The organism is Pseudoalteromonas sp. c7(2019), assembly GCF_011378625.1.
GTDB classification, from domain to species: domain Bacteria; phylum Pseudomonadota; class Gammaproteobacteria; order Enterobacterales; family Alteromonadaceae; genus Pseudoalteromonas; species Pseudoalteromonas arctica.
In genome coordinates this window covers 173,015-230,685 of record NZ_WTKS01000003.1, presented here as the reverse complement: position 1 = coordinate 230,685, position 57,671 = coordinate 173,015, and the positions used below count along the sequence as shown (strand labels likewise).

Genomic DNA, 57,671 nt, shown 5'->3' with positions numbered 1-57,671 from the left:
GGCAGGCATATTTTGGTTTACCCTGCAGCACAGTAATATGATTGGCAAGCTAGACCCTACAACTGGCGATATTAAACTCGCTACTTTACCCACTAAAGGCTCACGGCCATATGGTATTAAGCTTGATTCAAACGGCACGCCATGGGTTTCGTGTAATGGTAGTAACTGTTTGATTAAAGTTGATAAGAACTCCATGGAGCTTAGCGAAATTAAACTCCCGGGTGCTAAAACGCATGCAAGGCGACTTGCCATTACGCCTGACGATATGGTTTTTTATGTTAACTCTGGTATGGGTAAACTTGGTCGCTATAACCCAAAAACCAAGAAGATCACTCAGTGGGATAATCCCAGCGGTGAAAACAGTCACCCGTATGCAATTGAATATGCCGATAACGCCATTTGGTTTAACGAGTCAGCCAAACGCCCTGAAACCTTAGTAAGGTTCGACCTTAATACCGAAACCATGCAAAGCTGGCAAATTCCGAGCAAAGAGGGTGTTTACTCTGGCTTAATTAGGCATATGCGCATGGGGAATAACGGGCTGATTATTCACCAAACAGCGACTAACCAATTAGCTGAAATTACATGGTCTAAGTAATAATTTTAATTAATATATTTATATTAAAACTGCATATCGCTTGTTATTAAGTTTGTTTATGTGGGTAGGAGTTTTTTACAATATTTGGCAATTTTTACTTTAATAATGAGAGTGTTAATACGGGATTTTGTTTTATCTTATTGATTTATATTGATAATTTTTTTGGTTCGGGTTTTGCTTGGTAGTAAGTGTATTTTCTTAAATAAATAAAGGAGTTATTATGAGTACCGTTATTACTGGGTTATTCGAAAGTGCATCACAAGCAACACTCGCAATTTATAGATTAGAAGCTTTAGGCATTAATGAAGCTGATATAAGTATTGTAGCCAACGACTCATACGCAAAGGAAGATTTTGCTGTAGACGAAGGTACTAAGGCTTCTGAAGGCGGCCTTATTGGCGCGGCTTCGGGTGGTATTCTTGCTGCAATTATTGGTGGTTTCACTGCCGTAGGGACTGTAGCAACAGGTGGTACAGGCTTATTAGTTGCCGGACCATTAGTCGCTGCATTTGCTGCTGGTGGTGCAGGCGCTGCAGTAGGTGGTACTTTAGGTGCCGCAATTGGTGCGTTTATCCCCGAGCACGAAATTAAGTATTATGAAGATGCCATTGAAAAAGGCTCTATATTAATTGGTATTAAGTACGATAGTGACAACAAAAACGCTATTGAAGAAATACTTAACAATGCAGGCGCAAGTAACGTATCTACTGCGTAACGCTAGCTAATTAATTAAAAAGGTGAAACTTGGTTTCACCTTTTTTTGTGCTCGCTTTTTAGTGCGGAGTAATAATACTTAATTAATTTGCGGGATTAAATCTTACGCTAACTGCGTTAAAAACTTCTGATATAGAACAACTAAGTAACGTAATTTTTTGTCATTAAAGGGACCCATATATAAGCGGATTTTTTTAAAACATGCTTTGATTAATAAATACCCCTTATAAATATAATGCGTGAAGAGTCTCTGTAAAAGACTTATTTAGATTGGCGCTTCTTTATTTTATAACGTACGGCCATTCAACCAACACCAACACTCGAGACTACCGCCTAAGTAATAAGGGCCTCTTTAATATCGTCTTTTTCACTTGGATTGTCTTTTTTGGTAGGGACGTTGGTAATCTTTTCTCACGAGCTTTGTAAATATGCCTCGGTTTTTACTTAATCTTTGAGTAAAAGTTAGCTCATTAATTAAATGGCTATTTAGTTAAAGTTATTTTAATCAATAAATTGCGACTAAAAAATACATAAATGTATGTTTGAACATAGGACTGGTATAGACATTGAAACTACTTATTTAATAGTCGCTTAATTTAGCGATATTGTTTTATTAATTTGATACTAAACCAGGAGATGATGATGAATTATTTGCAGTTTGATTCAAAAGCTAAAAGAAGTTTAAACCGCGTTTTAAAACCTGCTTTTGCAATATTATTTACCAGCGCGTTACTACAAAATAGTGCAATGGCTAATGTAAACGTTGAAATGCACCAAGTTACTAAGTCAGGGCAGGGGCAATTACTAGGCACTATTACACTAACAGAAAATGATCACGGCGTTGTTTTTTCACCAAACTTAAAAGGTTTAACGCCTGGGCAGCATGGCTTTCATGTTCATCAATTTGCTAGTTGTGAACCCAAGAAAAAAGGCGATGAGGTAGTGCCTGGTGGTGGCGCTGGTGGGCATTTCGATCCAAAAGCTAGCGAGCATCATGATTATCCTTGGGCTAACGGTCATTTAGGTGATTTACCGGCGTTGTATGTAAATGAAAGTGGCCAAGCTAAATCGCCTGTTTTAGCGCCAAGGCTCACGCTTGAACAACTTAAACAACACGCAGTGATGATTCACGAAGGAAGTGACAACTATGCAGATGAGCCAAAGCCATTAGGTGGCGGTGGTAGCCGTGTTGCTTGTGGCGTAATTGAGTAAATATAAGGAGAAAGCTATGCCATATAAAAACCGTGACGAACTACCTGAGTCGGTAAAAAGTAACTTACCTAAACATGCCCAAGAGATATATCAAGAGGCGTTTAATAGTGCGTGGGATACCTACAAGGACCCAAGCGATAGAAAAAACGACGACGACCGCGAAACCACTGCGCACAAAGTGGCTTGGTCTGCGGTTAAAAATAGCTACAGTAAAAATGATAATGGAAATTGGGTTAAGTCGAGTAACTAGTTTTGATCAAACTAACAAAGCTAAAGCATTAAAAAGCCGCTACAGCTTATTGTAGTGGCTTTTTTATAGAGCCAGTGATTAATCACTTTTCTATTTACCCGTTTAAACAATACTTTACGGCGTGTTTGAGTAAAATTGGTAAGCAAAACCATAAGTACTGCTTTAAACACGAATGTGAGTTTAGTTTAAATTTACGTTATTATTTGTTTGTATTAGCCAAGCCAGAGAACACTTTGAATTATTTAGCTCATCTTTATTTAGCGCAGCCCACAGCCGATTCTCACTTTGGAAACTTGTTGGGTGACTTTGGTGGAAAAAGGCATATAGTTCACTTACCAAATACGGTTAAGAACGGGCTCGATAACCACTATTTAGTCGATAAATTTACAGACTCCCACCGCGCAGTTAAACATGCCAAGCAGTACTTTTCACCTGAGCGAAAACGTTTTGCTGGCGTGGCTATTGATGTGGTGTTTGATCATTTTTTAATTTTGCATTGGCAGCGATTTAGCAAGCAACCTTTAAGTGATTTTAAGTACACCAGCTATCAGCTTTTGAATAATCGCATACCTGTTATGCCGCCGCGCATGCAGCATGTTGTAACAAGTATGACTAAAAACGATTGGTTTAAAGAGTACGAAACCGTTGAGGGAATAGGAGTAGCACTTGATAATATTGCTAACCGCATTCGTTTTACTAATAACTTTGCGGGGGCAGCTGAGGATATAGCGCGTAACTACGATGAATTAGAAGCCGTGTTTTTAGCGTTCTTTCCGGAGCTAATTAAGCATGTAAGTGAGTTTGACCTTGAAAGCACCCCAAAAATGGCATAAAGCGCATTATTTAAAGTTTTTATCAATTGTTAACCTTTTGTGATAATTTAAGGTGAAAAAAACGCTACTCTAATACAAATTAACTTTTGAGTGTTTTTAATGAATCGCAATTACTTGGTTATTGTGAGCTTTGCTGTTTTAGCTGCATTTCAATCTGGTGCTGTATTGGCTTTCGACTTTGACTTAAAGTCGGTACGAACAACTATTTCAAACCCTAACACTAGTCACGCGTTAATATACGACGACTTGGCTGGGAGTAATCAAAAAACACTGTTTTCGTTAGAGCCCATAAACAACCAACGTGTGGGTGTGTTTTTTGATATTAACGACATTGAAATTGGCTACTCTGCCGATATTTTTGAAGATGATGTTGAAACAAAAACACAAGATATACTGCTTTCATATAGAAAGTTTAAAAATTCTAAAATCACTTTTAACTATCAAACGCTTGAAGGACTGCAAAGCACGGCTAGCAATTTAAGCGGCAATCAAACGGATCAAATTTTCTCGCAAAATACACGTTCAACCAAGTTTGAGCTATCTGGCCAACACAATTTTTATACCTTCAACAATAAAGAGTCTTTGTTTGAGCATTTTTTTCTTAATAGGCCAAAGCTAAGTAACAAATTTGATTTGTCGTTAAGTATTGTTGGCGCGTGGTCTTTCAAGCATGTATCCCTTGAGAATAAAGATAATATTGTATTTCAGGCTGATTTTTTAAATTCGTCTGCACCAAAGGTCACTAAGTTAATTTCTAATTCGTATGGAGCGAGTATTGGCTCGCTTTTATCATTTTCGTTACCGCATAATGTTCACGTATTTGCTGAATACAAAGTAGGTAAGGGAAATATTCGAAATACAGACCCTGGGCTGGGGTTAAAAGATTCTGGCGGTGAAAAAGTTGAAGCATACGGCGGTGGAATGTCTTGGACTTCTGACAATAAAAAACTTATGGTTGTACTTCGTGCATGGGAGCAAACAGGCCGGCATATAGATACTTCTTTTGGTGATTTGTCAGTAATTAAGTTTTTTTAGTATTGAGCACCGAAATAGTGAATTTACCAGGAATACTATGAGTAATAATAACGCAGTACCTCAGGCTTATGTGAAGCAAGAGGAAGGTTATAGAATAAAAGCCTTAAGATTATATCCTTGGGTATGCGGGCGTTGTGCTCGTGAGTTTGAGTACTCTAATTTGCGTGAGTTAACGGTGCATCATGTTGATCATAATCACAGTAATAACCCTGAAGATGGCAGTAACTGGGAGCTATTGTGTATTTATTGCCACGATAATGAGCACAATAAATACCACGAACATATTATGTATGGCGGGTCGACTACAGAGCGAAAGGTAGAGGCTGCAACCCATTCTCCGTTTGCCGATTTAAAAGCGCTGTTAAATAAATCAAAGTAATAGTTTAGCCACGTTAATGGTCAAATAAACAGGTTAAAATTTTATAACAGCGATTATTGGTTTAATAGTTATTGCAAAATATAAGCTTTAGCGACTATTTTCCATTCATTATCTAGTTTAGCTAATGTTAGTGCATCGTAAAAGCGGTTAGTAGAGCGAAATAAAACAACAGCTAAACGGTCGTCAACAATGTTCATACTGATAACTTCACCATCGAGGTTTCCACCTGCTGGATTTTTGTTTGATGCCCATTGGTTAAGTACACTGGTCATGTCTTTATACGACTTAATAACTTCTTTACCGTCGTCGTTTTTTACTACGCCAACCATTGTTGCGTGCTCTGCTGCAAATGCGCGAAATAAACGCGCTTTACTCGCCTCCCCTTGACCTTGAAAGTAGTCGTTTACTGCGGCTTTTATCGCTACTTTATCAGAGGCTTGATCAGCCAATGTACTAAACGATAAAAAGGTAACACTTATAATAACTAACAACGATTTCAACATAAGACTCTCTTACTGCTAATAATGAACAACGCACTAAATTTAAGGCTGCTGGTGTAAGCTAAAGCAGCCTCACAATATTATATTTAAATGAAACTTTGTTTATTAAAGCTCTTTTGCTGTTTTGTCTTTTATGTCAAACCAGTTTGAGTCGGCTGAAGTAATAAAGCCAGGTACGTCTTTTAGCCATTGTTTTTGAACCGATTTATCAAGATTTAAATAAAGTTTGTTTTCAACAATTTTGAAAGCCTCTGGATCTACGTCAAACTTTTTCTCCATTGATACACCAAACGCACAAAAGCCACCAAATTGTGGTGCGTACTTTTCTGGGTTAGCTCTAAATAAGTCGCGGTGCTTAGCTGAGCTGAACTTATAAATGGCATTTTTATGTGTTGCAGTATATTCAGAGCTGCCTGTTACCGCTTTGTTTTGGGTAAAGTAAGCAACGGTATCGTAACCACTAATTGCAATGTCGTTAACGTCGGCATTTGCGTCTATGTCTGCTGCAAAGCTTAGTGAACTTGCAAGGACTGATGCTGCAAAAAAAGCTGATTTAGTGAGTGTCGAAAATTTCATGTGTATCTCCAAAGAAAAATTAAATAGGTTTGTTTGTTTAAAACTCAACTGTACTTTATCGTTATTATTTGGTTAATATGCGTCTATTAGTCTATATTTTCATACCAATAATCCACAGGAGCGTTTATGGACGTACTTTCGAGTGTGCTGAGTCATTTTTCACTTAATGCGAATGTGTTTTTTAGCGGCAATATGTGTGGTACGAGCGATTTTAGTGAGGATCAAGGTGTTGGGCATTTACATTTATTACGTTCTGGTACGTTAAAAGTGCGTAGTAATAATGGCTTTGAAGTAGTTTTGTCTAAGCCTTCGGTTATCTTTTTTCCTCACTCTACAGGGCACTGTTTGTTTTCGGATAAAAGCGACGGTGCTGATTTAGTGTGCGCACAAATTAGCTATCAAAGCGGTGGGCATAGCCCTTTATTACAGGCTCTCCCTTTTTGTTTAAATTATGAATTAACAGGTGATGGATTGTTAGAGCAAAGCGCTTTTTGGATTTTTGAAGAAGCATTTAAAGACGCCAGCGGTAAGCATTTAATTATAGATCGCTTATGCGATGTGTTTTTAATTAGTGTGCTGCGAAAAGTACTAGAAGAAGGCACAATTAAAAGCGGGATGATGGCTGGGCTTACTCACCCTCAGTTGGCTAAAGTATTAATAAAAATACACCAAACTCCAGAGCAAAGTTGGTCGCTTAGCGCTATGGCTGAGGAGTGTGGTATGTCGCGTTCTAAATTTGCCGATACGTTTAAGCGAGTAATTGAGCAAACACCAGCTGATTATTTAGCTGATTGGCGTTTATCGGTTGCTAAAAAGCTTATTTTAAAAAATCAAAATATGGATTTAGTGGCTAATCAGGTTGGGTACGAAAATGGCTCTGCACTTGCCCGTGTATTTAGAAAAAAAACAGGGCAAGCGCCAAAAGAGTGGTTATTAAGCCAGCAATAATTTTATTTTTTGTGTGCTAACTACTATTCGTTTTTAATTAGGTAATTTGAATCAAGCGACCAAAAGTTATTTTCGAGTTTTTGCAGCGGTCGTTTTTTAGAGCCTGGCGATGCTTTATGTAATATCAAATTAATGAGATCAGAACTTACCGCCGGATCACTATGAAAGTAATCATGACCTATTAAGCTGCCAGATTTAGGCACTTTAATTAGGCTTACGTTACCTACTGAGGTAAATATGTCTTGCTCGTTTATGTTTACATCTTTTGTGTTTAACCTACCAAAACTTAAGCTGTTTGTTAGCCATTGTGAAATACCCAATGCGCTATCTTCTTGAGAGGTGTAAATAGTGATTTTTCCAAATGCGGGCCCAAATTGCTCAGCCATTAGCCTTTGCTTAATAATACCAAAATCAAGATCGGGAGCAGCTAAAATTAAGTTTTCAATACGCAGGTCTTCTCGGGGATTTCCGCCACTGGCTCTGTTTTCAATTATAAGTTCTCTAAGTGTTGTGGTTACTACATCTGTGCCACGGCTATGCGCAATAATATGAATATTTTCTATTTCAGGATTTTTAAAAAGTAGTCGTAAGGTTTCTTTTAAATGAAAAATAGTAAATTGACCAGACTCTTTATCTTCAAAATAGCCGGTTAATCCTGTGGCGGCAGCAGGCCAAGAGTAAACAATAGGTACGCCTTGTCGGTTTAAAAAATGCCAAATACCAGCAAGAGTAAATACCGATTCGTTAAAGGTATTATTAAAGCCATGCACAAACAAAATAACGTCTTTATTATTACTGTTTTTTAAACGCTGATTAATGTTTTTGTTTAACTGGGTTTCGTGAAAAATTTTGCGTTCTAAAATATCTTCGTCAATTTGGAGTTTGTTTTTTACGCGTCTAAATTTATAAGGCGATAAAGGAAAGCGACCTAATTCATCCGCTTTCTCCATTACGTAAGTCAAATTTGCGGAGCGATTTTTAAGACTACTTTGCTTTAATAACTCACTCCACTGCAAAGATTTATCGCCAAAATTTACTTTTGCTACACCGTACGCAATTGATGGCGAGCGACTTGCGTTATACATAACCCCCTCTTTTTCAGAAATTGCTCGGTCTGTAACATAGAGTAATTCCATACTTGTAGTATGTAGGTTTTTAGGTACTTGGGCTTCTGAATAAGGCGTACTTACATATAAATTGGGTGTAGGCATTAAAGCTGGGTTTGAAGTACAAGCAGATAGCAAAATAATGAGCAAAGGGGCGAAAATATAGGATTTACCGTGAGGGTGAAAAAGCATGCTTATTCCTTATTTTCGGTTTGTAAATTATTTTAAAGAGGTTAAGTATAAAATTAGCATATAAAAAGTAACATATTTATTACCTTTTACACATCACATACTAATTTTATAATTTATTGTTGCGTTAACGAGGATTCAAAATAAAAATACCCGAGCTTATAAGTAGAGAAAGCTGCGGGCATTGTTTTTTGGGAGGCTTATAAAGCTAAATCTTAATCGCCTCAGTAGGCGTTGTTGATAATCCACTAAAATACTTCATTACTAATTGGCCTTGGCTGTTTTTTTCTATTACTAAGTAATTGTTTGAATTAGGGTAGTAAAAGCTATTTTTAGACATGGTAATAAGTTTTGTTTTATCGCCACCAGTGCGCTTTGAATACAAAACGTCATTTTCAAAAATTAGGCTGCGTAAGGTGTTTTCATCAATACGGTAATCACCCAATACGGGCGCTAATTGCTGCTCTGTTACCTCTGCTTTTTTAAACTCGGGTAGTGCAATACCTAGTGCTCTGGCTGTGAATTTTTCGTTGATAAAAATAGGGTTTATGTGGTTTGAATTAGCCAGTACTGCAACATATAGCTTTTGCTCTGGAATATAGCGTGCATGTGCTAAAAAGCCATTTATTCCGCCAGTGTGTTTAATTACGGTGTATTCATTCAAGGGCTTAATAATTAATCCGTAACCATAGGATGAAAAGCTGCCGTCGTTGAGTTTAAAAGGGCTTACCATCTTCTCATAACCTGCTTTACTAATAAGCTTGCCAGACGATAACGCACTAAACCAAATGTTTAAGTCGGTTGGAGTAGATATAAGCGCACCTGCGGCATATGGCCAATCCATATTAATGTAGCTGGTGTTGATAAATCCTTGCTCTGTTTGCTCATAGCCAGATGCGCGATGGGTAACAAGTTCTTGCCCTTCATAACTACTCTGGTTCATTTTTAGCTTTTTAAATATGTGTTGTTCAATAAAGTCTTTGTAAGACTGGCCACTTGCTACTTCAATTATTTTACCAAGCAGTGAATAACCGGTATTTGAATAAGCCATCGCTTCGCCGGGTTTAAACACCATTGGGTGTTTGGCAAATCGCGCTAGTGCATCGTCAACGCTGGTGGGGACTTGTATTTCTTTATCAAAGAGATCGTCGTCATCTGTGTAGTTGGCGATGCCTGAGGTGTGGGTTAATAAGTTTTCGATTGTGACGAGGTTGCCCTCTGTTGGAAAGCTTGCAACATACTTATGAATATCATCGGTAACCGCTAGCTTACCTTGCTCTTGCAACATCATAATTGCAGCTGCAGTAAATTGTTTTGAAATAGAACCTAAACGCAAAACGCTTTGCTCATTAAGTGGAATGTTATGCTCAAGGTTGGCAAGCCCGCGCGTTCCTTTAAAAAGTACTTTGCCATTTTTACTTATAATTACCGATACCCCAGGCTCGTTTTCAGTAAGGTTATCGTTAAGAATTTCCTGATATTGCGAGGCTGTCGGATTTGCTTTTACAAGGCAGGGTGTTAATAGCGAGAGGGCTAACAAACAGCTAGCGTAAAATGGCTTAATCATATTCATCCTTTTTAGTTTTTATACCAAACCTGTAGATAGGCTTAGCGATCCCTGTGCTTCATTTAAGCGGTTATTTACTTTAATTTATAAGTATTATTTTTAGTTTATAGCCAGTTAATATTGCACAGCTAAAAAGTAAACTCAACGCTTCGCTTTAGTTACCCATATACATTCAAACTTTTTGTTAAATCAATAAACGCGCATAACCTTGGTGGCATATGCCGCTTAGTTAAATAGTTTAAGTAATTAGGCACTCCTCCCATTTTATATATATTAAGTAGCTACTATGATTTCAGCCGCTTGGATAAAAACAAGGTTGTTACATCAGCTACTTTAATTAGTGACAGTTTATCTGCATGGCTCCATGAAATTTTTGAGCCAACACTTTCACAACAAATAACACCTAGTGGCTTGTTATCAATAAAGTAGATGTAATCAAGCAAGGAGTAAATGTTTGATGGTTCAAAATAAACTTTGGTGAAGTTTTTAGTGATTTCGTGGTTTCTCGCATCTGATGCGTCTAATACTTTATGATCTAAAATATAGTCAAAGTATGCAGGAAAGTCTTCAGCTTTTAAAACTGCATTACTTACTATTTCATTTTTTTCATCAAGGCAAATTAAGCTATTAATGGCAGTATAGTCGTGATTAAATAACCAGAGACTGACTCTGTCGGCATTTGGAATTAACTTTTTTAGCTCATTGCATATCTGTTTTAGCTTACGTTCACTCGTAATGTTTGGGTTACTAACTTTAACTGCTAAATTTTTGAGATTTGAGTTTTTTGGATTATAGACATTGAGCAAGCTATTTAAATGCTCTTTATTAAATGGCTTCGTTAAATAGCCATCCATACCAATATCTAAATAGTGTTCAATATCTTGTTTCATGGTGTTGGCTGTCATGGCAATAATTGGCGTTGTTTTACCTGTTTGTTGCGCTCTAATTATTTTAGTGGCTTGCACTCCATCCATCACTGGCATTTGAATGTCCATAAAAATCAAATCAACATGGTTGGCAAAAAAGTAATCAACGCATTCTTTGCCATTTTCGGTAAATATTACTTTCGCATTATGGGCTTGTAGCATTTTACTTACGACAACTTGATTTACTTTATTGTCTTCGGCAACCAAAATAGTACACCCTTGTAAATCGGTTATTTCTTTATTTGGTTTTAATAATTCATCGAGTTCTGATGTTTCAAAGCTTTGTTGGTAAGTAAATACAGAACCTTTATCTTCTTTACTCGTGAAGTTGATTTTGCCATTCATTAAATCACTTAGCTTGGTGCAAATGGAGAGGCCAAGGCCCGTGCCCCCGTACTTTCTAGATGTAGACGAATCAGCCTGATGAAACTCTTTAAATAAATTTTGCTGTGCAGCTTTACTAATACCAATACCTGTATCGATTATTTCAAATACAATATTTTGCGTGTTTAAGGAGTTCTCTTTTACAGTGACTTTAAACTCTACCTGGCCTTGTTGTGTAAATTTAATCGCATTTGAGCATAAGTTATTTAAAATTTGTGAAATTCTGACAGGATCGCCTTTTAAGGTTGTAGCGATATTTTTATCTATAGATGGAATAAATTTTATTCCTTTATCTGTGGCTTGTTTCATTAGTGGATTAATTACATTGTTAATGACTTCGCTCAGGTTAAAGTTAATATTCTCAATATTTAATTTACCCGCTTCAATTTTTGAAAAGTCTAAAATGTCATTTACAATATTTGATAGTATATTCGCGGAGCTTAAAATACTTTTTAAGGCGTTATCTTTTTCTATATTTGAAGTCTCTGCCAGTCCAAACTCAGCTAAATTTAAAATGCCGTGCAGCGGAGTTCTTAGCTCGTGTGACATATTTGCTAAAAATCGACCTTTTAGAGTGTTAGCTGTATCAGCTTCTTTTTTTAGTTCTTCAAGATTTTTATTATGTATTTGTTGTTGTTTTAATGCAGTGGCCAGCTTTCTGTTGTTTAACCTGAGCTCAAGTTGTGCGATAACTTCTTTGCCAAGTATTTTCAGTGCGTTAATTTGTGTTTGAGTTAGCTTTTTTGGCTGGTCGCTGATAACACATAATGTACCAATTGTGCTGCCACTAGGTGTAACTAGCGGTGTGCCCGCATAAAACCGAATGTTTGGATCGCTGGTTACTAGAGGGTTATCATAAAAACGTTCATCAAGTAGAGCGTTTTGTATTTCAAATACTTGGTCTTGCAGTATTGTATGAGAGCAAAATGCGATATCTCTTTCGGTGGAGTCTACATCGATACCATACTTTGATTTAAACCACTGCCTTTGTGGATCAACTAAGCTTATAAGTGATATGGGGGCTTCACAAATATCAGAAGCAAGTTGAGTTAAATCATCAAATACTTTTTCGGCTTCAGTATCTAATATTTCATACTCATACAGGGCTTTTAATCTAGATTCTTCGTCTACTGGTATTTGTGCTTTTATCATAGTATTGCTCAATATTTATATAGATTCACTATAAGAGTAATTTAGTGATAATGACAACTTTAACATTTAAATCAGGCTAATAAATAGATTCTGTATTTTGTTACTCTCTTATTATTTTTTTGAAGTGTTTTTTATAAAACCAGCGAAAGTAAAAAGGATCTTTCCATACTGAACACTCTCAGTAATTAACATCGGAATTAATAGGGATTAAACCAGTCTATAGTTTTACATCATCTGTAAATTTTGAAACTCAGCAGCTCTGCTGGTGGGCAAATTCTGCAACCTTGTGAATTATAAATTTCTAAAAGCATGTGATGGCTCGAAAAGGCTGATATTTTCCTTGGCATAAGTGATATTCACTAATGAAGTATCACGAAATGCTTACAATTAAATCACGTTTTAACTGTATATTTTACTTAGTTAAAACTTAATTTGAACACCCGCTCAAGTTGTGCTTTAATCATGTCTCAATTATTGAGGAACTTTACATGATTAAATTTTATTTTCACCATACTCCTAACCCAATGAAGGTTGCACTCTTTTTAGAAGAAACAGGCTTACCGTTTGAACTTGTTCCTCTTGATACTTTAAAAGGTGAGCAACATACACCTGAATTTAAAGCAATTAATCCAAACGCTAAGGCGCCAGCAATTGTTGATGGTGAAACTCGTGTGTTCGATTCGAATGCTATTTTAATGTACCTTTCTGAAAAATATGGAAAGCTAGAAGGTAAGGCCGACGATCGCGCTGAAATGCTGTCGTGGTTAATGTTTATCGCATCTGGTTTAGGTCCGTATTCAGGGCAAAGTGTTCACTTTAGACATATGGCACCAGAAGGGCTTGATTACGCGGTTAACCGTTATTTACGTGAAGCGCAGCGCCACTACGAAGTACTTGATACACATCTTGAAGGTCGTGACTTTATTGTGGGTGATACATACACTATTGCTGATGTTTCTGCTTGGGGCTGGATTGATAAAGCACCGGTTGTATTAGGCGAAGAAGGTTTAGCACCGTACCCAAATCTTAAGCGTTGGTTTGAAAGCATTGATAGCCGCCCAGCGGTTGCACGTGCACGCGTAATTGGTACTGATGTAGCATTTAAAAAAGAGTTTGATGAAGACGCTAAAAAAGCGTTTTTCCCTTCAAATTACCCAAAAGTATAAAAAGTACTTAATACAAACAGCAGAGCCAGCTAGCTGATCTGCTGTTTAGTATTTTATGGATGTGTGAGCGCCTCTTTATTTTCATCTGCCACGAATAAATTAACTTCCTCTGTATGCTGGCTTACGCTATTTCTTTTTAGGGCGATGTATAGGTCTGAGTGAATATATATACCTTCTTTTCCCGACTTCATTCCTGCAATTTCAAACCATGAAAGGAGTTGGCGTTTTCTACCTGCAAGTTCAAGCCTTATATCGCGCTTTTTAAATATAACATCTAGATCGGCAAGCATGGCCATTACACTTAAATCTAAGTGAGTAAAGCAGGGTACAGCGTCAATTATTACACATTGAGTGTCGTCTTTTTGTCTTGCGTATTGCTCAAGTAATCTGCGTTTAAAGTAGCTGGCATTAAAGTAAGTTAAAGGTGAATTAAAGCGATAGATAAACACGCCTTGCACCGATTTTGCTTTATCTGTGGCGTCTAAACTTCTTACTACACCGTTAACATCTACGCCGAGTATATTGTCGGTTGGGCGCATTACAGTGCGAATAAATTGAAATAACCCCAGTAATACAGCAAGTGTGATCCCTGGTATAACGCCAATAAATAACACCGCAAGTAAGGTGGCTGAGGCGAGATAAAATGCCTGTTTATCTTTTCGTTTTAATTGCCAAACCGCTTTTAAATCGAGTAAATGAACAGAGGCAATAATAAGTACAACACCTAGCGCTGCGCTTGGAATAAATTCAAGTGGGGCTGTTAAAAACACGGCTATGAGCGCAATAATGGCCGCTGCTATTATTGATACTAACTGCGTTTTACCACCCGTTGCATCGTTAACAGCGGTGCGTGAGTCGGCGCCACTGACTGCAAAACCTTGCGAAAGAGCTGACGCTATATTGGCAATACCTAGCGCTCTAAATTCTTTATCGGCGTCTATGTCGTAGCCATTTTTAGCGGCAAAGCTGCGGGCAGTTAGCATCATACTTACAAAGCTCACGATGGCTAAGTTAAGTGCGGGTACCACTAACTCACGAATAATCCCTAAATCAAAAACAGGGGTATTAAAAACGGGAAGCCCGCCAGTTACGGTACCAATGGTTTTTATATCAAGTTGTTTTAAATCAAAAATCCATACCAAAAGCGCACCAAAAGTTATGGCGAACATAGACGCAGGCCACGTGGGCCTTATGCGCTTCATGGCAAAGTAAACCGCCAGTGTAAACAAAGCCATTAGTAAGGTGGGAACATGTGTTTGCGCTAGATATGTGGGTACACCACCTAGGCGTTCAAGTAGGTAGCGTTCGTCAAAGGTAAAACCAAATACTTTAGAAAATTGACCCACAATAATAGTGATAGCCACGCCGTTTAGTAAGCCCATTAAAATAGGTTTAGATAAAAAGTCGGCTAATACACCTAACTTAAATTTACTGGCTATAAAGCACCAAAAGCCGGTCATAGCGGTCATTGTGACAACAAGTTGCCAATGCTTAAAGCTGTCACCTGCAGCAAGAGGTGTTACTACTGCTGCAATAACGGCGCAGGTGGCGGCATCAGGGCCGACTATTAATTGCTTAGAAGTGCCAAAAAGCGCATATAGCATCATTGGCAGTATGCAAGAATATAAACCGACGGCGGCGTTAACACCGGTTAGTTGTGCGTAAGCAATGGCAACAGGTAAAGCTACCGCAGCTACCGATAGCGCCGCTCTTACATCATCAGCAAACCATTGTCGCTCGTAGTGCAGCAATGTATCTAAACCCGGCATAAAATTATATAAACGCGACAGCACTTCAACTTTTCCTGTTAATAGTAGTAACGCTTTGATAGTAAATTTAATGTTCAAATAAGTATAGCTAGGTGGGTGTGTTTTTTACGTAATATAAAGCTACTTTTTTATAGACGTAAAAAAGCCTGCATAAAAGCAGGCTTTAGTTTTTAGGGAAAATTAAAATTTAGCGCGAATACCAAAGCTGTAACGGCGATCCGCTTCAGTGTACTTCCAAGCACCACCTAGTTCAGATAGGTAGATTGAAGGCTCACCCGTTAAGTTGGTCGCATTACCTACTAAGGTCACGTTTTCGTTAATATCCCAGCTTGCAGAAAAATCTAACTGGCCTCTGTCGTCACGGTAGTTATTACCGTAAACAGTGCCTTCTGCTGAAATGCTGCCGTCTGAGTTAATATTTTCTACGCGTTTCTCATTTTCAGTATCTAAGAAACTGTCACGGTAGTTATAAGCGATACGAGTAGAGAGCCCTTCGTATTCCCAAAATACTTGTAAGTTGTACGTATTTTTAGAAATATCTAATAATGGGTTGCCGTTTGGTTGTTCGCTGTCTGCATACGTGTAGTTTGCATTAACACCTAAGCCAGAAAATGCACCAGGTAAGCTTGTGAAGAACTGTTGATAACCAACTTCAAAACCTTGTACTGAGCCGTTTTCACCGTTTACATTTTTAACTGTATCAATACCCGTTAGTCCTGCGTCACGCAAGCCTGCAACATGGTTAAAGCCATCAGCATCTACTGGGAAGTCAGTTGCATCTGAGTAAACTAGGTTGTCTTGTGATACACCTGCAACGTCAAGCTGACATACTTGGTTCCACTGAGTTACGTTTTGACCTGTTGAAGTGCTTGATGCAGCTACACAGCTACTTTCGTTACTTAAGAAAGACTCAACATCTTTATAAAATACTGCGAAAGATAGTACGTTACCTTCATCAAAGTAATGCTCTACAGATAAGTCGTATTGCGTTGCACGGTATGGTTCTAAATCAATAGAGCCTTGCGTTGCACCTGTAATGTCGTTATTAACGTCAAATGCAGGGCTTAGCTCGCTAAAGTCAGCGCGGCGCATAACTTTTGCAGCAGCAAAGCGGAATAATGTTTCGTCTGAGTAGTTATACGTAACGTTTAAGCTTGGTAAAAAGTCGCTGTAGTCATTGTCGCCAGTTACTTTTTCGCCATTAAGAAATACGCTTGATTCTAAATCTGTAGTCACATAACGACCACCCACAATCGCAGTGATGTTATCAAAGTCTAAGTACGCTGATATGTACACAGCAGCTGTATCTTCAACTACGTTACGGTATGCGCTTTCTTGGAACTCTTGGTTATCTGAAAGACTACCTGTTGACGCTAGGTTAGTACCTGCAAGTAACTGCTGAAGTTGAGCGTAAGTATTTGCAGGGTTAGATAAACCGTTGTAGCTTAAAAACGTTAGTAGGTCATTTTGTCCTGAATGACCTAATTGGTCAAAAGAGTTGTCGTGGCTAACTGTTGTGAAGCTATTTGAAAAAGCAGCGTTGTAGTCATCAACCCATAAAGTAGCTAATGAACCATCTGAGTCGTTAAATGCATTTTTGTAAATGTCTTTAATTTCTACTTTGTATTGCTCATATTCGTAATCGCGGTTAGTAACACGTACACCTGCTTTTACTTTAGATACCCAGCTTAAGCTGCTGAGAGGTTCAAACATTTCAACGTCAAAACGAATAGCTGTTTCGTCATTGTCTGTTCTTCTATCTTCACTTTTAAACGTACGTAGTGCTAAGTTTTGTGGGTCAGTAAATGCATTTGGATCTGAATGAATGATGCTTGGTAATTTATTACCGTCTTGAGAAAATGCACCATCATATAAATGATTTGTTAGCTGAGTTCCGCCACTTGCTTCAAATGTTGATTTTTCGATTGGGCGAAGTGTAAATTCAGAATCAGGTCTTACGCTTTCTGATGATGCTACTGCAATTTCGCCAGAGATTTTTATACTGTCAGTAAGGTTCCACTCTGCACCAAGTGCATTTGAAAACGAGTCAGTTTCACGAAAGTCACTGTATGTTTTAGGGATACCAAATTCGTTTGTTAGCGTGTAATTATTTACGCCGTTAGCATCTTGAGTTGTATTTGCATCTGTTGATAACGAACCCGCAACACCTAATATAGAGTTACCACTTTGCTCACCAGAGCGTTTAGTGCCACTTAAATCTAGATACACCATGCCATTACCAGATTGCGGTGCCCATTGAAGTGATAAATTTACAGCAGTACGTTTACGTTGTTCTACATATTGTTCAACACTGTGCTCGTCTCGTACGATAGCGTTGCCACTTGGTGTATTACCTTCTTGGCCATTAATATCAATGTCTTGAGGTTTAACACGGCTAGACGTTTCATCTTGACGAATTTCACGATCTTGATATGAAAACATAGCAATGGCACCAAAGGTACCCATTTCGTCAAAGTCCCAGTTGTTACCAAGTGAACCACTAAAAATAGGTGCTACTTTTTCTGTTTTATCAGCGTACTCACCATCTAATGAAACAGCACCAGTTAGTTTATCTAGCTCTAATGGGCGAACTGTTTTTAAGCTAACTGTTCCGCCTAATGCACCTTCAATCATATCGGCAGTAGGAGACTTAACGACTTCTACTGTTTTTAAGAAACTTGATGGGTAATCTTGTAAGCTAATACCGTCACGAGAGTCACCAATAGTAGAGCGACCGTTTAATTCAACACGGTTTTGAGGTAAGCCACGAATCGAAACACTGTCACCCACACCAAAATCGGTATTAATAGATACACCAGTAATACGTTGCAGTGCTTCTGCAATATTATTATCAGGTAACTTACCAATGTCTTCAGCAACAATCGCATCTACAATACGTCCGTCAGTACGCTTAAGCATAGCGGCGGCTTTCATACTACCTAGCATGCCTTTTACTTCAATAACTTCAATATCTGCAGCTGCCGTTTCTGAAGCTGCCGGAGCCTCTTGCGCTGCAATATTTGAAGAAGCCATTAGTAAAAGGGCTGCTGCACTGATTGTTGTAGAGCTACTTCTTTTATGTTTATTAATTAATGTTGAAGTAATTTGATTGAGTTTCATGTATCTCTCCCGTTTGGGTACGACTTACGTCATTGTGTGTGTTGTTACTTGGTTTGGTTAACCAATTTAACTGCTATTTCCCTGTAGTGTGTCATACAGGTGGTATGGTTGAAATTAGTCCAATTCAGCTTTTATTACAACCTTTGTTTACCAAAAATTCACAAGGTGTATTACAAAGTGTTCTTTTATTTTGCTTATATTTAATAAATTTAATAGCTTATGGTGTATTTTTATTTTTTATATTTTGAGTGAATTTTATTGAAGTATGTTTACCAAAGGCGTTTTTTATATTATTTGTACTATTAAATACATTTTTTAGTACTATTTTTAAATTTTATGTCGTACTTTTATACGTATTTAGTTTGTTTTTTAAGTGATGTTAAAATAATGAGATGTTCATTAAAGGTTGGCTATGGCTTATAAATTTGCGAAATAGTAAGGAGTATAAAATCATTCAATTTTATTTTGGTTATTTGTTTTGGTAATACCAATTTTCTATTGTTTTTATATGAATTTTGTATTAGAGCTTACTGATACATATCTATATATGATTATAAATAGAGTGATTTTTGCGAAAAAAAAAAGCCCAGCATATTAATGCTGGGCTTTCTTAGATTAAATATATTAGCTTTTTAGCTCGCCTGTAGATGATTCTAAATGTGCTCTAATAAACCACTGAAATTGCTCTAGGTCAGCTAGTTGGCTGGTGATCATATCTTCAGACACCGGATCTAATTCAGAAAGAGTCTCAATTGCTTTGCGGTGATCGCCATTAACGCCGTTGTATACTTTATCAAGTGCGGCTAAATGCTCGGTTACTAACCCTTTACCTACTGAGTATTCGTTCCATGTACGACGATCTACAATTGATTTTGGCGTACCAACGGGCACTCCACCAAGAGTCGCAATTCGCTCTGCAATTGTATCTGTCATTTCGCGCACAATGTCTACTTGTGGGTCTATCATTTCATGTACGCCAATAAAGTTAGGTCCCACTACGTTCCAGTGAATATGCTTTAAAGTAAGCTGTAAATCTATCAATGCAACCATGCGGTTATCTAGCGTAGCTATTGTTTTTTGAGCTGATTCGTCACTCATACCTGGCGCGGTAAATTTAGTTGTTTTGTTTGATTCGTTATTGTTACTCATAATTTCTCCTACATTAAGTAATGTGTTGCTCATATAATATGTTGCGTTATGAGCATGACTTAAACTTAATGAAGCAACTGTTATGCCGTAAGCTGATTGTTTTTAAAAGTTATTTAAAAACATGTGGTTATGTTTTTATTTAAGATTTTAGAGGCTGGAGGGGGGATTGAATTTTTGAAAAGCCTGCATACATTTGTAAAATCTGCAGACTTTAATTTAATAACGCTTAAGTGTATTTAAACTTTGGCTATATATTCGTGCGCTTTTAAAACATCGAGCGGCACTATTTCTAATGATTTTTTATTTGTAGCTTCAAGTACCACTGGTGGCGCAACGTTTGCTGAAATAGCATGAAGCCATCTTAGCGCACACAAGCACCATTTATCACCGGCTTTTAAACCTTCAAAATCGTAAAGAGGGTTTGGGCTTATTAAGTCGTTACCTTGTGATTTTGAAAATTGTAAAAACTCGTCAGTCATAATTGCACACACACTGTGATTGCCAAGATCTGATTCTGGTACATAACAAAATCCTTCTCGTGTGTAGCCACCATTACCGCAACATAGTTTTAAACGTGTGCCAAGTACATTAAATTGATTCGCCATGAAATACCTTAGTTTGTGGTGTTTAATAAATTTACTCTATCAGGAGTAACTCGCTTGAGATAGCTATAAAACTTAAAAGAGGGAAGGGGGTCTACACAAACTTAAGCCCGCAGCAAAATTGCGGGCTTAGTATTATTTATTTAATACGCAGTGCCATACAATCGCTATGGCCGTTTATGATCATGCTTTTATCAACACGTACGCCACCACCAGAGTATTTTCCGGCGGCTGTAAAACTACATATTTGTACAAAGTAATCATCTACTTTGGGCAGTGCAAATAGTTGTTGGTATATTTGGTCTTGCTCGGCAAAGTGCCCCATTGTTTTTTCTATAACTTGCTGCTGTTCATCAACAAGTTGAATATTAGCACCACAACGTCCTACTATTGGTTTAACTACATAACCGGTTTGTAATAACTCGTCGTTAAGCTCAAACGCGGTATTAAGTAAATATTTATGATTAGGGAATAAACTCCACAGTATTGGTAAAATAGCCTTGTTACTTGGGATCAATGTCCACAGCGGTTCAAATACCATCACGTTTTTACGCAGCAGTACATCGACTAAGCGTGGCGTTTCACCAATTTTGAATTGTGGTTCAAAGTTATCACCTAATGATTGGTCGGCTTCACATTCTTCACGAATTTGATCAAGTGCGGTTTCCCACGACCAGGTTTTCCACACATAGCTCAGCTGTGAGCCGTCTTCATCTACTATGTTGCCTGATTCATTCCAGCGAAGTGTGCTTAAGCCAATTACTAACTTACACTCAAAGCCCGCGGCTTCAATGGCTTCTTTCATAAATAATGCGTGGTAATGCTCTTCTGGTTCATCATCTTGCAGAATATGAACAAGACCTTTTACTTCACTTTTACGCCATGCTTTTACGAGATCTTTAAATAAATTTTGGCCTGCATCTACACCTGTTTTAACACCAAAGTGTTTTGCCCATTTACCCTGAACTTTGCCGCTTTCCATGTAACACGATGCCGAATCGCAATTGTATTCGTAAACTTTTAAACCTGCTGCTGTTAAAGCAAAGTCAAACCGACTGGTAATTAATTGGTTTAAGCGGTTATCCCACGATTGGCGAATTTTATTAATCACAACATCGGGTAAATTAAACTTTTTTAATAACTCAGGGTGCTGCAGTACATAGTCGGTTGCATGCATAAATAAGCCATGCAGCTCATTTGTTGCATGCTCAATGCTTTGCTGCGCCGTTTGAGATATCGCAAAGTAATTATGTTGATCCTCAGCTACTGATGTAAGTTTATGGCCTTGCATCATTTCTACGTAGGCAGCTTCATCGTCATTCGCAATATTTAACCATGACTTGTTTGTTTGGCCTGTATCTACTGCTTTATGGGCTTCTATAATAAATAAATCAGTGTTTAGCTCAGACGTTGGCTCAGCATATTCTGTTTCATCAGTTTGTGTCATCCAGCCTAAAATAGTGGCGTCGCTGTAAGAGCACTCAATCCAATAGTCGCCATCTTTAGTTACTTTTGCTTTTAGTTCACGGCACCAGTTTTGATTTGTTGGCCATATTTGATGTCCTACATTTTGCTCAGCAAGGCGTATTTTATCTTCGTGCACTTCAACAACGACAGCAACATGGCCTGTTTCTTCAAACTCGCCGCCTTCCTCCCAAATAAGTAAACTACCTACTTGAGGATGATATTTAGCACCATTTTTAAACGCGTTTAGTGGCAATCTGTTTTGGCTATTTACATCGCGCACAGAACGCAGCTCAAAAATATCGTAAGCCATAGCAATATCATCAAAAATATAGCTATGGTTGAGATACATCCATCGACGTGCAAACTCAACGCATTGCCATTTATAGCCCATGTAAATGCCATCAAGGTAACTACGATAGGCGCTACGATTAGGATAAATACTTTCGTCAGCCGTATCATAATCAGATGAGTAAACAGCAACATTACCAGGTGCATAACCTAATAAGGTACCAAAATCACTAGCAGGAGCAGAAGATTTCATAAACAAAGATGTTCAAAATAAAGGTGTGATAATTTGCTGACTATATGAGCGAAACTGCGTTATAGCAAGATATAAAATATGTTTTTACGAAGGGGGATAAGTAAAAAATCACTCATTCATTAAAGAGTGAAAATACGGGAGAGTACTTTTACTAATAGTGTTAGGTTTGGTGCTTTTTTAATTGTAACTGGTTGAAATTTATTGATATTTTTGAAGTGATTATTATTGTTTAAATCTCAACTAAAAAATGGAGAAGCTATAGGTAACTTCTCCACTTTTATTATTCATATTTAGTGATTTTTATAATATGTAAAGCAGGTTAACGCGCCGCTAAATCATTTCAGCATCTATATGGCGTATTAGGTTTGATACCCAATTAACATATTGGCGGTGAATTTTTTTGCCGTTGTAGTTTAAGTTAATAGAGTCTTTATAGTTGATTGAGTATGCCGTTTTGTCATACGCAATATCGATAGTTAATTGGTGTGTGCGAATATCCAGTACACCTTTTATTTTACCTTCACTCATAGGCGTACACTTCCAACCAAGCTGAATACATGCCTTTAGAATGCCTTTTTCTACGTCAGCTTCACTGTTGGTAATTGTTGATGTTTGTGGAATAGGGTTTTGTTCAAAGTCTCTTACTGCAACAGATGTTGAACAACCAGCAAGTACAGTAAGTGTTGCCGCTGTAAGTAAAATTGAGTACTTTTTCATAATAATCCTTTGTTTTAATTTCATCCAATTGTGTTGTCTCGCCAATATATGCGCGCTTAGGTGAGATTATCGGTAAATTTATAGATGAGTGCCAGCAATAATTAGAAAATTAAAAGAGTTAACTGAGATTTATATTGGGCATTAACTTTATTTATGAACTAGTTAAAGTTTAATTATTTAAGCTATAAACCAAGGGGTAAAGCAAAATTATGTGTTGAAAGATTTACGTGAGCGATGACATGTTTTAAGGGAACGCTCTTTCTTTATGTTTTAAATTACTCCTATAGTCGTACTTTAGTTAATTTTTTGTTAAACTATTGCGCTTAGTATGGATTGAAGTCAGTTAAAAGTTTTTAAAACAGGAAAAACAATGGAAGACATAATAAACAACATTGATATTAATCAATATTTACCCGCTGCAATTACGTGGGCAACCAACATATTACTGGCGATTGCAATTTTACTTGCGGGCTTATGGTTGGCAGGCAAAGTACGCAATTTAATTATTGGCTTATGCCATAAATACACTCATCTTGATGATACGCTTTTTCGCTTTTTAGGCAGCATGGCTCGCTACATCATATTAGCGTTCGTTATTATTGCTGTGTTAAATCGCTTTGGTGTACAAACAGCCTCTATTATTGCTTTGCTAGGTGCTGCGGGGCTTGCTATAGGCTTGGCGTTACAAGGTGCAATGTCGAACCTTGCCGCAGGCGTTATGTTGCTTGTTTTTAGACCTTATAAAGTGAATGACTTTATTGAGGCGGCAGGGCGTTTTGGTAAAGTAACAGAAGTAGATATGTTTACTACTATTTTACAAACGTTCGATAACCAACAGGTTATTATTCCAAATAGTCAAATTTGGGGCGCGCAAATTATAAACCATTCACATCATCCAATTCGTGGTGTGGATATGCATTTTGGTGTTGCTTACGGTGAAGATACAACGGCTGTACGTAAAGTTATAGATGCCGTACTTGCAGCGCACCCACACATACTAAAAGATCCAGCTCCTTTTGTTGAAGTAGAAACTCTTAACAACAGCTCAGTAGACTTTTTAGTAAGACCTTTTTGTAAGGGCGAGCATTACTTCGATATTCTTTACACGGTGCCAGAGTTAATTAAAAAAGCACTTGATGAAAACAACATTGAAATACCTTTCCCACATCGTAAAGTTATTTTAGTTAACGAGAATAAAGATTAATTAAATTTAAAAATGCATAAACCTAAGAGCACTTTTAAGTGCTCTTTTTTTGTGTGAAAAAGTTACATACCTGTGTAACCTTTTCTTTTATAAACCACTTCAAATACTACATTGTTATCTGTACAGCCCTTTTTTACTAGGTTGGATGGCTGGTCTTTATTTTGCATTTGCATAGTCGCTTTTAGCTTTTAAGCTCATAAAAACTATTGACCCATTAAATCAAACTGTATGAAGGACTAAACATGGCTGAATCATTTAAATACGCAGGTAATAAAGGGCATGGCGGTGAATTGCATCAAAAAGCGTCGGATGAACACCCTACCATGACCACCGCGCAGGGCTGCCCTGTAAGTGACGATCAAAATTCATTACGTGCTGGAAAGCGTGGCCCAGGATTATTAGAAGATCACATAATGCGCGAGAAGATCTTTCACTTTGATCACGAGCGCATTCCTGAGCGTGTAGTGCACGCTAGAGGCTATGGTGCACACGGATATTTTGAAACTTACGACACGCTTGAAGATTTAACCTGTGCAGATATTTTTCAGCGAAAAGGTGAAAAAACCCCAGTATTTACTCGTTTCTCTACGGTTGCAGGTAATAAAGGGTCTCCAGATTTAGCACGTGATGTACGTGGTTTTGCGGTGAAATTTTATACCCAAGAAGGAAACTGGGATTTAGTGGGTAACAATATACCGGTATTCTTTATTCAAGATGCGATGAAGTTTCCAGACTTAGTTCATTCAGCTAAAGCCGAGCCAGATCGTGGTTTCCCCCAAGCGCAAACAGCACATGATAACTTTTGGGATTTTGTGAGCTTATCGCCTGAGTCAATGCACATGGTTATGTGGGCAATGTCTGATAGAGCTATTCCGCGTTCATTGCGATTTATGGAAGGTTTTGGCGTTCATACCTTTAAATTCATTAATGCCAAAGGTGAAGAGAAATTCGTTAAATTTCATTGGAAACCAAAAGGCGGTATGCAATCGGTAGTATGGAACGAAGCACTTAAGCTTAACGGCGCCGATCCTGATTTTCATCGCAGAGATATGTGGGAATCTATTGGCAATGGCGACTTCCCTGAATGGGAGTTAGGTGTGCAAGTGTTTGATCAGCAATTTGCTGATGAATTTGAATTTGATATTTTTGATGCCACTAAGCTTATACCAGAGGAACAAGTGCCAGTTCAAATTGTTGGCCGCATGGTGCTTGACCGTGTTGTAGACAACTTTTTTGCAGAAACAGAACAAGTTGCCTTTTGTACTCAAAATATTGTACCAGGGCTCGACTTTACGCCCGACCCGTTACTGCAAGGTCGTAACTTTTCATACTTAGATACTCAAACTAAGCGTTTAGGTGGGCCTAACTTTACGCACATTCCGGTCAATGCTCCTAAATGCCCAATGCGTCATTTTCAGCAAGATGGCCACATGGCAATGCACAATCCAAAAGGGCGTGTAAATTACGAGCCAAACTCGTGGAGTGGCGGTGAAAATAACCCGCGCGAATGCCCTGCACATGGCTTTAAAAGCTCAAGCGAGCCTGAAGTAAGCGGCGGTGATAAATTACGTTATCGCTCAGAAACATTCAGCGATCACTACAGTCAAGCTCGTCAATTTTATTTAAGTCAAACAGAGGTAGAGCAGGCGCATATTCAATCTGCGTACGTGTTTGAGCTTTCTAAAGTTGAGCATTTACCAATACGAGAACGTTTGGTATCGCACTTGTTAAATATTGACGAAACCCTTGCAAATAAAGTGTCCGAAGGACTTGGCTTGCAAGAAATGCCAGACTCAGCAGAAGCTGCTATGCCAACACGTAAAGACTTACCTGTGTCTGATGCGTTAAGTATTTTAAAAAATGCGCCAAATACATTTAAAGGGCGTAAGTTAGGTATTTTAGTGAGTGACGGGTTTGATGCAGAAATTTTTGAATCGGTTACTAATTCACTTGAAAGTGAAGGCGCAAACTTTGAAATTATTGCCCCACAAGTCGGCGGTGCTAAATGCAGTAAAGGTAAGCACTTTAAAGCAGACCAGGTTATTAATGGTGGTCCATCGGTTTTATATGATGCGGTACTTGTACTAACCACCGAAGAGGGAGCTAAAAAACTAGCTGCCATTGCAGAAGCCAAAGACTTTGTAAGTGATGCATACGCACACATGAAATTTATAGGCTTTACAAATGAGGCTAAGCCATTATTTAAAGCCGCAGGGCTCGATGACAAAGCAGATGATGGTTGGATAGATTTAGCTACCGTATCGGGCGAGGCATTTATAGAGTCATTACGTAATTTACGTTTTTGGCAGCGCTAAGTATTTATTAGAGCTATTATTTAATTTATATATTGTTTTAAGGTCAGTCAATCTGACCTTTATTTAAAAACTTTAGTGCCTATTACAGACAGCATTTAAATCAGTTTTAATAACATGGATTCAACAGCGAGGTGATCACTATGTCAGTTTCGGCAATACCAAAAGGGTTTCATTCAGTTACACCTTATTTAATTATGAATGACGCACAAAAAGCGATAGATTTTTATTGTGATGCATTTAGTGCTGAACACGTAATGCAAATGCCTTTACCTGATGGTGGAATAGCCCATGCAGAAATAATAATTGGTGATTCGCATATTATGCTTTCAGATATTGGTTCTGAAGAGTATTTAAAAAGTCCAAAAGAACTCGGTGGTACAGCGCTAAGCCTTATGCTTTATGTTGAAGATGTTGATACCATATTTAAAAAAGCAATTGAGCTAGGTGCAACACTAATAAGACCCGTACATGACCAGTTTTATGGGGATAGGACCGGCACACTACAAGACCCATTTGGTCATATATGGATCATTGGTACACACAAAGAAGATGTTAGTGACGAAGAGTTAAATAATCGAATTGGGGATATAACAAATCAAGAGCAAGATGCATAATTAGCATGCTAATCAGATTTATGTACCTCCCTAAGATATGCCGAGAGCTTTAATGGAAGGCTTTTGCTTCAGCTGAGCTAGGTTTCATCTTGTTATCGAAACCGTTTTTTTACCTAAAAGTAGCTAACTTAATTAAGTGAATTGGTATAAGTTACTAGTTAATTTTTAGGCATAAAAAAACCTCAGCCAATAATTAGCTGAGGTTTAAAAAGTGGTACCAGCGGCCGGACTCGAACCGGCACTCCTTTCGGAAGGGGATTTTGAATCCCCCATGTCTACCAATTTCATCACGCTGGCATAATTTTTCTTTAATCTTTTAAATATAAAAAATAAAGAAAAACCACTTAAAATAAAAAGGATACTTATATACCTCTTATTCTGTATCCGCATTATACAAACAAAAGAGGGGGCGGCAAGCCTTTTCTTTTATTTGCATAAACAACTGGTTGATAATTAATCGTTTATAGTAAAGATACTCAACAGGGAATTTTTTTAAGTCTTTTTGGCTGATACAAAAAGCGAATGTTTTAGGTTATGAGTGCTATTAAACTTGTTATGCGATTGAATACGTAAGCAATTGAACTATTGGTAATAGTTAATCGTATTACAATAATTATTCCTGCTTTATTCCGATGTTGCGTTTAATTCGGGTATTATTTGTACAACAAGGTTTTTAAGACATTACATATGACTCAATTAAGTGCCAAGCAGAACATTCAAGCGATTGTTAAAGCAATTAAGGCAGAAGAAGTATCACTTCGTCAAAAGCACCCATTATTTGCACACCAAAATACCTTAGGGTTAATTATTTTATTGCTATCGCTTAGCGCATTAATTGGTGTTGGTGTTTTATATTATTTAGCCATCATACCTGCTTGGGTATGTATAGTACTTGCGGCTATTGCTGCGTCTATTTCCCATGAGTTAGAGCACGACCTTATACATAAACAATACTTTAGTAATCAGCCGTTCATGTATAACTTTATGATGCTAACAGTATGGTTAATGCGGCCAAATACTATTAGCCCGTGGTACCGACGTAAAATGCATTTACATCATCACAAAACCTCAGGCACACAACAAGACCTTGAAGAACGCTTGGTGGGTAATGGTATTAAAAACCCATTTTTACGTGCGCTAGTTATTGTCGATGGGCTATTAGGGTTAGTTATTTCTACTAAACGTTTTAGAAAAGAAATTAATGGCTTTAGTTTTTCGAGTGTTTTTAATGCGGGGTTTCCGATAGCGACTGCGTATTTTGCTGTTTTATATAGCGTTATTCTATTTCATATTGTTGATTTATTTATACCACTTTCGCTAAATTCACCTAACTGGTTGTTAAGTACAATGAGTGTGTTTGAATTTTTAATGGTCGTACTTATTGTGCCTAATATTATTCGCTCAAGCTCGCTTAATTTTGTTACCTCAAGCATGCATTACTATGGCGGCGTTAATAATATGCTTGAACAAACACACGTACTAACGAGTCGTTTATTTATGCCGTTTCACTTGTTTTGTTTTAACTTTGGTAAAACGCATACCATCCATCATTTTGTGCCAAATCAGCCGTTTTATTTACGCCAAATGCTAAGTGAAAAAATACTTAAAGTAATGCAACAGCACAACGTGCGCTTTAACGATTTTGATAGCATTAAAGATGCAAATGTATTTAAATAACTCCCGCCAACATTAGGGGAGGTTTTACGTTGCTATTCTTATTTTATAGTTTGAATAGCAATTATGTACCAAGCCTATTACTCGTTAACTTCTCCTATCCACCACCGCGCTTATTAAAACTCACTTTACGTGCGTTGGTTGACTATTAAATGCCATTCTTAAATCAATAAAAACAAAAATGGTAGGCTTAATTAGCGCTAAATCTTCAAACTAAAAATAGATAAAACCAGTGAAAAGTGAAGTGGCCCTTCATAGTTGGGCATCTAGCTTAAATGGGATTGATTATTGTGGAGCCTTCGGTAATAGTGGTTATAGAGCGAACTAATTATGTTCTCAATAGTATATAAGGGCTCGTGCTCATCAATATTATAAAACCAATAAATATAATAAGGACAAACAGGATGAAAAAATCACTAATTTCAATAGCGCTGGGCTTTGCTGCCCTTAGTGCGCTTAATGCCAATGCAAACATTGATCAGCAAGTGAAAAAGGTAGAGCAACAGGTTATTGATTGGCGACGTGATTTTCATCAAAACCCTGAGCTTGGAAATCGCGAAACCCGCACAGCAGGTATTGTAGCTAAGCACTTAAAGTCGCTGGGTATGGAAGTACAAACGGGGGTTGCTTTTACTGGCGTTGTGGGGTTATTAAAAGGTGCAAAGCCAGGTCCAACAGTAATGCTACGTGCAGATATGGACGCGCTTCCAGTTACTGAAAAAGCCGATGTTGATTTTAAATCAACTAAAACCACTAATTACCGTGGTGTAGATGTAGGCATAATGCATGCTTGTGGGCACGACACGCACGTGGCTATGTTAATGGGCGCAGCCGAAGTATTAGCAAATATGAAAGATGAATTGCATGGCAACATCATGTTTGTGTTTCAACCTGCAGAAGAAGGCGCACCAGAGGGGGAAGAGGGTGGCGCTGAGTTAATGCTTAAAGAAGGCATATTTAAACAATACAAACCAGAGGCTGCTTTTGGGTTACACATAACATCTAGTTTGCACAGCGGTAAAATTGGTTATAGAAGTGGCCCTGCAATGGCCAGTGCAGACCGATTTGAAATAACAGTACATGGCAAGCAGGCACACGGCTCTGCACCGTGGACTGGGGTTGACCCCATTGCCGCAGCAGCGCAAATAGTAACAGGCGTAAATCATATTGTTAGTCGCCAAATCAACATTACCAAAGAGCCTGCTATTGTCTCGTTTGGTAAGATAGCGGGTGGGGTACGTAATAATATTATTCCTGAAGAAGTTGAAATGGTAGGCACAATTCGTAACTTTGATATGGATAATCGTGCACAAATATTTGAAAAAATAAAAACCACAGCCACGCACATTGCTAAATCGTCAGGTGCAACTGCAGAGGTACACATTCACGAAGGTTATCCGGTAACGATTAATAACCCTGAGCTTACTGCGCAAATGTTACCTAGCCTTAAAAAAGCAGCAGGTAATGGAAACGTAGTGGAAATGGGAAAAATAACCGGCGCAGAAGACTTTTCGTTTTACGCATTAGAAGTGCCGAGTGTATTTGTATTTTTAGGCGGCACACCAAGTGAGCAAGATTTAAATACAGTGGCTAGTAATCACTCACCTTATTTTTATGCCGACGAATCGTCGTTTAAAGTAGGCACTAAGGCGCTTAGCCTCTTAGCTGTTGATTATTTAAACGCACATTAATACCAACTCGCAATAATACATAATCAATTTGAGGGATTAAACCGCACGTTAACTTCGTTAAAAATATCTCATATAGAACAACTAAATAACGAAATTTTTGCCTTGTTATCGACACGGTTTTCTTACCTCAAAATAGACAATTTAATTAAGCGAATTGGTATAAAAATAGCTTAAACACACCACGTTACGCTATTAGCTTAACGTGGTATTGCTGTTTTATTTAAAACATCGGATCATGTTTGTAGCACTTGCTCAACTTTTAAAAAATCACTCTAAAAAATTAAAAATCTAACCGAATATAAAAATGAACCGGCGAGCAGTTTTTTATATTTTAAAAATAATGAATCGATATTGCCGGTCTTATATCTCGATTCAATCTTCATAAGCATTAAGGATTTAAATAATGAAAATTACTGGAAGCTGTTACTGTGGTGAAATTAAATACCAAGCAAAGTCTCAAAATAACAACGCACTTGTTTGCCATTGTAGCGATTGCCAACGTATGTCGAGCGGCCCATTTAGAGCAGTTATAATTGCAGAGCCAAACTCGGTTGTGTTTACCCAAGGTGAGCCAAAAGAGTTTGTTAAAACAGCCCAAAGCGGTAACAAGCGTGCGCAGGGCTTTTGTGGCACATGTGGTACAACACTTTATGCTACAAATGCAGAAAAAGAAGGTCGTGTTTATGGGTTGCGTATTGGTGCGGTTGATCAGCGCGATGAGTTTAAACCGTCTGCACAAATTTGGTCACAATCAACGCTTACATGGTTAAATAATTTACACGAAGTTCCTGCTTTTGAAACCACACCACAAAAATAAGGTAAGCCAGATGATGAACTCACTGATGAAAACAGCCTTATTAGCAAGCGTACTACTTACTGGTTTTACGCAGGCAAAACCCAGTAATGTCGACTTTTTAAATACAGGCAAAGCTAATCCTAACTTACCATTTTCGCAAATAGTAAAAGCCGGTAATACGCTTTATATGTCGGGGCAAATAGGGATTAACCCTGCAACCGGTAAGTTAGCGGCTGGTGGTTTTGAAGGTGAAACTAAACAAACACTTGAAAATATTAAACGCACTTTAGAGCAACATAACTACAGTATGAGCAATATAGTTAAATGCACCGTTATGCTTACCGACATAAACGACTTTAAAGCATTCAATGCCATTTACACTCAGTATTTTAGTGCGCCGTATCCTGCACGTAGTGCTTTTGCTGTAAAGGCGTTAGCGCTTGATTCTTTAGTAGAAGTTGAGTGTATAGGCTCACTTTAAATTAAAAGTTAAGTTTTCTGAAATTTTATTTGCTAAAAGGCTGTCTATTTTAGTAGTTACACAACAGAGGAAATATTATGTGTAGTTCACCTAAAAGCAGCCGAGCAGTTAAAAAAACAGCCATTAGTTTTAATGATGAGCTAACTCAAGAGCAACGCCTACGTTTTGCCGCAAAAGCTAATTTAGCACAAGAGCGCCGTGAACAGCGCGAAGCAACTAATAAACGCTATGAGCAAAAACACACGAGTAACAAACCTTCGTCTGGCCTGTTTTCGTGGTTACAGCAACTCGTTAGCTGATTTAGCTAAAGTAGTGTTTTTACCACTGCCTAAACCACATAAAGCACACAGTACTCCGGCAATAGCGCACAGCCATAATGGCGCACTCCAACTTCCCGTAGTTGTGTGTAATGCACCAGCTAGCATAGGACCAATAGCCGCGAGTAAATAACCTACGCTTTGCGACATACCAGAAAGCGAGGCCGCTTGCTGCGAATCGTCAGTTCGCAAACTAATAAACGACAGCCCCAATATAAAACATGCTCCAGAGCAAAAGCCCAGCATTAAGGTCCAAACAAAAGCAAAGCTAGGCATGTAAAGTAACCCCAATGCACTGAGTGCACTGAGCATGGCTAAAATAAAGCTAAGCGCGCTTTGATCTTTTAATTTTGCCAATAGCGGAATTAATATTAAACCCGGTAATGCAGTCGCTATTTGAAAAGCCCCATGATAAGCACCTGCTTGGGTAGCTGAGTGACCAGTTTCGGTTAATATGCTTGGTAACCACGTAATAATTATATAATTTAAAAACGAGTTTAAGCCCAGCAGTAGGGTAATTTGCCATGCTAGTAAATAGCGCCATACACTTTTTGACGTGTCAGCGTGTTGAGCAATACTCGCGGGTTTTGTGTGCTTACTTAATTGCGAGATCCATACAATAATACTCGCCAGAGTAATAAGAGCTGATGAGCCCAGCGCAAGTTGCCATCCTAATCCGTTTAACTGACTAAGCGGAAATACCAAAGTGGAAAACCCACCCGATACCACGCCCATAGTAAGCACGTAGGCTGAGGTCATTAACGCAACCTTTGCAGGAAAGTCGCGCTTAATTAAACTTGGTAATAATACGTTTGCGATGGCAATACCTACGCCAATAATAGCGGTACCCACAAATAGCATTGCAGAGGTATTTATTACCCGCGCTGCAACCCCTGCAAGTATAAATAGCAAAGCTACAAATAAGGTGCGCTCTAAACCTTGTTTTTTAGCAAGAGTTGCCGCCATTGGCGATACAACGGCAAAGGCAATGAGTGGCAACGTTGTTAAAAAACCTGCTTGCGAAGCACTTAACCCAAAGTGATTAATAATTTGTTCAAGCACAGGTGCAATACCTGTAAATGTTGCACGTAAATTGGCGGCAATAAGCAATATGCCAAGTACTAGCAATATGCCAGTAAAGCGTGATTTAGGTGTGTTATTTAACAAAAGAGAAGGCCATTAAAGTTGAGTTGTTACTAATGCATAATGGGCGCTAGTATAAAGGCTTAGCAAAAACTATAATTTAGAGATAACGACATTAAATAACTAAAAACAGACAAAACTATGTTTGATGCAATTGGCTGGGACGACATTAAAAATTTTGAAACTATGGCGCAGCCCATAATAGCCAAAATAGAGCATGCCCATGCAAGTCACGAAATACCACTGCATACCCATCCTAAAGGGCAATTAATTTTAGCCCTGCATGGTTATGTAACCTGCGAAGTGTCGGCAAAAATGTGGATGGTGCCTACGCACAGTGCAATTTGGATCCCCGCACAAAAAGTGCATAGTAATAGGGCGTCTGATAACGCAAAGCTCTGTCATTTATTTATTGATAGTAGTAAAAGTGGTATGCCGCTAAATACGTGTACATTAGCTATTACGCCACTGGTTAAAGAGCTAATGTGCGAGTTGGCTGGGCATAATCAGCACTATGTTTTAAGTAGTAAAACAGCACGTTTAGCGCAGGTGTTGTTTGATCAACTTATTGAAATGCCCGTACAGCCACTGGATTTTGTATTATCTAAAAACGAGGTAATTCAAACTATGAGCGATCAGCTTATAAACAAGCCAAACAATCGAAAAACACTACCACAATGGGCTAAGCAGTTTGCATTAACTGAGCGCACATTAGCGCGGTTAATTAAAAAAGAAACCGGTATGACATTTGGAAAGTGGCGTACGCAATTACATATAATTACAGCCCTAAAAGCGCTTTCAGATAAGCAAAGTGTGCAGCAGGTGTCGGAGTTACTAGGGTATGAGTCGGTGAGTGCATTTATTACTATGTTTAAAAAGGTGATGAAAAAGTCGCCCATGAAATACATGAGCGACTTAAATCAGCTAAATTAGCTTAGCCCTTAAATAAGCATTACCACGTGTAAGTTGCCGAAAGCATCGCGTTACGAGGCCTACCAGGAAAGTACCTGTCGCCGGTAAAACTGGTGTAATCGGCCCGCTCCGCATAAGCCTCATTAGTTAAATTAATAATGCGGGCAAGCACTTCAAGGTTATTAGTAACTTGCCACTGTGCGCGTAGGCTTAAAACATCATGCCCTTGGTATTTATTTAAGTTTTCTGGGTCGGTGTAGTAGTTACCAACGCGATGCCATTGCAAAGCAAGTTGCGTATTGCTGAGTGCTTGCCATGTTAAATCAAGATTAGCAATATTACGCGGCGCGGTATCTATGTCGTTGCCGTTTATATTTAAACCGTTAAGTACTTGGTTGTTAGTATAAGTATGCTTTGCGTGAGTGCCAGCAAAGTTAAGCGCAAGCGACTTGGTGAGCTGGTAGTCAAGCTCAAGCTCAATACCACGATGGCGAGAGCTGCCATTATTTACCGTAAAAAAGTCACTATCGCGGTAAATCGTATTGTGTTTACTCATAGCGTAAAGTGACACACCATAACGTAGTTTTTCGTTAATCCCTTTAATACCCAGCTCTGCGTTATTCGCTATTTCGGCGCTTAAATTTGCAGTAGTTTGCTCGCGTTGTAATTGGTATAGCTCAGCCGCTTGTGGCGCTCTGTAACCGCGAGAAAAGTTTGCATAAAGCGTGTTATTTGTATTGTACTGATAACTAACCCCAAGCTTTGGCGATAGATTACTAAAACTATTTTTAGCACTCGCTGGGCGGCTGTATCGGCAGCCACCAAAGCCGCATTCTGTGCCATCGTCTTTTGTTCTACCTGCAAGCATATTATTGGTATAGTCATACTGCATATGCTCGTAGCGCACACCTGCGGTAAGTAACCATTTATTTAATTGCCAATCAAGCGATGCAAAAGGGGCATAAAGCGTGGCGTTTACATCGTAATCGTAATGTTTGCCTTGTGGCACTGTCGCGACTAAAAATGCAGAGCCTTGCGTTGGCTCGTTTTGACTTTGAGTAAAGTCGGCTTGCGTGTATTCGCCATCAAGCCCTAGGTTTACTTTTACATTACTTTGTAAATTATGCTGATAAAGCGATTGCACACCAAAGCCGGTTTGACTGTTTTTTTCAAGCGGTGTGCCGGGTAAAAAGTGCTTAAAAAAGTCCATGCTTTGGTCGCGAAAATATAACGTAGTAGAGAGCACATCATCGTTATTTAATTGCCATATTGCATTGCTCCATGCTCTAAATGCACGTGCTTTTCTAAATGCGTCTGGGTCAAAGTTTTTTTGCGAGAGGTCTTCGTTTTTATAGCTTTCAAAGCCTGTAATAAATCCAGCCGTTTGCTGATCAAGATTTGTGTAAGTAAGGCCTGAGGTAAGTAATAAATTATTATTTGAATAGCGATGGCGAATATTTACTTTTTGTTGTTCTACGCTTTCGTCGTCGCGGTAACCGCTATCGTCGGTAACACTTGCGTTAATGCCTATACCGCTGTTGCCGTAATCTTGTCCTGCACGTAATTTGTAGCGAGTATAGCCGTACGAGCCATAATCTAAACCAACTAAACCACCGCCTTGTGTGGTGTCGGGTGTTATTACATTAATAACACCATGCACAGCGTTTGAGCCATAAAGTGCAGAGCCAGGGCCTTTTAGCACCTCAATGCGCTGCGCCATTTCACTGTGCGCTTCAAATAGCTCGTTTATGTTACAAAACCCAGCTGCTCTCAGTGGTATGCCATCCTCCAAAGTCAATATGCCACCACAAGCGCCTGCGCCCGAAAGCACTTGTGAGCGAAGCGCGGGTAAATACTCTTGGCCATTTCCGCGTTGAATATTAGCACCCGCTACACGTTGCAGAGCTTCTTCAATATGGGTAGGGGCTATGCTATTTAGCTGCGCTTGATTTAGTGTGCTTATTGATAAAGGGAGTGGGGTAGATAGCGCTTCAATACGTGATGCAGTGGTTGTTATGGTTTCTATTGCATCATTATTTTGATTATCGGCAAACGCAGTGTGGCTAAAGGGTAATATCAGCGGCAAAAAATAAGGTTTCATACATTCCTTGAAAGTAATCTATATTGCATTACCTCTATAATATGCGGTTTTAATGTGCTTTTAAACTCGTTGCGTTAAAGTGTACGTAACCTATGTATTTTGTATATGAAAGATAATATAAAGCATGCGGCTGCCGGAAATAATAACGCGAGCACTAAAAAGTACTCAAATAAAATATAACCAACAATCCCACCTAGTAAAAAGCCGCTTATAATGAGTAAAAATATAACGCATTTACGCGTATCAAATTGCTCACCTTTTAGCGCTTTTCCGATCATTAAGCCAAGGTCGGTAAAAATACCGGTTAAATGTGTGGTACGTATAACTGCACCACTGTAATTAGTTGCTAGCGCATTTTGTAGCCCACACGCAGCAGACGTTAAAACAATACCGTAAACGAATGTATTTTTAAGTAAATAAGCACTCGCCAGTAATAACAGTCCTTCAATAAAAAGCAAAGTGTCGTAATGACGACCAAGTTTTAATGAGCCACCAGAGAGCAAAAAGCCCGACAGCGCAGAGCCCAACATAAAGCTGATAATTATTGAAAGTAGCAATAAGGCAGTGCTGGGGTTAGTTATTACTTTAATACCAAGTAAAGTAACAGAGCCAGATACATGCGAAATAGCCTGATGCTCAAATCCTAATAAGCCTACAGCGTTTATTACGCCCGCTATAAATGCGAGCGTAAACGCGCCATATTCAACCCATTTTGGTAGTTTTGTAAACATTGGTTATCTCTTAACGTGTGCAGTGTTAATTATTGAGTTTGTGCTTTAAAACGTTTTATTTGCTCATCAACTAATTTTGTATCAATTACGCCACGCTTAAAAGCAATGTAAGTAGGAAACGTAAACTCATTTAATTGCCGAGCATAAATGTTTTTATATTCTTTTGAGTACCACAAACCTGCTTGATAGTTAGTTATTGCGTATTCAACACGTTTTTTTTCTAGTAGCTCAAAAGTGTCTTTAGTTGAAAGTGAGCGAAGTAGATTATTCTCATCAAGGCTGTACTTTTTAGCAATAACCTCAGGCAAAACAACGCCGCGCAGCATCGCTATTGGGGTATTTGATAAATCGTCAGTGAGCAGTTTATCTTTGTTTAAAGTAAATAAACCATACTTAGTAGTATGCAAGGGCACACTTGTAAAATCTAAATACTTTGCACGTTCCTCTGTATTGGCCAAGGAGAAATAGCAGTCGTAGTAACCCAGCGCCATTTCTTTTTTAACGCGCGCCCATGGCAGATGAATTACGTCAATTTTAAGATTTAAATTACGCTCAATAAAGGTTAAATATTCAATATCTAAACCTGTGAACTTATCGCTTTTCTCATCAAATATAGTAAAAGGCGGGTAGTGGGTTGTTACGCAGCGCAGGGTTTTACTTGGCGCTGCAAGTAATAACGAAGGTAAAGTTAAAGCTAAAAACAGGAATATTGCGCGCATAAATATAAATTCGATATCTTTTAAAGTACATAACTTGAACGCCAATTATACAGTTACTGAGCTTAATTGCATTGATCTAAGTATTTTTACCTAGCGTATAAGTTAAATTTTGTGAGATATACCATGTTTAACGCAGAGCAGCAGTCACGCATTATCGAAATGGCGTGGGAAGATAGAACCCCCTACGAGGCCATAGAGCAGCTATACGGATTAAAGTATCCGCAGCTGGTGGTTTTTATGCGAGACAATGTTTCAAAAGGCAGTTTTAAAGTGTGGCGTAAGCGCCATGCAGGTCGTAAAACAAAACATTTAAAATTACGCGATCCCGCTATTATGCGAAGCCACTGTAAAACACAATATAAACAGCGTTAAATAAGTGTAAGTTGTTTCATATGATGTTCAGCCGTGTTTGTTAACCTTTAGCTATTAATTATGCTAGAGATTATTTATGAGAGTACTAACATACACAGCACTAATAGCATTGGCTTTATGCTCAATAAGCGCAGACGCAAAACCGCATAAAGATAAGCATGGTCATAAACACGGCCATAATAAGCATCATTCACATAAACACAACGACAATGACTACCTTTCTAAAAAAGAGGCAAAGCAGTTAATTCGCGCAGGTTGGACGCCACCAGGGCTAAGTAAAAGCTATCATCGAGGCGACTTTTTAGAACGCGATTTATACAAAAGAGGTAGAGTGATTGAACGCTCTAGAGATAATGGTACAGTGAGTATAGAAATAGACCGTACAGTTATCCATATGGTGCACGATACTCGAGAAATACTTTCAATTTTAAGTCGCTAAATTAACGTTATAAGGATATTAAAATGCTCATTGCGCTGGCTATAATTATTGGCTTTTTTTTACTGGTTACCTTATTACCTATGTCGTACAGCCAGCATTACTTAGTGCGTAGCTGCGACTTTGTTCGTTTGCAGGTATTTTATATTGCCAGTTTTGTAGCTGTTACTTCGTTGTTTTTATTATGGCAAAGTAGCGCAATAGGCTATGTATTTATAGCCTTAACCTCATTACTTATAATGATTTTACAAGGTAAATGGATTTACCCGTATACGTGGCTTGCTAAAAAAGAAGTGCAAAGCGCACCTAAGCACATCGACCATAGCATTCGAATTATGTCGGCAAATGTACTTATGTCGAACCATAAAAGTGAGCAGTTAATTAGTCTTGTTGATGAGCATCAACCCGACCTACTTATTACGCTTGAGAGCGATAGCTGGTGGGAAAATAAATTATCAGTCATTAAAAAAAATTACCCGTATTACATAGAATGCCCTAAAGACAATCGTTATGGCATGCACTTATACAGCAAGTTTAAAATACTCGATGCACAAATATGTGAGCTTATAGAAGAAGATATTCCCTCAATTCATATTTTGTTTGAAAACGATGAAGGCCTACAAATGCAAGGGCACTTTATTCACCCAGCACCACCAAGCCCGACAGAGGAAGACTCATCACGTCCGCGCGACTCAGAGCTAATAATGGTGGCTAAAGCACTTAAAAACCCTACACGACCTACCATAGTTGCCGGAGATTTAAACGACGTAGCGTGGTCGCGCAGCACCCGTTTGTTTATGCAAATAAGTGGCTTTTTAGACCCTCGAAAAGGCCGTGGTTTTTATAATACCTTTCATGCAGGCTACTTTTTTATGCGTTGGCCGCTCGATCATTTATTTCACAGCGAAGGCTTTAAAGTAAAGCGTATTAAGCGCTTAGCTAAGTATGGCTCAGATCACTTTGCGCTACTCACTGAGCTTTCTTACGAAAACGCTAATCAGCAGTCATTAGAAACTAAATCGGCGCAGCACAAGCAAGAAGAAATCCAAGAGCTCGCAATGAGTAAAGCCGATAAGCGAAAGGTGCCGAGGTTTGATTAGTAACGTTAGATATAGCGGTATTTATATAAAGCATTGAGTTATTAATAGCTGAAGCCTGACTTGTGTTGAATTGTTACTGTGTTATTTGGTTTATACTTTATTTTTAATATATATACTTGTTTTCTTAGAAGTAAAGAGTGGTAAAGCTCTCAAAATAAGCGCTGGCAATTAACTTACCTTGTTTGTACTTTTTAGTCATTGAGAATAGCGTTAATACGTTCAAAACGTTGGATGTTCGATTATATGTTTGAGTTTTTTCGGCTTACTTTATTGGTTTTAGGTGCTATTCCTTTACTTGTATACCCATTTGCAGTTATCGCTAGTCTTATGGGCTTAGGAAGTAAGCCTAGTATTAATATTCCATTGTTTAATAGAATCATGAATAAATTTTTTCTATGGGGCGTTTTAATATATCCCATGGTGTTTTTTGGATGCTATTGGCTTAGCGATAATTTTGTAGAATATGACCTTATATTGGCTTCTCTGCCCATGTTTTTTTTACTATTACTCTGGGGCAGTTTTCACTTTATGGATGCTCCAGCAAAATACGAAACGTAAAATGGGCACAAAGTTTATTGAAGTTGAAAAATATAAATCAGATAAACGAATTAACTCGATTATTATGCAATTTAGTTTATTCACTAAGCGTTCGATAGCTTTTCTAATACTAGGGCTTGAGAAAAAGCGCTTTGAGTACCTAGCTAAATATTATCTAATCATTCTCCATTCCTCATCAAACTTTCTCGTAAAATACCAAGAGCCAGCTATAAGTAACGCTAGTAAGCGAAAAATAGTAATTGATGTAACACATCATGTAGGTTGGTTAGGTTTAAATGCTAGACAGTTCTCCCGTGCACTTAGAGGGTTCCGAAATCTAATACATCCTTATGAGCAAATGGCTAGTAAAATGTACCCTGATGCAGATACATGTGATATTTCTTGGTTAGTTGTTCAGGTCGCAGTAAATGATTTAGCTAGAGCATTGAAAAACGACTAAACACTTAGGTGATATAAGTGTCTACGATTAAATATAAAATTAGACCACGATATTTATTCCCCATTAAAGGCTATGTTTGCAGTCTTTGACTCCTCAGATTAAAAGCGCGATGTAAAATCGCACCTACGAATATATCCAAAACTCGGTACTCTCTCTTAAAATTTGGTACTGTCTCTTACCAAAAACTAAGTATTGTTTCCTGAAAACTACTTTCTAAAAGTCATAAAAAAGCCTAAAAGTGGTTACCCACTTTTAGGCTTAGTAATTTTTATATTTTAAACACTTATTTCATTTATGCAGCTAAATTAGCTGGCGATCATAATGCTTTTAACATTAACAAATTCGCGCATACCAAAACCGCCGTGTTCTCGGCCGTAGCCACTGCCTTTAACACCACCAAATGGTAAGTTAGGTTGTGCTAAACCGTAGCCGTTAATGTTGATCATGCCGGTGTCGAAGTACTTTTTAGCAAGCTCAATGGCTTTTTTCTCGTCTTTTGAGAAAATACCACCGCCTAAACCGTAGCGAGAATCGTTGGCGATGCGCATAGCATCGTCGTTATCTTTGGCTTTAATAAGCGAAGCGACAGGGCCAAATAATTCGTCGTCGTAGGCCGGCATACCAGGTGATAGGTTATCTAGTAGAGTAGGTGGGTAGTAATAGCCCGTTTGCGATGGTATTTCGCCACCCGTTACTATGTTTGCACCTGCTTTAACTGATTCCATTACTTGGTCGTGAATACCGTCGCGTAAATCTTCACGGGCCATTGGACCTAAGTCTGTGTCATCTGCCATTGGGTCGCCCATTTTCATGGCTTCAAACTGCTCTTTAATTTGTGCTTTAAAGTCATCGTAAAGTGACTCAACAACAACATAACGTTTAGCTGAAACACACGTTTCGCCGTTATTGATCATGCGACCTGTTACACAGGTTTTAACTGCAAGCTCTAAATCTGCGTCATCGAGTACTAAGTAAGCGTCATTACTACCAAGCTCTAACACTGTCTTTTTAGCGTGTTTACCCGCTTCTTCAGCTACTTTTTTACCTGTGGCATCGCTACCCGTAAAGGTTACGCCGCTAATTGCTTTGTGCGCAATGAGTGAGCTGGCGGTTTTACCGTCGATGAGTAAGTTGCTGAAACAGTACTCTGGGAAACCAGCTTGTTTAAATAGCTCTTCAATTTTTTCAGCCATGCCAAATACGTTACCAGCATGTTTTAATACGGTTGTGTTACCCGCCATTATGTTGGCAGCACTGTAGCGAATTACCTGATAAAGCGGGAAGTTCCACGGTTGAATACCTAACAGTACACCTGTTGGTTGGTAGCTGATAATTGCACGGCCGCCGTCCATATCACGTTCTTCGTCAGCAAGTACTTGTGGGCCTTGTTCGGCTGTGTAACGACAAATTCCTGCACATAGTTCAACTTCTTGAAAGCCTTGCTCGTATACTTTACCCATTTCTTCGGTCATGAGTTTTGCGATAGATTCTTTTTGCTCTTCGAAAAGTGAGGCTAACTTATTAAGATATCTCGCACGTTCAGTGAACGACGTTAAGCGCCATTTTAAATATGTTTCGTGAGATTTTTCGATTACCTGTTCTGCTTCTTTTTGAGAAAGTAGCGTGTAGGTTTCAATGGTTTGCTCAGTTGCCGGATTAATCGTTTTAACTGTGTTACTCATTTCTATCTCCTTACAAATTATGTAATGGTGATAGTGCAAAACGAAAGCCAATATCAAAAAAACAGTATTAATTAATCTCAAGCTATTGAAATGTAGTATTTATTTTTAATTTTTTATTCTGCTAATAACTTTTTACTACTATGAATATATTACCCAAAGCAGTAAAAAGTTCTGATTGATGCAAAATTTACAAGATTGACTGCTCATGCTAATTCAACTTATAGAAGTTCTTTAGCAATGCGCTTTAGTAGGTAGGTTTCTCGTAAAATGGAGAGTCCTTGTTTTTCACTGTTAGCAAGTGTGCGCTCGTTATGAGCAATTGCATCGTTAATATCAACCCATTTAGCAGTCATGCCATTTTGCTGCTCGTAATGCTCTAACTGTGCTTTGCCAAACTCGTCGGCAATATTACATACAAAGCAATACGATTTGATATGAATAATATCAAAGTCTTCTTTATACCAAGGGCGATACTCTTCATAGAGTCCAAAGGCTTTAACTACACTTATTTGTTGTGCACCGGTTTCTTCGCTTAGTTCGCGAATTAAGCCTTGTTCAATACTTTCGCCTTCATCTACTCCGCCACCAGGTAAGCTGTAATCTTCATAGCGGTTTGTATACATTAAAAGTATTTTATTATTTTTAATAACAATGGCGCGAGCTGTTAAGCGCGTAAACTGACTACCGTGGTCAATATTAATACCTGAATGAATTAAGGTTTTTAATTGCTGCATTTCGTCTCCTCTTTTAGGTTTTTGATAATAACAGTTGCTACCATTCTATAAATAGAAACGATTTTAATTATTTTTATATTTTATGATCGATTTTTTTAAGCATACGTAAATATAAGGTTGTTAAAATAAATAGCATTGGATTAATTAGCTATTTAAGTAATTAGATTCTAGGCGTGCCTTTAAATTAATATTTAGGATGCGTAGAATAAGAAAAAAAGCATAGGGATTTATCATGTTAGACATACTTTTAGTAGACGATGACGTTGAATTTAGTGACGTTGTTTGCCACATAGTCGAATTCCTCGGCCACAACATAAGCACCGCCACCAGTTTAAAAGAAGCACATCAATGGTTTGAAAATAATACCTTTGACCATGTGCTACTTGATTTTATGTTACCTGATGGTAGCGGTTTGCACTTACTTGATCATTTAAAAACGATTGGGCAATCTCCAAAAATTACACTTATATCGGGTCATCCTTCAGTTAAAGGCATTTTAGCTGAAATGTGTGAGCCAAATGTAGGGCATTTATTAAAACCATTACAACGCGAAGATTTAGAACTCGTTTTAAATGGCCCTAAAAAAACAGTTAAAAAAGCCAAGTCGAGCGGTATTACACGTCACTTTGGTGGGTTAATTGGTGAGTCTGAGCCAATGCAAAAACTATACAACATGATTGAACGCGTAGCTAAAACAAACGCTAACGTGATGCTTATGGGTGAAAGTGGTGCAGGTAAAGAAGTAGTGGCTCAAGCTATTCATAACGCAAGCCAGTGCGAAGGCCCATTAGTTGCTAGCAACTGTGGCGCACTTTCAAAAGAGTTAATTGGTAGTGAGTTATTTGGCCACGAAAAAGGCGCATTTACAGGCGCAATAGCACGTAAAGAAGGTGTGTTTGAGCAATCAAATAACGGTACTTTGTTTTTAGATGAAGTAACCGAAATGCCAATTGATATGCAGCCAAATTTACTGCGAGTACTTGAAACTAAAAAAGTAACACGCGTAGGTGGTAACAGAGAAATACCAACCAATTGTCGTGTTATTTCAGCCACTAACCGCTCGCTTACCGATTTAGCGCAAAATAATATTATTCGTGAAGATATTTACTTTAGGTTGGCTGTTTTTCCTATTGATATACCGCCACTTCGCGATAGAAAAGAAGATATTCCTTTATTAGCTAAAGCATTTTTAGATCAACTTAATGATGAAAACGGTACCCCATTTAGTTGGACGCCAACGCAGCTCAAAGAACTGCAAAGCTATGAATGGCCCGGTAATGTGCGAGAGCTTCGCCACGCTATACACCGTGCATTTATTATGAGCGATCCGCAAACCAGCGACATTACTCTACCTGATAATTTAGAGTCGCCTTTTTCGCGCGTTAATAACCAAGCGGCCGAAAAGCCAGTATCAGCAGGACAAACCATTGAAGAAGTTGAAAAAGAACTTATTCATGCAACGCTTGATAAGGTGCAAGGTAATAAAACGCTTGCTGCACAAATGCTGGGTATTAGCACCAAAACACTTTATAACCGCCTTAATGCATATGGCGGTATTGGCGAATATAAATAGATTTGAGGAAGGGCATGACATCCGATAACCAAACAGAGCAACTAAACAAATTAGTACACGATGCAAGAGCGCCGCTTAATCGTATATCGATGAATGCAGAGCTTATTAAGTTGGTACTTGAAAACGATATGCCAAAAGAAAAAGCGCTAGATGCACTTGATAAAATTATTAACAATTGCCAACAGTGTAGTGAAAGTTTACAAAAAATAACTGACTCTCAATAAATAGTAAGTGTTGTACAAACTCTAATTCGGGAAGCTAAATGAGCAAGCAAAAACAGCAAGGTAAAGCGAATGTTACTTGGGCAGCTTTAATAGTTGTTGTGTTAAGTATTATTGTAGGTAACGCAGTTTTAGCATTGAATACGATTCAAGGTTTAACGCAAACCCAAAAGAGTTTAGACAATACTAATATGCTGACAACGGGAATTGAGCAACTGCATTTATCAGTAGTTCAGGCTGAGTCGGGTCAGCGCGGTTATTTATTAACAGAAGAGACTGATTATTTAACGCCTTATTACGATGCTATTGGACAAATTGAAGCTCAAACAGATCATGTTAAGTCACTACACTCTGAGATTGACGGCCAAGCTGAGCGTATTGCTCAGTTGTTAGTACTAGTTGATAGCAAAATTAAAGAGCTAAAACAAACGGTTAATCTTGCTTTAGATGACAAAGAGCGACGTGCAATTTATGTGTTAAATACACATAAAGGTCGGGAGCTTTATAAGCAAATTAGAGAGTATGTTAATGAAATTCAAGACCGTGAATTACTCTTTAAAGTGAGCCATTTTTCAAAGTTAGCGCAAATTAAGAATGAAGCTAAAATCACGTTTGCTATTACAGCAATCACAAGCTTATTACTTATTATTGGTATGTTTGTAATGACACGTCTTAATTTGAGAAATGCAGCTAAGTATCGTTTTGAGCTTGAGAAACAAAACGAGACTTTAGCAACTAAAGTGTCTGAGCGTACGCAAGAATTAACGTTGTATTCTGACGAACTGAGCCGAAGTAACCGAGAGCTTGAAGAATTTGCTTTTGTAGCAAGTCATGACTTACAAGAACCGCTTAGAAAAATTCAAGCCTTTAGTGACCGCCTAGAAACAATGTTTAAAGATGAGCTGGGTGAAAAAGGGATTGATTACATTGGCCGCATGAAAAATGCAGCGCAACGCATGTCTAACTTAATTAATGACCTATTAGAGTTCTCGCGTATTACAACACGCGGTAAAGACTTCGATGATACAAATTTAAACGAAGTAGTAACCGATATATTAAGTGATTTAGAAATTGCGATAAAAGAGTCAGATGCACAAATTGATGTAGAAGACTTACCGGTTATTCAGGCTGATAAAAGCCAAATGCAGCAGCTGTTTTTAAACTTGTTGTCGAACGCTGTTAAATTTAGGCGCCCAGGTGTAAGTCCACATATAAAAATCAGCTACCAAGATAAAGATATTTTTAGTGAGGATCATAATACCAATTTGAGCTTTCAAGTTATTACTATAGAAGATAACGGTATTGGTTTTTCACAGGACTATGCCGATAAAATATTTGTACCGTTTCAACGTTTGCACGGTCGCTCACAATATAAAGGCACAGGTATTGGTCTTTCTGTATGTAGGCGTATTGTGGAGCGCCACGGCGGAACAATTACAGCAATAAGTAAAGACGGTGAAGGTGCAACCTTCATTATAAAACTACCTGTGGAAGCTGCGCTTTTCACATTGCAAGGAGAGGCTTAAATGCCCTATTCAAAAGTAAAACCTATTACTATTTTAATGGCAGACGATGATGAAGATGATCGTTTGTTAACACAAGATGCCCTTGCCGAAAGCCGTGTACTTAACGAGCTTCATTTTGTTGAAGATGGCGTTGAGTTACTTGAATATTTAGAACGTAAAGGTAAGTTTGAAGACAAAACAGTGTCGCCACGACCAGGATTGATATTACTTGATTTAAACATGCCAAGAATGGATGGTCGTGAAGCGCTTGAAGCTATAAAAGGGAACCCTAACTTAAAGGGAATTCCGGTTGTTATTTTAACTACGTCTAAGCAAGAAGAAGACATGGTTAAAGGGTATAACTTAGGTGCTGCATCTTATATTACAAAGCCTGTGACGTTTGATGGTTTAGTTGATTTGATGAAAACGCTAGGAAAATACTGGGTAGAGTTTGTAGAGCTACCGACAACATTTAACGATTAATGGAGATTGTATGTTAGATAAAGTGACTCAGTTGCTGCTTGTAGAAGATGATGAAGATGATTACATACTCACCTGCGACTATCTGGACCAATTGGATTCACACACGTTTAACATTCAATGGATAAGTTCCCCAGAGCAGGCAATTGCAACGCTTAGCAAAAATGAGCACGACATTTGCCTGCTTGATTACCGCTTGGGTGCATCTAATGGTTTAGATGTACTAAAAGAAGCCATTGCTAATGGCTTTAGCGGCCCAATTATTATGCTTACCGGGCAGTCAAACGACGAGTTAGACTCGGCGGCGCTTGATGCCGGTGCAGTAGATTATTTAATAAAAACAGAAATGAGTTCGAGCCGCTTTGCGCGCGCTATTCGCTATGCACTTGCTCGTAAAGATGTTGAAGGTGAGCGAGTAGAGCGTTTAAAAGCCGAAGCCGAAAATCGCTCAAAAGACCGCTTTTTAGCTCATTTAAGCCACGAATTACGTACTCCTCTATCGTCTATTTTAGGTTACACCGAACTATTAATGCAGAGCGACTTTAGTCAGCAAGCAGAAAATGAATTGGGTGTTATTTATCGAAACGGTAAACACTTATTAAGCTTATTAAACGATGTGCTCGACTTATCTAAAATAGCCGCCGATAAACTGGAGCTGACCCTAAGCGAAGTTAACCTTGATAGCATGCTTGCCGATGTATACACGCTAATGCGCGTATCGGTGCTAGATAAGGGCCTTACGCTGCGCTTTGAATCTCATCAGCCATTACCTTTGGTTGCACGACTTGATGCAACAAGAGTTCGCCAAATTTTAATAAACCTAATAAACAATGCGGTTAAATTTACCGATAAAGGCGAAATTGTTGTTAATGCGTGGACGCAGTGGGTTGATGACACCGAAATGCTGTTTTTTAGCATTAAAGACTCAGGCATGGGCATTGCTCCTGAAAAACAAGAACTGATATTTAAGCCATTTGAACAAATAGCTGATGTAGAATCACGCTCTGTAGGTGGTGCAGGTTTGGGTTTGGCAATATGTGCTGAATTGTTAGCACGTATGCACGGTGATATTAGTTTGCATTCTGAAATTGGCAAAGGCTCTACGTTTACTATTTCGGTTTACCCAGGTGATATTAGCGAAGTAGAACGACAGGTACTTAATTTTAGCAGTGCGCCGCAACTACAAAGTAAATCGGCTCCATGTAAAGTGCATGGGCGAGTATTAGTAGTTGATGATTTACGTGATTTACGCATGCTAGTTGGTCATATGATCAGTACCTGTGGTGCGCGCGTCGATTATGCCGAACATGGCCAACAAGCGCTTGAAAAGGTGCGTATTGCAGATGCGTATAAAGCGCCTTACGACATTATTTTTATTGATATTCATATGCCTGTAATGGGCGGCAAGGAAGCTACCATAGAGCTTAGAAAAATGGGTTACAAAGGCCCAATAATCGCGCTCACTGCCGCTACTATGAAAGGCATACATGAGGAGCTTGCTGCACTTGGCTTTAACGATGTAATACCAAAACCTGTTGATAGCGCGGCTTTATATCAATGTTTGCAAGATTATTTGGTAGCGCCAGAGCATGCACCGCAAGCTAAAGATATAAATTGTAGTAAGGGCTTAACCGAGAAAAAGCAGCGCTTTTTACTTGTTGAAGACGATCACGATGCAGCGCAAATTACGCAGCTACTTTTAGAAAGTCTAGGCGTTGAAACCGTCATTGCGTCTAGCTGCGCACAATGTTTGCAAATACTTAATCACGACCAGCAATTTAATAAGGTATTGTTAGACATGCATTTACCCGATGGGCGTGGCATTGATTTAGGCCAGCAAGTTAATGAGCGATATCCAGAGCTACGCTTGGTGATTGTAAGTGGCGCAGAGCCAGACCCTAGAGAAATAAAAGATTTAAATATTGACCGAGTTTTACTTAAACCTATTAATTTGAGCTTACTTGAAACGCTTATTAGCTAGGGCCTGTTTATCTTTCGAGGTTAAATTTGCAGCAGTATGTTTGGTATTTAGGCAAGGCAGAGCCTATGTAGTGTGGTTATTCCCCATAAATAGGCGATAACGTAGCACAAATGCCAAACATGCGCTGCCAGAAGGGTTCTGCCCAGGGGCTATTTACTCTTTGTTGCCTACATGGATTTAGGTAAGGGGCGTGAGCAGGACGCGGAAGCTTTACTCGGTTTTTACTTATTCTTACGTGGATGTAAGTCAGTAGAATAACGCAGGAGCAGTTATCGAGCCCACTAGGTTACAAACCTCGCGCCGCGATTAAATAGCCCCTAGATTGAACGAATTTTAATCCTGAAAGGTCAACAGGTCCAATAACTGAGACATTATTTATATGCATTCAATAAAGTTAGTATCTGAAGAATTAACACCATCAAAAGTAGTGTGTGTTGGCCGTAATTATACAGCACACATTGCAGAGCTAAATAACGAAACGCCAGATCAAATGGTGTTATTTAATAAGCCAAATAGCGCAATTACTAACACGTTATTTGCAGCTCACAACGGCGATACGTTGCATTATGAAACCGAGCTATGTTTTGTAGTTAAAAATAAAAAATTTGTAGGTGTTGGACTCGGCCTTGATTTAACTAAGCGTACTGTGCAAAGTAAATTAAAAAATAAAGGACTTCCATGGGAGCGCGCTAAAGCGTTCGACGGCTCTGTAATTTTAACTGATTTTGTAGCGCTAACTGATGCAATGAAGCACTTTACCTTTGAACTTAAAATTAATAATAAAGTAGTTCAGCAAGGCGATACTCATTTTATGCTGCATAATCCGGACTCAATTTTACAAGAAATTAGTGAATTTATGAGCTTAGAAGATGGTGATGTAGTAATGACAGGCACACCGTCGGGCGTAGGCGAGGTAACACCTAAAAGTATTTTTGCTGTGGCACTTTATGCTAATGATCAGTGCTTGCTTGAGCATCAGTGGCAAGTAAGTAAAAATTAATAACTTGCTGTTGGTAGTGTTGATCAAAGTCTGCAAAGGTAGTTTTAAGCCAATTATGCTGACTTTGTTGATACTCAGGCGATTGTAGTACATTGTTTTTTAGTGCGCGGTTAATTTTTTTAAGCGCTTGCTGTGCAAAATTATTAGGTGCGTTAGCCGCACAACCTATTGCTCCTCGTATAAATTGAATGTCATTTTCTTCTATTGGTACACTCTCTATATTCGTATATTCTCCTTGTTTATTAAAGTAATCGGCCATAAACGGGTAATCAATTGAGTAGTCTAAAAAGCCGTGACTCAAGCGTGCTATAACAGCCTGACTTTCATTTTCGCTACTCCAACTTAACGACGACTCTTTATCTCGTTTTGTATTTTCAATAATTGTATTAATTTTAGTTGTAAATTTACGTGCAGCAGCTTGCCCGTATACGTATTGCGGGTCGGTTAATAAATTAATAAGGTGAATAGGCGAGCCGTGCTTTTCTTCTAATTTGGGCTTTAGCTCTTTAGTCGTGATAATTGAAAATGGGGGATATACCGTTGTTGGATTTGAGTAGTTAAGTTGTTGGTTATTATTTTTTTTATAAATAACACACGGAAAACATACATTTTTTCCTTCATTTAAATATTTATTTATACGCTGCTGAGGAACAATTAAGCGGGTATGTTTTACATCTGTTATGGTTCTAATGAGTTGCTCGGTTAGGTTGTCGCAAATTCCGCCTTGTGGTGCGCTTTCACTTTTAGCTATATGAAAAGGGGGCGTGTAACTTTGCAGCCAAATAATTTCTTCTAGGGGCTGTACTCTTTGCTCAACGGCGTGCGCGTTAAATACAATTAATAAGCAAAATGCATAGTATCCGTTTTTCAGCATTGATAAGTGTTCGTTGAATTAAGAAAACTTAATAAAAGTATAGTGTTGGTTGTAGTAGGGTCAAATATTTTAGTTAAAAAGCAACCTCATTCAAGGCTGCTTTAACTCATACATGCTTAATAAGGCATAGGATAGTTTCTAAATATAGTGTTAATCTCACTAAGAATTTCGTCGCTTAACGTGATGTTAAATGCATCAATATCTTCTTTTAATTGGGCTATGCTTGTTGCACCAATAATTGAAGAGGTTACGCCATCTACTTGGTTACACCATGCGAGTGCTAGTTGTGCTGGAGTAATATTGTTTGCATGAGCCAGATCAACATACTGCTTAGTGGCTTGCTCTGCATTGGGTGTATCTCTAAAAATACCGTTGCGCTGCATGAAGGTCCAACGTGATCCTTCTGGGCGAGCACCGTTTAGGTATTTACCCGTTAATAAACCAGCCGCTAAAGGCGACCACGGTAAGTAGGCAATATCTTCGTGTACACATTGTTCTATTAAATACGGCCAGTCTTTAGCGTGCGCTAAGCTAAACTCATTTTGAATAGATACCATACGCGGTAAGTTATGCTCTTTGGCCAAACTTAAAAACTGGCTTATACCCCATGGCGTATCGTCAGATAAACCGCAGTGCTTAATTTTACCTGCTTTAACACATTTATTAAGGCCCTCTAGAATATCAAGCATACTAGCTTGCTGCTCTTGTGTATTTACGTCGGTAAATTTAAGAGTGCCGGGCCACTGTCTGCCAAAGTGCGGGGTAGAGCGGTTTGGCCAATGCAGCTGATATAAATCAATATAGTCGGTTTTAAGGCGCTTAAGTGAATCGTCTACGGCTTCTATTACCGTTTGGCGCGTAATATTGCCACCATCACGTACCCACGATAATCCATTGCCTGCAATTTTTGTAGCAAGTACCACATCGCTGCGCTTTTGCTGATTACGCGATAGCCAATCGCCAATAATTTCCTCAGTTTTTCCATAGGTCTCTGGAGAGGGCGGTACTGCATACATTTCGGCTGTATCAATAAAGTTTACGCCTTGCTCTAGCGCGTAGGCTATTTGTTCATCAGCATCGCTTTGAGTATTTTGTTTACCCCAAGTCATACTGCCTAAACATACTCTTGAAACGTTAATACCACTGCTGCCAAGTGGGCTGTATTGCATGAGGATTCCTTATTGCTCGTCTTGAGAGTAGCTAACTAACGCCGATAAAAGAGGCTCTGCAATGAGGGCTTTTTGGCCTGTTTCAAAATCAAACATAACCACTTTTGAAGTGCCTGTTGTTGTTATAGCGTTTTGTGCGTGACTAAATACGGTGTAATTCATAACAAATCGGTCTGTTTTTATATCAGAAATAGTAACACCGACTGTAAGCGTATCTGGGAATGTAACTGGGCGTTTATAACGAATGTTATTTTCGCTTATTACCGGGCCCACGCCATTAGGGCTTATTGTATCGAACAGATTTATTTTATTTAAGAAGTCGATTCGGGCTATTTCAAAGTAACGTAAATACACTACATTATTTACGTGTTGTAGTGCATCCATATCAGCCCACGCTACGGTGATGTCGGTATGGATAGGGTGCTGATCTTTAAACGTTTGCATTATTTATTGGCCCTTAATTTTAAAGTACTTAGATTATCAACATGGGGTTACGAGCTCAAGGTAATTAATGGCATGTTTTTTTATAAGATGATTGTACCTATTTAATTTTAGGTCTACAGTTAAATTACACAGACAAACACAGAAAACACACAGAGGTAGAAATATGCAGAACATAATTAATTGGTCCTTAGCTTGTTTGGTTTTTATAGCTTCTTTTACCTGTTACGCAATGGGTAACGAATCAGGCGCTATTATTTTAATGTTAGCGGGGTTTTTTTTCGAGGTTATGTTTTGGTTGCGCGGTTATAAAGAGCAAGAAGGTAATAAGCGCTTTTTTTAATCGCTAACTAGGGCCTGTTGACCTTTCAGGATTAAAATTTGTTCAATCTAGGGGCTATTTAATCGCGGCGCGAGGTTTGTGACCTAGTGGGCTAAGTAAAAACCGAGCAACAAAGAGTAAATTGCCCCTAGGCAGAACCCTTCGGGCAGCGTATGTTTGGCATTTGTGCTACGTTATCGCCTATTTATGGGGAATAACCACACTACATAGGCTCTGCCTTGCCTAAATACCAAACATACTGCTGCAAATTTAACCTCGAAAGATAAACAGGCCCTAGGCTTGCTTATCACATTTGATTCTATAATAATGACTGTATAAATAACCAGTTATTGTTGTGGTGATGAAGAAGTTTATTCACATAGACATGGATTGCTTTTATGCAGCAGTAGAAATGCGAGATAATCCAAAACTTGCATGTGTACCGCTTGCTATTGGAGGCAATAGCCGACGAGGCGTGCTCTCAACCGCTAACTACATAGCTAGAGAATATGGCGTACGATCGGCTATGTCGAACTATCATGCTAAACAATTATGCCCCGATTTAGTTATTGTCCCTGGGCGCATGGCTGTATACAAAGAAGCTTCAAATCAAATACGTGAAGTATTTAGCCGCTACACAGACTTAGTTGAGCCTCTTTCTTTAGACGAAGCCTACCTAGATGTAACAGACAGCACTGCTTGTAAAGGCAGTGCCACACTTATTGCACAGCAAATAAGAGCCGATATTTACAATGCCACAGGGCTCACTGCATCAGCAGGTATTGCACCGATTAAATTTATTGCCAAAATAGCCAGCGACGAAAAAAAACCGAATGGTCAATTTGTCGTTTTGCCTCATGAGGTCGATGACTTTTTAGCGCAATTACCGCTGGGGAAAATTCCGGGGGTGGGTAAAGTAACGCTCGAAAAGCTAAATTTAAAAGGCTTATATACCGGCAAGGATGTTCGTGAAAAAGGCGTTAACTGGATGCAGCAACATGTGGGTAATTTTGGTGTGTCGCTTTATCAAAAATGTGCAGGTGAATATGTTGGTAAAGTATCAACAGATCGCATCAGAAAGTCGCTGAGTGTTGAGCATACCTACGAATACAATAAAACAAGTTTACAAGAGTGCTTAGATGAGCTGCCAAAATTGTTAGACGAATTAGTTTTAAGGCTTAATAAACAGCAATTACAAAACCGTATTAATAAGCTGAGTGTTAAAGTGAAGTTTGCAAATTTTGTAGTGACCTCAGCCGATCAGGCATACCACGAGCTAAACACAGAAATATTTATTCAACTTCTTACTAAGGCCTATCAACGAGGGCTACAACAACCTGTAAGATTACTTGGCATAGGCGTTGGCATTAAAAGTGAGCCAGAACAAAACTTTCAACTTAGTATTCTCGATTAAGCTGTAAAGCCTGTAACCCCAAGTTGCCATTTATTGGCAAGTTGTATAATTAGCCCATCGCACCTTGCTGGTCTTCAATATTTAAATCGACGATAATAGGGGCTTATGTTTTCTAACAGGACTTTATTTATGGCATACCCTCAAGCGGTTAGTGCAAGCCTTGAATGCACATCTCATGATGCGCTTATTATTATTAGTGATGACTTTTCTCTATTACCAAATAACTCATTACGTGATGCTATTTTAGACCAAGCAAAAGTTGATTCTCGTATTGGTAAACAAGTTACTTTATTAGTGATTGAAAACAAACGCGTTGTACTTGCGCCAACGGGTCCGTTAAATAGAGATTACGACGATGTTCGCCGTTATTTTGATGCTGCTAAATTAGCAATTAACGAAGCAAAAGCGTCGGGTAGTGTTAACCCTGCATTATTTTTACCAAATTTAAATGGCGATAGCCGTTATCAGCATGCTTTAGAAGTTGCTTATTTAGGCGCTTGCCAAGCCTTATGGCAGCCATTAGAAGCGCGTGAATATCACGGTGAAAGTATTGAACCTATTACTCAAATTGGTTTAGTTGGCGCAAGCGAGCAAACAATTAAAGCTGTTAATGCAATTGCTGCGGGCCAATATGCCGCGCGTGACTTATGTGGCACCGAACCTGAGCGTATGGCTCCACCACGTTTTGCTGATTACTGCGTTGATTTATTTAAAGGCTCAAACATTGCGGTTGACGTAATTGATGATATTGCAGCTATTGATAAAAACTACCCAATGCTAAGCACTGTTGCTCGTGCATCGTATGCAGTTGAGCGCCATCACCCACGTGTTGTTAAGCTTGAATATGTACCAGAGGGCGAAATTACTCGCACACTTATGTTTGTAGGTAAGGGTCTTGTATACGATACAGGCGGCGCCGATTTAAAAGTTGGCGGGCACATGGCAGGCATGAGTCGTGATAAAGGTGGCGCAGCTTCTGTTGCGGGCTTTATGAAAGCTGTTGCGGATTATCAGCCTAAAGGCGTTAAAGTAGTATCGTACTTGGCTGTTGTTCGTAACTCTATTGGCTCGGATTGTTTTGTGCCAGATGAAATTATTACTAGCCGCGAAGGTATCCGTGTACGTATTGGTAATACCGATGCAGAAGGGCGCTTAGCAATGGGCGACCTGCTTAGCGAAATGAAAGATTTAGCTAAAGGCGAAATAAACCCAACGTTATTTACTGTTGCTACATTAACGGGTCACGCGGCACGTGCAATGGGTCCATACGGTGCGTATGTTGAAAATGGTCCAGCTCGTAGCGCTGGTGTTTCACGTCAAATAGCTGACCTTGGAGATTTGTGGGCCGATGGCGCTGAAGTATCGCGTTCTCGCCGTGAAGATTACGACTTTATTAAACCACGCACGCTAGCTGACGATGTTTTATCTAGCAATAACGCAGCATCTGCTGTTACTGCTCGTGGTCATCAGTTCCCAATGGCGTTTATGGCTATTGTTGGTGGGCTTGATAAACACGGTAACGACTCTGCACAGCCACTACCTTATGTGCATATGGACATTGCAGGTAGCGGTGTTGAAGGCGGTGATTGGCAGCATGGCAAGCCAACGGCTGCATCAGTAACCAGCTTGTTTGCACGTTACTGTTTGTAAGCTAAAAACTTACATGCAATAAAAAAGCCCTGTTAATTCAGGGCTTTTTGCATTTTATGAGAACGGTATCGATTAATCTAATTTAAAACGATTAACTACGCTCGAAAGCTCTTGGCTACTTTGTTTAAGATTATCACTGGCATCGGTAAGCTGTTTAGTATTATTTAATGATTGCTCAGTTGATTGAGATAGCTCATTAATACGCAAATTAACCTCGTCGGCAGCTTGAGTTTGTTGCTCTGTGGCGCGTGCTATCTGGCTGTTCATTTCGGTAATAATTGAAACAAGTCGTTCTATTTCATTAAGTGAAGTATTGGCCGATGACGCCTGATCTACGGTAGAAACTGAAAGTGCTTGGCTTGATTTAACTGCTTCTACTGCTGCTTTTGCACCTTCTTGAAGTTTAGTGATCATGGTTTGAATTTCGTCGGTACTTTGCCCTGTACGACTGGCTAGTGTTCTTACTTCATCTGCAACAACAGCAAATCCTCGGCCATGCTCTCCTGCGCGAGCAGCCTCAATGGCAGCGTTTAATGCCAGTAAGTTTGTTTGCTCCGATATGCTTCTTATTACATCAAGTACAGAGCCTATATTATGGCTCTCGTTGGCTAAATCTTCTGTTACACGGCTGACTGTTTCTATGTTGCTTGAGAGTGTTTCTATTGCTGTAATTGTTTGCGCAACCACATTTTTACCCGTTGATGCGTTTTGTGCTGCATCTTTAGCTGCTTGCTCTGCGGCTTCGGCGTTACGGCTTACATCATGTATTTGGTGAGTCATTTGCTCCATGGCAGCTGCAACTTGGGTTGAGCTATCGTTTTGAAGCTCAATAAACGAGTGGCTTGTTCTACTTGAATCATCAACTGTATGCGCATGCTCACTTACGTCGTTTGCACTTTGTGCTACATGAACAAGTGACTCTCGCATTTTTAAAACAAATAAATTAAATGAATGTGATAGTTCAGATATTTCATCGTTACCGGATTCATTTAATGTACGGGTTAAATCGCCTTCACCTTGTGAAATGTCTTTCATCATATCGGCCGCTAAACGAGTAGGTATTAAAATGCTCTTGCCTATAAAGTAACTAAGTAAAATAACAGCAATAATCATAATTGTTGCACTGACGACTATAAGGTTTCGTTGCTCGCTAAATGCTTCGTCAATTGAATCAAGATAAACACCTGAGCCAATAATCCATTGCCATTGATTAAAACCTTTAACAAATGCGATTTTTTCAACGGGTTTTTCTTTACCTGGTTTTGGCCATTTATAAGGAATAAATCCCTCGCCAGAGCGTTTAACTATATTAATCATATCAACAAACAATGCTTTGCCGTCAGGGTCTTTGTTATTGGTTAAATCTTTTCCTTCAAGCGCAGGTTTTATAGGATGCATAACCATTGTTGGCTGGTAGTTGTTAATCCAAAAGTAATTGGTTTTGTCGTAGCGCAGAGCTCTTATTGCATTAAGTGCTTGCGATTGAGCTTGTTGTTGAGTAAGTGAATTACTTTGCTCAAGGTCATAAAAGTGCTCGATTATACTGTACGCAGTTTCTACTACATTTTGTGTTTTAAGGTACTGCTCGTTTTTAAGAGAGCTATATTGGTGAGTTAGGCTGGCTACACTAAGCGCTATAAGCCCAAATACAACAATAGCTATGAGCAGCGAGAAACGTTGGAATATACTAAAACTACGTAGACTAGGCATACATTTATCCTCAAAAAGTGTGCGCTTTAGCGCATAGAATAAGCGTAGCTAAAAAAAGAGTTTAATCTAGGCTTAACGCCCATTAATGCAAAAAAAAGGCTGATTTATCAATCAGCCTTTAGTCTGTTATTACTTTACTTGCTTATTTAACATCAAAATGACGATTAAAGAAGTTTGTAATTGTTTGATGTAAGTGTGTTTGCACTTGTTTACCACGTAGGCTGTGCTTAGAGCCTGGGTAGGTCATCATTTCAAACTGTTTTTCGTTATCTTGCAGTTGTTTAAACAATTTAGTTGAATGCGTAAACAGCACGTTGTCGTCAGCCATTCCATGATAAATCATTAATGGGCCTTTTAAGCCATCAGCATATGGAAATACTGCGCTGTCTTCATACCCTTTAGCATTCGTATC

At 38.7% G+C, this 57,671-nt stretch carries 53 protein-coding genes and 1 tRNA gene (2 of these 54 running past the window's edge); 31 read left to right on the top strand and 23 right to left on the bottom strand.

Annotated elements, in window-relative coordinates; translation table 11 throughout:
• The 7 genes from GQR38_RS04715 to GQR38_RS04685 form a co-directional block, all read left to right on the top strand.
• A protein-coding gene (locus tag GQR38_RS04715; RefSeq protein WP_165721114.1) for a cytochrome C crosses the window boundary here: on the top strand, positions 1-598 show its 3' portion. 635 nt of this gene lie to the left of the window's left edge; only the last 598 of its 1,233 coding nucleotides appear in the window; its start codon lies beyond the left edge, outside the window; it ends in the stop codon at positions 596-598.
• A gap of 220 nt (positions 599-818) precedes the next feature.
• Positions 819-1,313 (top strand): hypothetical protein, encoded by a 495-nt coding sequence (locus tag GQR38_RS04710; RefSeq protein ID WP_024590238.1) that lies wholly within the window; start codon positions 819-821, stop codon positions 1,311-1,313.
• Between the two features lie 641 nt (positions 1,314-1,954).
• Complete coding sequence (gene sodC / locus GQR38_RS04705; protein ID WP_206006039.1) at positions 1,955-2,524, top strand: superoxide dismutase family protein; 570 nt, start codon at positions 1,955-1,957, stop codon at positions 2,522-2,524.
• 16 nt (positions 2,525-2,540) lie between these two features.
• On the top strand, positions 2,541-2,774 hold the full coding sequence (locus tag GQR38_RS04700; RefSeq protein WP_039485228.1) for a ChaB family protein: 234 nt from the start codon (positions 2,541-2,543) through the stop codon (positions 2,772-2,774).
• 233 nt (positions 2,775-3,007) lie between these two features.
• A complete protein-coding gene (locus GQR38_RS04695; RefSeq protein ID WP_165721257.1) occupies positions 3,008-3,607 on the top strand; it encodes an acyl carrier protein phosphodiesterase in 600 nt (199 codons plus the stop codon).
• Positions 3,608-3,706: 99 nt separating this feature from the next.
• On the top strand, positions 3,707-4,642 hold the full coding sequence (locus GQR38_RS04690) for a hypothetical protein (RefSeq protein ID WP_165721113.1): 936 nt from the start codon (positions 3,707-3,709) through the stop codon (positions 4,640-4,642).
• A 37-nt stretch (positions 4,643-4,679) separates the two neighbouring features.
• Positions 4,680-5,021: a YajD family HNH nuclease gene (locus GQR38_RS04685; protein WP_024599512.1), complete on the top strand. Its 342-nt coding sequence runs from the start codon at positions 4,680-4,682 to the stop codon at positions 5,019-5,021.
• A 68-nt stretch (positions 5,022-5,089) separates the two neighbouring features.
• Here GQR38_RS04685 and GQR38_RS04680 read toward each other — a convergent pair whose 3' ends face one another.
• Together GQR38_RS04680 and GQR38_RS04675 are read right to left on the bottom strand one after the other, a co-directional pair.
• Positions 5,090-5,524 carry a nuclear transport factor 2 family protein gene (locus tag GQR38_RS04680; RefSeq protein ID WP_165721112.1) on the bottom strand — a complete coding sequence of 145 codons (435 nt, stop codon included), beginning with the start codon at positions 5,522-5,524 and terminating at the stop codon, positions 5,090-5,092.
• Between the two features lie 102 nt (positions 5,525-5,626).
• The gene (locus GQR38_RS04675; protein WP_008165251.1) at positions 5,627-6,097 is read right to left on the bottom strand and encodes a YHS domain-containing (seleno)protein; all 471 of its coding nucleotides are present in this window, start codon (positions 6,095-6,097) and stop codon (positions 5,627-5,629) included.
• Between the two features lie 126 nt (positions 6,098-6,223).
• Between GQR38_RS04675 and GQR38_RS04670 the strand changes: the two genes are divergently transcribed.
• Complete coding sequence (locus GQR38_RS04670; protein WP_165721111.1) at positions 6,224-7,045, top strand: AraC family transcriptional regulator; 822 nt, start codon at positions 6,224-6,226, stop codon at positions 7,043-7,045.
• A gap of 23 nt (positions 7,046-7,068) precedes the next feature.
• On the opposite strand, the gene GQR38_RS04665 is transcribed toward GQR38_RS04670, so the two are convergent.
• The 3 genes from GQR38_RS04665 to GQR38_RS04655 all read right to left on the bottom strand — a co-directional run bounded on the left by GQR38_RS04665 (position 7,069) and on the right by GQR38_RS04655 (position 12,369).
• Entirely contained in the window at positions 7,069-8,343 is a 1,275-nt protein-coding gene (locus GQR38_RS04665) for an alpha/beta hydrolase (RefSeq protein ID WP_165721110.1), read from the bottom strand.
• A 205-nt stretch (positions 8,344-8,548) separates the two neighbouring features.
• The gene (locus tag GQR38_RS04660; protein WP_024590246.1) at positions 8,549-9,907 is read right to left on the bottom strand and encodes a serine hydrolase domain-containing protein; all 1,359 of its coding nucleotides are present in this window, start codon (positions 9,905-9,907) and stop codon (positions 8,549-8,551) included.
• Positions 9,908-10,191: 284 nt separating this feature from the next.
• Positions 10,192-12,369 (bottom strand): response regulator, encoded by a 2,178-nt coding sequence (locus GQR38_RS04655; RefSeq protein ID WP_165721109.1) that lies wholly within the window; start codon positions 12,367-12,369, stop codon positions 10,192-10,194.
• Between the two features lie 488 nt (positions 12,370-12,857).
• Here GQR38_RS04655 and GQR38_RS04650 point away from each other — a divergent pair, with 488 nt between their 5' ends.
• Positions 12,858-13,535 carry a glutathione S-transferase family protein gene (locus GQR38_RS04650; RefSeq protein ID WP_165721108.1) on the top strand — a complete coding sequence of 226 codons (678 nt, stop codon included), beginning with the start codon at positions 12,858-12,860 and terminating at the stop codon, positions 13,533-13,535.
• Between the two features lie 53 nt (positions 13,536-13,588).
• On the opposite strand, the gene GQR38_RS04645 is transcribed toward GQR38_RS04650, so the two are convergent.
• From GQR38_RS04645 to GQR38_RS04620, 6 genes are all read right to left on the bottom strand, one after another.
• On the bottom strand, positions 13,589-15,328 hold the full coding sequence (locus GQR38_RS04645; RefSeq protein WP_165721256.1) for a SulP family inorganic anion transporter: 1,740 nt from the start codon (positions 15,326-15,328) through the stop codon (positions 13,589-13,591).
• 156 nt (positions 15,329-15,484) lie between these two features.
• Entirely contained in the window at positions 15,485-18,424 is a 2,940-nt protein-coding gene (locus tag GQR38_RS04640) for a TonB-dependent receptor (RefSeq protein WP_165721107.1), read from the bottom strand.
• Positions 18,425-19,048: 624 nt separating this feature from the next.
• Positions 19,049-19,573, bottom strand: coding sequence for a DNA starvation/stationary phase protection protein Dps (dps, locus tag GQR38_RS04635; protein WP_010553097.1), 525 nt, complete (start codon positions 19,571-19,573; stop codon positions 19,049-19,051).
• Between the two features lie 236 nt (positions 19,574-19,809).
• Complete coding sequence (locus GQR38_RS04630) at positions 19,810-20,178, bottom strand: DUF2237 domain-containing protein (protein WP_121953954.1); 369 nt, start codon at positions 20,176-20,178, stop codon at positions 19,810-19,812.
• A gap of 136 nt (positions 20,179-20,314) precedes the next feature.
• A complete protein-coding gene (gene gss / locus GQR38_RS04625; RefSeq protein ID WP_165721106.1) occupies positions 20,315-22,183 on the bottom strand; it encodes a bifunctional glutathionylspermidine amidase/synthase in 1,869 nt (622 codons plus the stop codon).
• 330 nt (positions 22,184-22,513) lie between these two features.
• Positions 22,514-22,900, bottom strand: a complete 387-nt coding sequence (locus GQR38_RS04620; RefSeq protein WP_024593322.1) for a hypothetical protein — start codon at positions 22,898-22,900, stop codon at positions 22,514-22,516.
• 370 nt (positions 22,901-23,270) lie between these two features.
• Between GQR38_RS04620 and GQR38_RS04615 the strand changes: the two genes are divergently transcribed.
• The 3 genes from GQR38_RS04615 to GQR38_RS04605 all read left to right on the top strand — a co-directional run bounded on the left by GQR38_RS04615 (position 23,271) and on the right by GQR38_RS04605 (position 27,033).
• On the top strand, positions 23,271-24,104 hold the full coding sequence (locus GQR38_RS04615) for a mechanosensitive ion channel domain-containing protein (RefSeq protein WP_165721105.1): 834 nt from the start codon (positions 23,271-23,273) through the stop codon (positions 24,102-24,104).
• A 242-nt stretch (positions 24,105-24,346) separates the two neighbouring features.
• Positions 24,347-26,419, top strand: coding sequence for a catalase (locus GQR38_RS04610; RefSeq protein WP_165721104.1), 2,073 nt, complete (start codon positions 24,347-24,349; stop codon positions 26,417-26,419).
• Positions 26,420-26,559: 140 nt separating this feature from the next.
• Positions 26,560-27,033, top strand: a complete 474-nt coding sequence (locus GQR38_RS04605; protein WP_165721103.1) for a VOC family protein — start codon at positions 26,560-26,562, stop codon at positions 27,031-27,033.
• Between the two features lie 212 nt (positions 27,034-27,245).
• Here GQR38_RS04605 and GQR38_RS04600 read toward each other — a convergent pair.
• Positions 27,246-27,330, bottom strand: a tRNA-Leu gene (locus tag GQR38_RS04600).
• Positions 27,331-27,720: 390 nt separating this feature from the next.
• On the opposite strand from GQR38_RS04600, the gene GQR38_RS04595 reads away from it, so the two are divergent.
• From GQR38_RS04595 to GQR38_RS04575, 5 genes are all read left to right on the top strand, one after another.
• The gene (locus GQR38_RS04595) at positions 27,721-28,710 is read left to right on the top strand and encodes a fatty acid desaturase (protein ID WP_165721102.1); all 990 of its coding nucleotides are present in this window, start codon (positions 27,721-27,723) and stop codon (positions 28,708-28,710) included.
• 401 nt (positions 28,711-29,111) lie between these two features.
• Entirely contained in the window at positions 29,112-30,398 is a 1,287-nt protein-coding gene (locus tag GQR38_RS04590; protein ID WP_165721101.1) for an amidohydrolase, read from the top strand.
• A gap of 403 nt (positions 30,399-30,801) precedes the next feature.
• The gene (locus GQR38_RS04585) at positions 30,802-31,215 is read left to right on the top strand and encodes a GFA family protein (RefSeq protein WP_165721100.1); all 414 of its coding nucleotides are present in this window, start codon (positions 30,802-30,804) and stop codon (positions 31,213-31,215) included.
• Between the two features lie 10 nt (positions 31,216-31,225).
• Positions 31,226-31,675 carry a Rid family detoxifying hydrolase gene (locus tag GQR38_RS04580; RefSeq protein ID WP_231609135.1) on the top strand — a complete coding sequence of 150 codons (450 nt, stop codon included), beginning with the start codon at positions 31,226-31,228 and terminating at the stop codon, positions 31,673-31,675.
• A gap of 77 nt (positions 31,676-31,752) precedes the next feature.
• Complete coding sequence (locus GQR38_RS04575) at positions 31,753-31,974, top strand: hypothetical protein (protein ID WP_076923652.1); 222 nt, start codon at positions 31,753-31,755, stop codon at positions 31,972-31,974.
• On the opposite strand, the gene GQR38_RS04570 is transcribed toward GQR38_RS04575, so the two are convergent.
• Entirely contained in the window at positions 31,954-33,159 is a 1,206-nt protein-coding gene (locus GQR38_RS04570) for an MFS transporter (RefSeq protein WP_165721099.1), read from the bottom strand. The genes GQR38_RS04575 and GQR38_RS04570 overlap by 21 nt on opposite strands.
• 117 nt (positions 33,160-33,276) lie before the next feature.
• Between GQR38_RS04570 and GQR38_RS04565 the strand changes: the two genes are divergently transcribed.
• Entirely contained in the window at positions 33,277-34,068 is a 792-nt protein-coding gene (locus tag GQR38_RS04565) for a helix-turn-helix transcriptional regulator (RefSeq protein WP_165721098.1), read from the top strand.
• A 19-nt stretch (positions 34,069-34,087) separates the two neighbouring features.
• Here the strand turns inward: GQR38_RS04565 and GQR38_RS04560 are convergent, their stop codons facing one another.
• The 3 genes from GQR38_RS04560 to GQR38_RS04550 all read right to left on the bottom strand — a co-directional run bounded on the left by GQR38_RS04560 (position 34,088) and on the right by GQR38_RS04550 (position 37,598).
• Positions 34,088-36,148 (bottom strand): TonB-dependent receptor, encoded by a 2,061-nt coding sequence (locus GQR38_RS04560; RefSeq protein WP_165721097.1) that lies wholly within the window; start codon positions 36,146-36,148, stop codon positions 34,088-34,090.
• Between the two features lie 74 nt (positions 36,149-36,222).
• Positions 36,223-36,879, bottom strand: a complete 657-nt coding sequence (locus GQR38_RS04555; protein ID WP_121953943.1) for a YoaK family protein — start codon at positions 36,877-36,879, stop codon at positions 36,223-36,225.
• 29 nt (positions 36,880-36,908) lie between these two features.
• Positions 36,909-37,598, bottom strand: coding sequence for a transporter substrate-binding domain-containing protein (locus GQR38_RS04550; protein ID WP_165721096.1), 690 nt, complete (start codon positions 37,596-37,598; stop codon positions 36,909-36,911).
• A gap of 123 nt (positions 37,599-37,721) precedes the next feature.
• Between GQR38_RS04550 and GQR38_RS04545 the strand changes: the two genes are divergently transcribed.
• The 5 genes from GQR38_RS04545 (at position 37,722) to GQR38_RS04525 (ending at position 40,503) form a co-directional block, all read left to right on the top strand.
• The gene (locus tag GQR38_RS04545) at positions 37,722-37,970 is read left to right on the top strand and encodes a TIGR03643 family protein (protein ID WP_007581511.1); all 249 of its coding nucleotides are present in this window, start codon (positions 37,722-37,724) and stop codon (positions 37,968-37,970) included.
• 76 nt (positions 37,971-38,046) lie between these two features.
• Positions 38,047-38,409, top strand: a complete 363-nt coding sequence (locus tag GQR38_RS04540) for a hypothetical protein (protein ID WP_165721095.1) — start codon at positions 38,047-38,049, stop codon at positions 38,407-38,409.
• Between the two features lie 23 nt (positions 38,410-38,432).
• A complete protein-coding gene (locus GQR38_RS04535) occupies positions 38,433-39,506 on the top strand; it encodes an endonuclease/exonuclease/phosphatase family protein (RefSeq protein WP_024593313.1) in 1,074 nt (357 codons plus the stop codon).
• Between the two features lie 243 nt (positions 39,507-39,749).
• The gene (locus GQR38_RS04530) at positions 39,750-40,064 is read left to right on the top strand and encodes a hypothetical protein (protein ID WP_029751226.1); all 315 of its coding nucleotides are present in this window, start codon (positions 39,750-39,752) and stop codon (positions 40,062-40,064) included.
• A 1-nt stretch (position 40,065) separates the two neighbouring features.
• On the top strand, positions 40,066-40,503 hold the full coding sequence (locus GQR38_RS04525; protein ID WP_165721094.1) for a hypothetical protein: 438 nt from the start codon (positions 40,066-40,068) through the stop codon (positions 40,501-40,503).
• Positions 40,504-40,808: 305 nt separating this feature from the next.
• Here the strand turns inward: GQR38_RS04525 and GQR38_RS04520 are convergent, their stop codons facing one another.
• On the bottom strand, positions 40,809-42,185 hold the full coding sequence (locus GQR38_RS04520) for an NAD-dependent succinate-semialdehyde dehydrogenase (RefSeq protein WP_024590269.1): 1,377 nt from the start codon (positions 42,183-42,185) through the stop codon (positions 40,809-40,811).
• Positions 42,186-42,403: 218 nt separating this feature from the next.
• Positions 42,404-42,919, bottom strand: a complete 516-nt coding sequence (locus GQR38_RS04515; protein WP_165721093.1) for an NUDIX hydrolase — start codon at positions 42,917-42,919, stop codon at positions 42,404-42,406.
• 232 nt (positions 42,920-43,151) lie between these two features.
• Between GQR38_RS04515 and GQR38_RS04510 the strand changes: the two genes are divergently transcribed.
• From GQR38_RS04510 to GQR38_RS04485, 6 genes are all read left to right on the top strand, one after another.
• On the top strand, positions 43,152-44,492 hold the full coding sequence (locus GQR38_RS04510) for a sigma-54 dependent transcriptional regulator (protein ID WP_165721092.1): 1,341 nt from the start codon (positions 43,152-43,154) through the stop codon (positions 44,490-44,492).
• 14 nt (positions 44,493-44,506) lie between these two features.
• Positions 44,507-44,716, top strand: a complete 210-nt coding sequence (locus GQR38_RS04505) for a histidine kinase dimerization/phospho-acceptor domain-containing protein (protein WP_007581523.1) — start codon at positions 44,507-44,509, stop codon at positions 44,714-44,716.
• 38 nt (positions 44,717-44,754) lie between these two features.
• Positions 44,755-46,239 carry a sensor histidine kinase gene (locus GQR38_RS04500; RefSeq protein ID WP_165721091.1) on the top strand — a complete coding sequence of 495 codons (1,485 nt, stop codon included), beginning with the start codon at positions 44,755-44,757 and terminating at the stop codon, positions 46,237-46,239.
• Entirely contained in the window at positions 46,240-46,701 is a 462-nt protein-coding gene (locus GQR38_RS04495) for a response regulator (RefSeq protein ID WP_002958089.1), read from the top strand.
• Positions 46,702-46,711: 10 nt separating this feature from the next.
• Positions 46,712-48,679, top strand: a complete 1,968-nt coding sequence (locus tag GQR38_RS04490; RefSeq protein WP_165721090.1) for a hybrid sensor histidine kinase/response regulator — start codon at positions 46,712-46,714, stop codon at positions 48,677-48,679.
• 379 nt (positions 48,680-49,058) lie between these two features.
• Positions 49,059-49,679 (top strand): fumarylacetoacetate hydrolase family protein, encoded by a 621-nt coding sequence (locus GQR38_RS04485; protein WP_165721089.1) that lies wholly within the window; start codon positions 49,059-49,061, stop codon positions 49,677-49,679.
• On the opposite strand, the gene GQR38_RS04480 is transcribed toward GQR38_RS04485, so the two are convergent.
• The 3 genes from GQR38_RS04480 to GQR38_RS04470 form a co-directional block, all read right to left on the bottom strand.
• A complete protein-coding gene (locus GQR38_RS04480; RefSeq protein ID WP_165721088.1) occupies positions 49,630-50,553 on the bottom strand; it encodes an ABC transporter substrate-binding protein in 924 nt (307 codons plus the stop codon). The two genes, GQR38_RS04485 and GQR38_RS04480, sit on opposite strands and share 50 nt — an antisense overlap.
• 116 nt (positions 50,554-50,669) lie before the next feature.
• Positions 50,670-51,722, bottom strand: coding sequence for an aldo/keto reductase (locus GQR38_RS04475; RefSeq protein ID WP_165721087.1), 1,053 nt, complete (start codon positions 51,720-51,722; stop codon positions 50,670-50,672).
• A gap of 9 nt (positions 51,723-51,731) precedes the next feature.
• Positions 51,732-52,166 carry a thioesterase family protein gene (locus tag GQR38_RS04470; RefSeq protein WP_010553137.1) on the bottom strand — a complete coding sequence of 145 codons (435 nt, stop codon included), beginning with the start codon at positions 52,164-52,166 and terminating at the stop codon, positions 51,732-51,734.
• 680 nt (positions 52,167-52,846) lie between these two features.
• On the opposite strand from GQR38_RS04470, the gene dinB reads away from it, so the two are divergent.
• On the top strand, positions 52,847-53,899 hold the full coding sequence (gene dinB / locus GQR38_RS04465; protein WP_024590076.1) for a DNA polymerase IV: 1,053 nt from the start codon (positions 52,847-52,849) through the stop codon (positions 53,897-53,899).
• Between the two features lie 129 nt (positions 53,900-54,028).
• Positions 54,029-55,549 (top strand): leucyl aminopeptidase family protein, encoded by a 1,521-nt coding sequence (locus GQR38_RS04460; protein ID WP_007581538.1) that lies wholly within the window; start codon positions 54,029-54,031, stop codon positions 55,547-55,549.
• Positions 55,550-55,621: 72 nt separating this feature from the next.
• Here the strand turns inward: GQR38_RS04460 and GQR38_RS04455 are convergent, their stop codons facing one another.
• Positions 55,622-57,259, bottom strand: coding sequence for a methyl-accepting chemotaxis protein (locus tag GQR38_RS04455; protein WP_165721086.1), 1,638 nt, complete (start codon positions 57,257-57,259; stop codon positions 55,622-55,624).
• A gap of 142 nt (positions 57,260-57,401) precedes the next feature.
• Positions 57,402-57,671, bottom strand: partial view of a S9 family peptidase gene (locus GQR38_RS04450; RefSeq protein ID WP_165721085.1) — the final stretch only. It continues 1,956 nt past the right edge of the window; only the last 270 of its 2,226 coding nucleotides appear in the window; its start codon lies beyond the right edge, outside the window — the gene reads right to left on this strand; the stop codon is at positions 57,402-57,404.

Excerpts from the sequence above, each read along its gene's own strand:
- GQR38_RS04475 (WP_165721087.1), bottom strand. The coding sequence starts at position 51,722 with ATGCAATACAGCCCACTTGGCAGCAGTGGTATTAACGTTTCAAGAGTA.
- GQR38_RS04590 (WP_165721101.1), top strand. The coding sequence starts at position 29,112 with ATGAAAAAATCACTAATTTCAATAGCGCTGGGCTTTGCTGCCCTTAGT.
- GQR38_RS04615 (WP_165721105.1), top strand. The coding sequence starts at position 23,271 with ATGGAAGACATAATAAACAACATTGATATTAATCAATATTTACCCGCT.
- GQR38_RS04470 (WP_010553137.1), bottom strand. The coding sequence starts at position 52,166 with ATGCAAACGTTTAAAGATCAGCACCCTATCCATACCGACATCACCGTA.
- GQR38_RS04515 (WP_165721093.1), bottom strand. The coding sequence starts at position 42,919 with ATGCAGCAATTAAAAACCTTAATTCATTCAGGTATTAATATTGACCAC.
- GQR38_RS04700 (WP_039485228.1), top strand. The coding sequence starts at position 2,541 with ATGCCATATAAAAACCGTGACGAACTACCTGAGTCGGTAAAAAGTAAC.
- GQR38_RS04575 (WP_076923652.1), top strand. The coding sequence starts at position 31,753 with ATGTGTAGTTCACCTAAAAGCAGCCGAGCAGTTAAAAAAACAGCCATT.
- GQR38_RS04520 (WP_024590269.1), bottom strand. The coding sequence starts at position 42,185 with ATGAGTAACACAGTTAAAACGATTAATCCGGCAACTGAGCAAACCATT.
- GQR38_RS04710 (WP_024590238.1), top strand. The coding sequence starts at position 819 with ATGAGTACCGTTATTACTGGGTTATTCGAAAGTGCATCACAAGCAACA.
- GQR38_RS04480 (WP_165721088.1), bottom strand. The coding sequence starts at position 50,553 with ATGCTGAAAAACGGATACTATGCATTTTGCTTATTAATTGTATTTAAC.
- sodC (WP_206006039.1), top strand. The coding sequence starts at position 1,955 with ATGAATTATTTGCAGTTTGATTCAAAAGCTAAAAGAAGTTTAAACCGC.
- GQR38_RS04525 (WP_165721094.1), top strand. The coding sequence starts at position 40,066 with ATGGGCACAAAGTTTATTGAAGTTGAAAAATATAAATCAGATAAACGA.
- GQR38_RS04455 (WP_165721086.1), bottom strand. The coding sequence starts at position 57,259 with ATGCCTAGTCTACGTAGTTTTAGTATATTCCAACGTTTCTCGCTGCTC.
- GQR38_RS04505 (WP_007581523.1), top strand. The coding sequence starts at position 44,507 with ATGACATCCGATAACCAAACAGAGCAACTAAACAAATTAGTACACGAT.
- GQR38_RS04610 (WP_165721104.1), top strand. The coding sequence starts at position 24,347 with ATGGCTGAATCATTTAAATACGCAGGTAATAAAGGGCATGGCGGTGAA.
- GQR38_RS04660 (WP_024590246.1), bottom strand. The coding sequence starts at position 9,907 with ATGATTAAGCCATTTTACGCTAGCTGTTTGTTAGCCCTCTCGCTATTA.
- GQR38_RS04655 (WP_165721109.1), bottom strand. The coding sequence starts at position 12,369 with ATGATAAAAGCACAAATACCAGTAGACGAAGAATCTAGATTAAAAGCC.
- GQR38_RS04485 (WP_165721089.1), top strand. The coding sequence starts at position 49,059 with ATGCATTCAATAAAGTTAGTATCTGAAGAATTAACACCATCAAAAGTA.
- GQR38_RS04620 (WP_024593322.1), bottom strand. The coding sequence starts at position 22,900 with ATGAAAAAGTACTCAATTTTACTTACAGCGGCAACACTTACTGTACTT.
- GQR38_RS04665 (WP_165721110.1), bottom strand. The coding sequence starts at position 8,343 with ATGCTTTTTCACCCTCACGGTAAATCCTATATTTTCGCCCCTTTGCTC.
- GQR38_RS04550 (WP_165721096.1), bottom strand. The coding sequence starts at position 37,598 with ATGCGCGCAATATTCCTGTTTTTAGCTTTAACTTTACCTTCGTTATTA.
- GQR38_RS04530 (WP_029751226.1), top strand. The coding sequence starts at position 39,750 with ATGTTTGAGTTTTTTCGGCTTACTTTATTGGTTTTAGGTGCTATTCCT.
- GQR38_RS04690 (WP_165721113.1), top strand. The coding sequence starts at position 3,707 with ATGAATCGCAATTACTTGGTTATTGTGAGCTTTGCTGTTTTAGCTGCA.
- GQR38_RS04535 (WP_024593313.1), top strand. The coding sequence starts at position 38,433 with ATGCTCATTGCGCTGGCTATAATTATTGGCTTTTTTTTACTGGTTACC.
- GQR38_RS04540 (WP_165721095.1), top strand. The coding sequence starts at position 38,047 with ATGAGAGTACTAACATACACAGCACTAATAGCATTGGCTTTATGCTCA.
- GQR38_RS04495 (WP_002958089.1), top strand. The coding sequence starts at position 46,240 with ATGCCCTATTCAAAAGTAAAACCTATTACTATTTTAATGGCAGACGAT.
- GQR38_RS04675 (WP_008165251.1), bottom strand. The coding sequence starts at position 6,097 with ATGAAATTTTCGACACTCACTAAATCAGCTTTTTTTGCAGCATCAGTC.
- GQR38_RS04685 (WP_024599512.1), top strand. The coding sequence starts at position 4,680 with ATGAGTAATAATAACGCAGTACCTCAGGCTTATGTGAAGCAAGAGGAA.
- GQR38_RS04680 (WP_165721112.1), bottom strand. The coding sequence starts at position 5,524 with ATGTTGAAATCGTTGTTAGTTATTATAAGTGTTACCTTTTTATCGTTT.
- GQR38_RS04555 (WP_121953943.1), bottom strand. The coding sequence starts at position 36,879 with ATGTTTACAAAACTACCAAAATGGGTTGAATATGGCGCGTTTACGCTC.
- GQR38_RS04630 (WP_121953954.1), bottom strand. The coding sequence starts at position 20,178 with ATGGCGAATCAATTTAATGTACTTGGCACACGTTTAAAACTATGTTGC.
- GQR38_RS04460 (WP_007581538.1), top strand. The coding sequence starts at position 54,029 with ATGGCATACCCTCAAGCGGTTAGTGCAAGCCTTGAATGCACATCTCAT.
- GQR38_RS04565 (WP_165721098.1), top strand. The coding sequence starts at position 33,277 with ATGTTTGATGCAATTGGCTGGGACGACATTAAAAATTTTGAAACTATG.
- GQR38_RS04585 (WP_165721100.1), top strand. The coding sequence starts at position 30,802 with ATGAAAATTACTGGAAGCTGTTACTGTGGTGAAATTAAATACCAAGCA.
- dinB (WP_024590076.1), top strand. The coding sequence starts at position 52,847 with ATGAAGAAGTTTATTCACATAGACATGGATTGCTTTTATGCAGCAGTA.
- GQR38_RS04500 (WP_165721091.1), top strand. The coding sequence starts at position 44,755 with ATGAGCAAGCAAAAACAGCAAGGTAAAGCGAATGTTACTTGGGCAGCT.
- GQR38_RS04640 (WP_165721107.1), bottom strand. The coding sequence starts at position 18,424 with ATGAAACTCAATCAAATTACTTCAACATTAATTAATAAACATAAAAGA.
- dps (WP_010553097.1), bottom strand. The coding sequence starts at position 19,573 with ATGAGTAACAATAACGAATCAAACAAAACAACTAAATTTACCGCGCCA.
- gss (WP_165721106.1), bottom strand. The coding sequence starts at position 22,183 with ATGAAATCTTCTGCTCCTGCTAGTGATTTTGGTACCTTATTAGGTTAT.
- GQR38_RS04490 (WP_165721090.1), top strand. The coding sequence starts at position 46,712 with ATGTTAGATAAAGTGACTCAGTTGCTGCTTGTAGAAGATGATGAAGAT.
- GQR38_RS04605 (WP_165721103.1), top strand. The coding sequence starts at position 26,560 with ATGTCAGTTTCGGCAATACCAAAAGGGTTTCATTCAGTTACACCTTAT.
- GQR38_RS04580 (WP_231609135.1), top strand. The coding sequence starts at position 31,226 with ATGATGAACTCACTGATGAAAACAGCCTTATTAGCAAGCGTACTACTT.
- GQR38_RS04545 (WP_007581511.1), top strand. The coding sequence starts at position 37,722 with ATGTTTAACGCAGAGCAGCAGTCACGCATTATCGAAATGGCGTGGGAA.
- GQR38_RS04595 (WP_165721102.1), top strand. The coding sequence starts at position 27,721 with ATGACTCAATTAAGTGCCAAGCAGAACATTCAAGCGATTGTTAAAGCA.
- GQR38_RS04650 (WP_165721108.1), top strand. The coding sequence starts at position 12,858 with ATGATTAAATTTTATTTTCACCATACTCCTAACCCAATGAAGGTTGCA.
- GQR38_RS04670 (WP_165721111.1), top strand. The coding sequence starts at position 6,224 with ATGGACGTACTTTCGAGTGTGCTGAGTCATTTTTCACTTAATGCGAAT.
- GQR38_RS04510 (WP_165721092.1), top strand. The coding sequence starts at position 43,152 with ATGTTAGACATACTTTTAGTAGACGATGACGTTGAATTTAGTGACGTT.
- GQR38_RS04560 (WP_165721097.1), bottom strand. The coding sequence starts at position 36,148 with ATGAAACCTTATTTTTTGCCGCTGATATTACCCTTTAGCCACACTGCG.